Annotated in this window: 72 protein-coding genes and 2 other annotated features (1 of these 74 running past the window's edge); of the genes, 2 read left to right on the forward strand and 70 right to left on the reverse strand. The window is 41.6% G+C overall.

What is annotated here, in order from left to right; translation table 11 throughout:
- Positions 1-438 precede the first annotated feature (438 nt).
- A complete protein-coding gene (locus L2716_RS17075; RefSeq protein WP_236338339.1) occupies positions 439-663 on the reverse strand; it encodes a hypothetical protein in 225 nt (74 codons plus the stop codon).
- Between the two features lie 153 nt (positions 664-816).
- Here L2716_RS17075 and pdaB point away from each other — a divergent pair, with 153 nt between their 5' ends.
- Positions 817-1,581: a polysaccharide deacetylase family sporulation protein PdaB gene (gene pdaB / locus L2716_RS17080; protein ID WP_236338350.1), complete on the forward strand. Its 765-nt coding sequence runs from the start codon at positions 817-819 to the stop codon at positions 1,579-1,581.
- A gap of 19 nt (positions 1,582-1,600) precedes the next feature.
- Here the strand turns inward: pdaB and L2716_RS17085 are convergent, their stop codons facing one another.
- Entirely contained in the window at positions 1,601-2,179 is a 579-nt protein-coding gene (locus L2716_RS17085; RefSeq protein ID WP_236338352.1) for a KinB-signaling pathway activation protein, read from the reverse strand.
- 146 nt (positions 2,180-2,325) lie between these two features.
- Between L2716_RS17085 and gerD the strand changes: the two genes are divergently transcribed.
- The gene (gerD, locus tag L2716_RS17090; protein ID WP_236338354.1) at positions 2,326-2,946 is read left to right on the forward strand and encodes a spore germination lipoprotein GerD; all 621 of its coding nucleotides are present in this window, start codon (positions 2,326-2,328) and stop codon (positions 2,944-2,946) included.
- A gap of 55 nt (positions 2,947-3,001) precedes the next feature.
- Here the strand turns inward: gerD and L2716_RS17095 are convergent, their stop codons facing one another.
- From L2716_RS17095 to clpC, 68 genes are all read right to left on the reverse strand, one after another.
- Complete coding sequence (locus tag L2716_RS17095) at positions 3,002-4,033, reverse strand: Mrp/NBP35 family ATP-binding protein (protein ID WP_236338356.1); 1,032 nt, start codon at positions 4,031-4,033, stop codon at positions 3,002-3,004.
- A gap of 120 nt (positions 4,034-4,153) precedes the next feature.
- Positions 4,154-4,879 carry an N-acetylmuramoyl-L-alanine amidase CwlD gene (cwlD, locus tag L2716_RS17100; RefSeq protein ID WP_236338358.1) on the reverse strand — a complete coding sequence of 242 codons (726 nt, stop codon included), beginning with the start codon at positions 4,877-4,879 and terminating at the stop codon, positions 4,154-4,156.
- Positions 4,880-4,947: 68 nt separating this feature from the next.
- Positions 4,948-5,385: a DUF2521 family protein gene (locus tag L2716_RS17105; protein ID WP_236338360.1), complete on the reverse strand. Its 438-nt coding sequence runs from the start codon at positions 5,383-5,385 to the stop codon at positions 4,948-4,950.
- Between the two features lie 180 nt (positions 5,386-5,565).
- On the reverse strand, positions 5,566-5,958 hold the full coding sequence (rpsI, locus tag L2716_RS17110) for a 30S ribosomal protein S9 (RefSeq protein WP_236338362.1): 393 nt from the start codon (positions 5,956-5,958) through the stop codon (positions 5,566-5,568).
- A 19-nt stretch (positions 5,959-5,977) separates the two neighbouring features.
- The gene (gene rplM / locus L2716_RS17115; protein WP_408005355.1) at positions 5,978-6,433 is read right to left on the reverse strand and encodes a 50S ribosomal protein L13; all 456 of its coding nucleotides are present in this window, start codon (positions 6,431-6,433) and stop codon (positions 5,978-5,980) included.
- A 152-nt stretch (positions 6,434-6,585) separates the two neighbouring features.
- Complete coding sequence (truA, locus tag L2716_RS17120) at positions 6,586-7,335, reverse strand: tRNA pseudouridine(38-40) synthase TruA (protein WP_408005354.1); 750 nt, start codon at positions 7,333-7,335, stop codon at positions 6,586-6,588.
- Positions 7,336-7,347: 12 nt separating this feature from the next.
- Positions 7,348-8,145, reverse strand: coding sequence for an energy-coupling factor transporter transmembrane component T family protein (locus L2716_RS17125; RefSeq protein ID WP_236338364.1), 798 nt, complete (start codon positions 8,143-8,145; stop codon positions 7,348-7,350).
- The gene (locus L2716_RS17130) at positions 8,142-9,008 is read right to left on the reverse strand and encodes an energy-coupling factor ABC transporter ATP-binding protein (protein ID WP_236338366.1); all 867 of its coding nucleotides are present in this window, start codon (positions 9,006-9,008) and stop codon (positions 8,142-8,144) included. The genes L2716_RS17125 and L2716_RS17130 overlap by 4 nt, the downstream gene beginning before the upstream one ends.
- Positions 8,984-9,823, reverse strand: coding sequence for an energy-coupling factor ABC transporter ATP-binding protein (locus L2716_RS17135; RefSeq protein WP_236338376.1), 840 nt, complete (start codon positions 9,821-9,823; stop codon positions 8,984-8,986). Before L2716_RS17135 ends, L2716_RS17130 begins: the two co-directional genes overlap by 25 nt.
- An 805-nt stretch (positions 9,824-10,628) precedes the next feature.
- Complete coding sequence (gene rplQ / locus L2716_RS17140) at positions 10,629-10,991, reverse strand: 50S ribosomal protein L17 (RefSeq protein ID WP_236338378.1); 363 nt, start codon at positions 10,989-10,991, stop codon at positions 10,629-10,631.
- Positions 10,992-11,033: 42 nt separating this feature from the next.
- On the reverse strand, positions 11,034-11,978 hold the full coding sequence (locus L2716_RS17145) for a DNA-directed RNA polymerase subunit alpha (RefSeq protein WP_236338380.1): 945 nt from the start codon (positions 11,976-11,978) through the stop codon (positions 11,034-11,036).
- A 180-nt stretch (positions 11,979-12,158) separates the two neighbouring features.
- Positions 12,159-12,554 (reverse strand): 30S ribosomal protein S11, encoded by a 396-nt coding sequence (gene rpsK, locus L2716_RS17150; protein ID WP_236338390.1) that lies wholly within the window; start codon positions 12,552-12,554, stop codon positions 12,159-12,161.
- Positions 12,555-12,572: 18 nt separating this feature from the next.
- Positions 12,573-12,938: a 30S ribosomal protein S13 gene (gene rpsM, locus L2716_RS17155; RefSeq protein ID WP_236338392.1), complete on the reverse strand. Its 366-nt coding sequence runs from the start codon at positions 12,936-12,938 to the stop codon at positions 12,573-12,575.
- 21 nt (positions 12,939-12,959) lie between these two features.
- Positions 12,960-13,073 (reverse strand): 50S ribosomal protein L36, encoded by a 114-nt coding sequence (rpmJ, locus tag L2716_RS17160; RefSeq protein WP_003322638.1) that lies wholly within the window; start codon positions 13,071-13,073, stop codon positions 12,960-12,962.
- A 172-nt stretch (positions 13,074-13,245) separates the two neighbouring features.
- Complete coding sequence (infA, locus tag L2716_RS17165) at positions 13,246-13,464, reverse strand: translation initiation factor IF-1 (RefSeq protein WP_093073147.1); 219 nt, start codon at positions 13,462-13,464, stop codon at positions 13,246-13,248.
- Positions 13,457-13,777 carry a KOW domain-containing RNA-binding protein gene (locus tag L2716_RS17170; RefSeq protein ID WP_236338706.1) on the reverse strand — a complete coding sequence of 107 codons (321 nt, stop codon included), beginning with the start codon at positions 13,775-13,777 and terminating at the stop codon, positions 13,457-13,459. Before L2716_RS17170 ends, infA begins: the two co-directional genes overlap by 8 nt.
- Before the next feature lie 17 nt (positions 13,778-13,794).
- On the reverse strand, positions 13,795-14,541 hold the full coding sequence (gene map / locus L2716_RS17175; RefSeq protein WP_236338395.1) for a type I methionyl aminopeptidase: 747 nt from the start codon (positions 14,539-14,541) through the stop codon (positions 13,795-13,797).
- Positions 14,541-15,191, reverse strand: coding sequence for an adenylate kinase (locus L2716_RS17180; RefSeq protein WP_236338397.1), 651 nt, complete (start codon positions 15,189-15,191; stop codon positions 14,541-14,543). The genes map and L2716_RS17180 overlap by 1 nt, the downstream gene beginning before the upstream one ends.
- Before the next feature lie 69 nt (positions 15,192-15,260).
- Entirely contained in the window at positions 15,261-16,550 is a 1,290-nt protein-coding gene (secY, locus tag L2716_RS17185; protein WP_236338399.1) for a preprotein translocase subunit SecY, read from the reverse strand.
- Positions 16,550-16,990, reverse strand: a complete 441-nt coding sequence (rplO, locus tag L2716_RS17190) for a 50S ribosomal protein L15 (protein WP_236338401.1) — start codon at positions 16,988-16,990, stop codon at positions 16,550-16,552. The genes secY and rplO overlap by 1 nt, the downstream gene beginning before the upstream one ends.
- A 33-nt stretch (positions 16,991-17,023) precedes the next feature.
- A complete protein-coding gene (gene rpmD, locus L2716_RS17195; RefSeq protein ID WP_236338403.1) occupies positions 17,024-17,212 on the reverse strand; it encodes a 50S ribosomal protein L30 in 189 nt (62 codons plus the stop codon).
- Positions 17,213-17,225: 13 nt separating this feature from the next.
- A complete protein-coding gene (gene rpsE / locus L2716_RS17200; RefSeq protein ID WP_236338404.1) occupies positions 17,226-17,726 on the reverse strand; it encodes a 30S ribosomal protein S5 in 501 nt (166 codons plus the stop codon).
- A gap of 21 nt (positions 17,727-17,747) precedes the next feature.
- The gene (rplR, locus tag L2716_RS17205) at positions 17,748-18,110 is read right to left on the reverse strand and encodes a 50S ribosomal protein L18 (protein ID WP_236338406.1); all 363 of its coding nucleotides are present in this window, start codon (positions 18,108-18,110) and stop codon (positions 17,748-17,750) included.
- Between the two features lie 32 nt (positions 18,111-18,142).
- Positions 18,143-18,682: a 50S ribosomal protein L6 gene (gene rplF / locus L2716_RS17210; protein WP_236338408.1), complete on the reverse strand. Its 540-nt coding sequence runs from the start codon at positions 18,680-18,682 to the stop codon at positions 18,143-18,145.
- 31 nt (positions 18,683-18,713) lie between these two features.
- Entirely contained in the window at positions 18,714-19,112 is a 399-nt protein-coding gene (rpsH, locus tag L2716_RS17215) for a 30S ribosomal protein S8 (RefSeq protein ID WP_236338417.1), read from the reverse strand.
- A gap of 29 nt (positions 19,113-19,141) precedes the next feature.
- The gene (gene rpsN, locus L2716_RS17220) at positions 19,142-19,327 is read right to left on the reverse strand and encodes a 30S ribosomal protein S14 (protein WP_047990173.1); all 186 of its coding nucleotides are present in this window, start codon (positions 19,325-19,327) and stop codon (positions 19,142-19,144) included.
- A gap of 21 nt (positions 19,328-19,348) precedes the next feature.
- Complete coding sequence (gene rplE / locus L2716_RS17225) at positions 19,349-19,888, reverse strand: 50S ribosomal protein L5 (RefSeq protein ID WP_236338419.1); 540 nt, start codon at positions 19,886-19,888, stop codon at positions 19,349-19,351.
- A 26-nt stretch (positions 19,889-19,914) separates the two neighbouring features.
- Positions 19,915-20,226, reverse strand: a complete 312-nt coding sequence (rplX, locus tag L2716_RS17230) for a 50S ribosomal protein L24 (protein WP_236338708.1) — start codon at positions 20,224-20,226, stop codon at positions 19,915-19,917.
- 54 nt (positions 20,227-20,280) lie between these two features.
- Positions 20,281-20,649, reverse strand: a complete 369-nt coding sequence (gene rplN / locus L2716_RS17235) for a 50S ribosomal protein L14 (protein WP_236338421.1) — start codon at positions 20,647-20,649, stop codon at positions 20,281-20,283.
- Positions 20,650-20,697: 48 nt separating this feature from the next.
- Positions 20,698-20,961, reverse strand: coding sequence for a 30S ribosomal protein S17 (gene rpsQ, locus L2716_RS17240; RefSeq protein ID WP_236338423.1), 264 nt, complete (start codon positions 20,959-20,961; stop codon positions 20,698-20,700).
- Between the two features lie 21 nt (positions 20,962-20,982).
- Complete coding sequence (gene rpmC / locus L2716_RS17245; RefSeq protein ID WP_225067063.1) at positions 20,983-21,186, reverse strand: 50S ribosomal protein L29; 204 nt, start codon at positions 21,184-21,186, stop codon at positions 20,983-20,985.
- Positions 21,176-21,610, reverse strand: a complete 435-nt coding sequence (rplP, locus tag L2716_RS17250) for a 50S ribosomal protein L16 (RefSeq protein ID WP_236338425.1) — start codon at positions 21,608-21,610, stop codon at positions 21,176-21,178. Before rplP ends, rpmC begins: the two co-directional genes overlap by 11 nt.
- A gap of 1 nt (position 21,611) precedes the next feature.
- A complete protein-coding gene (gene rpsC, locus L2716_RS17255; RefSeq protein ID WP_236338428.1) occupies positions 21,612-22,271 on the reverse strand; it encodes a 30S ribosomal protein S3 in 660 nt (219 codons plus the stop codon).
- A 3-nt stretch (positions 22,272-22,274) separates the two neighbouring features.
- On the reverse strand, positions 22,275-22,616 hold the full coding sequence (rplV, locus tag L2716_RS17260) for a 50S ribosomal protein L22 (protein WP_236338445.1): 342 nt from the start codon (positions 22,614-22,616) through the stop codon (positions 22,275-22,277).
- A gap of 20 nt (positions 22,617-22,636) precedes the next feature.
- Positions 22,637-22,915: a 30S ribosomal protein S19 gene (rpsS, locus tag L2716_RS17265; protein ID WP_236338447.1), complete on the reverse strand. Its 279-nt coding sequence runs from the start codon at positions 22,913-22,915 to the stop codon at positions 22,637-22,639.
- A 57-nt stretch (positions 22,916-22,972) separates the two neighbouring features.
- Positions 22,973-23,803 carry a 50S ribosomal protein L2 gene (gene rplB / locus L2716_RS17270; protein ID WP_236338457.1) on the reverse strand — a complete coding sequence of 277 codons (831 nt, stop codon included), beginning with the start codon at positions 23,801-23,803 and terminating at the stop codon, positions 22,973-22,975.
- A 27-nt stretch (positions 23,804-23,830) separates the two neighbouring features.
- Positions 23,831-24,121 carry a 50S ribosomal protein L23 gene (rplW, locus tag L2716_RS17275; RefSeq protein WP_236338459.1) on the reverse strand — a complete coding sequence of 97 codons (291 nt, stop codon included), beginning with the start codon at positions 24,119-24,121 and terminating at the stop codon, positions 23,831-23,833.
- A complete protein-coding gene (gene rplD, locus L2716_RS17280; protein WP_236338461.1) occupies positions 24,121-24,744 on the reverse strand; it encodes a 50S ribosomal protein L4 in 624 nt (207 codons plus the stop codon). Before rplD ends, rplW begins: the two co-directional genes overlap by 1 nt.
- 17 nt (positions 24,745-24,761) lie before the next feature.
- On the reverse strand, positions 24,762-25,400 hold the full coding sequence (rplC, locus tag L2716_RS17285; RefSeq protein ID WP_236338463.1) for a 50S ribosomal protein L3: 639 nt from the start codon (positions 25,398-25,400) through the stop codon (positions 24,762-24,764).
- Positions 25,401-25,440: 40 nt separating this feature from the next.
- A complete protein-coding gene (gene rpsJ / locus L2716_RS17290; protein ID WP_236338473.1) occupies positions 25,441-25,749 on the reverse strand; it encodes a 30S ribosomal protein S10 in 309 nt (102 codons plus the stop codon).
- Positions 25,750-26,410: 661 nt separating this feature from the next.
- Positions 26,411-27,601: an elongation factor Tu gene (tuf, locus tag L2716_RS17295; RefSeq protein WP_236338484.1), complete on the reverse strand. Its 1,191-nt coding sequence runs from the start codon at positions 27,599-27,601 to the stop codon at positions 26,411-26,413.
- A gap of 119 nt (positions 27,602-27,720) precedes the next feature.
- Positions 27,721-29,802 (reverse strand): elongation factor G, encoded by a 2,082-nt coding sequence (gene fusA, locus L2716_RS17300; RefSeq protein WP_236338496.1) that lies wholly within the window; start codon positions 29,800-29,802, stop codon positions 27,721-27,723.
- Positions 29,803-29,854: 52 nt separating this feature from the next.
- Complete coding sequence (gene rpsG, locus L2716_RS17305) at positions 29,855-30,325, reverse strand: 30S ribosomal protein S7 (protein ID WP_236338498.1); 471 nt, start codon at positions 30,323-30,325, stop codon at positions 29,855-29,857.
- Between the two features lie 62 nt (positions 30,326-30,387).
- Positions 30,388-30,810, reverse strand: coding sequence for a 30S ribosomal protein S12 (gene rpsL, locus L2716_RS17310; RefSeq protein ID WP_226552394.1), 423 nt, complete (start codon positions 30,808-30,810; stop codon positions 30,388-30,390).
- 115 nt (positions 30,811-30,925) lie between these two features.
- A complete protein-coding gene (locus tag L2716_RS17315; RefSeq protein ID WP_236338500.1) occupies positions 30,926-31,174 on the reverse strand; it encodes a 50S ribosomal protein L7ae-like protein in 249 nt (82 codons plus the stop codon).
- An 88-nt stretch (positions 31,175-31,262) separates the two neighbouring features.
- A complete protein-coding gene (gene rpoC, locus L2716_RS17320) occupies positions 31,263-34,886 on the reverse strand; it encodes a DNA-directed RNA polymerase subunit beta' (RefSeq protein WP_236338511.1) in 3,624 nt (1,207 codons plus the stop codon).
- A gap of 35 nt (positions 34,887-34,921) precedes the next feature.
- The gene (gene rpoB / locus L2716_RS17325; RefSeq protein ID WP_236338513.1) at positions 34,922-38,464 is read right to left on the reverse strand and encodes a DNA-directed RNA polymerase subunit beta; all 3,543 of its coding nucleotides are present in this window, start codon (positions 38,462-38,464) and stop codon (positions 34,922-34,924) included.
- 467 nt (positions 38,465-38,931) lie between these two features.
- On the reverse strand, positions 38,932-39,534 hold the full coding sequence (locus L2716_RS17330; protein WP_236338523.1) for a class I SAM-dependent methyltransferase: 603 nt from the start codon (positions 39,532-39,534) through the stop codon (positions 38,932-38,934).
- A gap of 353 nt (positions 39,535-39,887) precedes the next feature.
- A complete protein-coding gene (gene rplL / locus L2716_RS17335) occupies positions 39,888-40,250 on the reverse strand; it encodes a 50S ribosomal protein L7/L12 (protein WP_236338525.1) in 363 nt (120 codons plus the stop codon).
- Between the two features lie 71 nt (positions 40,251-40,321).
- Positions 40,322-40,819 (reverse strand): 50S ribosomal protein L10, encoded by a 498-nt coding sequence (gene rplJ / locus L2716_RS17340; protein ID WP_236338526.1) that lies wholly within the window; start codon positions 40,817-40,819, stop codon positions 40,322-40,324.
- Positions 40,820-40,854: 35 nt separating this feature from the next.
- Positions 40,855-40,997, reverse strand: a sequence feature (ribosomal protein L10 leader region).
- A gap of 42 nt (positions 40,998-41,039) precedes the next feature.
- Positions 41,040-41,738 (reverse strand): 50S ribosomal protein L1, encoded by a 699-nt coding sequence (gene rplA / locus L2716_RS17345; protein ID WP_236338528.1) that lies wholly within the window; start codon positions 41,736-41,738, stop codon positions 41,040-41,042.
- 109 nt (positions 41,739-41,847) lie between these two features.
- Positions 41,848-42,273 carry a 50S ribosomal protein L11 gene (gene rplK / locus L2716_RS17350; protein ID WP_236338538.1) on the reverse strand — a complete coding sequence of 142 codons (426 nt, stop codon included), beginning with the start codon at positions 42,271-42,273 and terminating at the stop codon, positions 41,848-41,850.
- A 282-nt stretch (positions 42,274-42,555) separates the two neighbouring features.
- Positions 42,556-43,092, reverse strand: coding sequence for a transcription termination/antitermination protein NusG (nusG, locus tag L2716_RS17355; RefSeq protein ID WP_236338565.1), 537 nt, complete (start codon positions 43,090-43,092; stop codon positions 42,556-42,558).
- Positions 43,093-43,189: 97 nt separating this feature from the next.
- Positions 43,190-43,387: a preprotein translocase subunit SecE gene (gene secE / locus L2716_RS17360; protein ID WP_236338567.1), complete on the reverse strand. Its 198-nt coding sequence runs from the start codon at positions 43,385-43,387 to the stop codon at positions 43,190-43,192.
- 155 nt (positions 43,388-43,542) lie between these two features.
- The gene (gene rpmG, locus L2716_RS17365; protein WP_236338584.1) at positions 43,543-43,692 is read right to left on the reverse strand and encodes a 50S ribosomal protein L33; all 150 of its coding nucleotides are present in this window, start codon (positions 43,690-43,692) and stop codon (positions 43,543-43,545) included.
- 469 nt (positions 43,693-44,161) lie between these two features.
- Positions 44,162-44,812, reverse strand: a complete 651-nt coding sequence (gene sigH, locus L2716_RS17370) for an RNA polymerase sporulation sigma factor SigH (protein WP_236338586.1) — start codon at positions 44,810-44,812, stop codon at positions 44,162-44,164.
- A gap of 74 nt (positions 44,813-44,886) precedes the next feature.
- A complete protein-coding gene (locus L2716_RS17375) occupies positions 44,887-45,396 on the reverse strand; it encodes an NYN domain-containing protein (protein ID WP_236338599.1) in 510 nt (169 codons plus the stop codon).
- Positions 45,397-45,398: 2 nt separating this feature from the next.
- Positions 45,399-46,145: a 23S rRNA (guanosine(2251)-2'-O)-methyltransferase RlmB gene (rlmB, locus tag L2716_RS17380; RefSeq protein WP_236338611.1), complete on the reverse strand. Its 747-nt coding sequence runs from the start codon at positions 46,143-46,145 to the stop codon at positions 45,399-45,401.
- A 1-nt stretch (position 46,146) separates the two neighbouring features.
- Positions 46,147-46,572 carry a Mini-ribonuclease 3 gene (locus L2716_RS17385; RefSeq protein WP_236338620.1) on the reverse strand — a complete coding sequence of 142 codons (426 nt, stop codon included), beginning with the start codon at positions 46,570-46,572 and terminating at the stop codon, positions 46,147-46,149.
- Positions 46,569-47,972 carry a cysteine--tRNA ligase gene (gene cysS, locus L2716_RS17390; RefSeq protein WP_236338622.1) on the reverse strand — a complete coding sequence of 468 codons (1,404 nt, stop codon included), beginning with the start codon at positions 47,970-47,972 and terminating at the stop codon, positions 46,569-46,571. Before cysS ends, L2716_RS17385 begins: the two co-directional genes overlap by 4 nt.
- Positions 47,969-48,616 (reverse strand): serine O-acetyltransferase, encoded by a 648-nt coding sequence (gene cysE, locus L2716_RS17395; protein WP_236338624.1) that lies wholly within the window; start codon positions 48,614-48,616, stop codon positions 47,969-47,971. Before cysE ends, cysS begins: the two co-directional genes overlap by 4 nt.
- 169 nt (positions 48,617-48,785) lie before the next feature.
- Positions 48,786-49,009, reverse strand: a binding site (T-box leader).
- 48 nt (positions 49,010-49,057) lie between these two features.
- On the reverse strand, positions 49,058-50,527 hold the full coding sequence (gene gltX, locus L2716_RS17400) for a glutamate--tRNA ligase (protein WP_236338635.1): 1,470 nt from the start codon (positions 50,525-50,527) through the stop codon (positions 49,058-49,060).
- Between the two features lie 81 nt (positions 50,528-50,608).
- Positions 50,609-51,082 carry a 2-C-methyl-D-erythritol 2,4-cyclodiphosphate synthase gene (gene ispF / locus L2716_RS17405; protein WP_236338646.1) on the reverse strand — a complete coding sequence of 158 codons (474 nt, stop codon included), beginning with the start codon at positions 51,080-51,082 and terminating at the stop codon, positions 50,609-50,611.
- Positions 51,075-51,773, reverse strand: coding sequence for a 2-C-methyl-D-erythritol 4-phosphate cytidylyltransferase (ispD, locus tag L2716_RS17410; RefSeq protein ID WP_236338656.1), 699 nt, complete (start codon positions 51,771-51,773; stop codon positions 51,075-51,077). Before ispD ends, ispF begins: the two co-directional genes overlap by 8 nt.
- Positions 51,774-51,798: 25 nt before the next feature.
- The gene (locus tag L2716_RS17415) at positions 51,799-52,908 is read right to left on the reverse strand and encodes a PIN/TRAM domain-containing protein (protein WP_236338658.1); all 1,110 of its coding nucleotides are present in this window, start codon (positions 52,906-52,908) and stop codon (positions 51,799-51,801) included.
- A 120-nt stretch (positions 52,909-53,028) separates the two neighbouring features.
- Positions 53,029-54,102 (reverse strand): DNA integrity scanning diadenylate cyclase DisA, encoded by a 1,074-nt coding sequence (gene disA / locus L2716_RS17420; RefSeq protein WP_236338665.1) that lies wholly within the window; start codon positions 54,100-54,102, stop codon positions 53,029-53,031.
- Between the two features lie 3 nt (positions 54,103-54,105).
- The gene (radA, locus tag L2716_RS17425; RefSeq protein ID WP_236338683.1) at positions 54,106-55,476 is read right to left on the reverse strand and encodes a DNA repair protein RadA; all 1,371 of its coding nucleotides are present in this window, start codon (positions 55,474-55,476) and stop codon (positions 54,106-54,108) included.
- A gap of 203 nt (positions 55,477-55,679) precedes the next feature.
- Positions 55,680-56,351, reverse strand: the 3' end of a protein-coding gene (gene clpC, locus L2716_RS17430; RefSeq protein WP_236338692.1) for an ATP-dependent protease ATP-binding subunit ClpC. Its footprint extends 1,761 nt past the window's final position; only the last 672 of its 2,433 coding nucleotides appear in the window; its start codon lies beyond the right edge, outside the window — the gene reads right to left on this strand; the stop codon is at positions 55,680-55,682.

The following is a 56,351-nucleotide window of genomic DNA, read 5'->3' on the forward strand; positions in this document are numbered from 1 at the left end:
GACTTGCTCATAATTTTAAATCGAAATTGATTCAGGGTTCTTTATAAAAAGACCCGTGTTTCACGCTTGGCTTTTGTTCAGTTTTCAAAGAGCTGATTTTCCGATTTCGACTGGTGTCGTTCATCGGTGTTTTTCTTTGTCGTTTTTGGCGACTTAAATAATGTATCATTTCCGCAATTACGATGTCAACAACTTTTTAAAATTAGTTTTAATTAGCTGTTGGCTTGTTTTTGCGGCAACAGAAAATATAATATCAAGATTTCTGTTTACTGTCAAACACTTTTTTATTTCATTTGTCCCCTAAAAGTCGGTGCTCATTTTGCTGAAAGGAGATTGATAATACCTTTAGCGGTGGTATGTGCAAGGCTCCTTTAATAATAGCAGTAAAACGAGCCTCAAGAGAAGAGAAAAGTAAAGCATTCATTACGAAAGTAGCATTTATTTTTGATTCGATATTCTATGCCTCATGTATTTCACACAATCTGCTGGATTCGAAAAGCGCTGAAAGATCTTGAAAACCAATTGATATCTCTCCTCCATTGCGCGCTTGATAATACCTTCTATTCTTTTGTCTTCCATATCGTGAAGTAGTTCTTCTAGTTCCTTTTTCAAAAGGTATTCCATTTCCTTAACTTCTTTATCATTCAAAACAAATCCAAGCATGGAATCCATCCTTCGTGTTTTTTTAATCATTATCCCTACTTTTTCCATTTTCTATTCCATGACAAGATTTCATCACGAATAAGTTGGGCCAAGGTCTATCTTGTCCATATAGACATATACATGTACTAGGTAATATGGACAGGAGGAATCGCGATGAACTTCTTTTGGATCATTAACGGAAAACGAATGAAGCAGTACCTAATCATCTTAATTGCTTCATTCTTTGCGGCACTAATAGCATTTGTAGAATCAAAGAACTTAGAAGTGTTCAAAACAAAGGATGGTGAGCCAAGAGCCATTTATCAAGGCGAAGAGAAAGGGAAAAAGATTGCGCTCACTTTCGATGTCAGCTGGGGGGAAAAACGTATACATGAAATTCTCGATTTATTAGAAAGAGAGAACATAAACGATACAACATTCTTCATTTCAGGTGAATGGGCAGAGCGTCATCCTGATATTGTAGAAAAAATTGTGAAAAACGGGCATGAAATTGGAAGCCTAGGATATCGATACAAAAGTTATACGGAGCTTGAAGATGCTCAAATTAGGAAGGATATCACGAGAGCACAACAAGTCATTGAGGCTTTGACAGGAAAACCCACTCGACTGTTACGTCCACCTAATGGGGCATTCAACAAAACCGTGTTAGAAATTGCGGAGAAATTAAATCATACGATCGTCCAATGGAGCATTGATCCGAATGATTGGAAAAACCCTGGTGCAGATCAAATCACCGAGACCGTCATTTCTGAAGCTAATGGCGGAGATATTGTACTCCTTCACGCTTCCGATTCAGTAAAACAAACGAAGGATGCATTAAAAGATATCCTTGATCAATTAAGAAGTGATCATTATACATTTTCGACTGTAGGAGAATTAATCGCCAACACGGATACGAAGAGAAAAGAAATCAAATAAAAAAAGTTGAGCGGTATGCTCAACTTTTTTTGTGGATTAATCTGTGTAGGATGAGAACTTGCCATGCGTTACATGCTAATAATGGAACAATCGATAGCCAAAGCCATAAACTATCTCCTTGCTTCAATACTGGTATCCATTCAATCGTCGTTACTGCAACCATGAAGAATAAGGTTGGTATGAATGCTCCTTTATTCGTCTCTTTCATTTTGATATATGCGACAACCGCTCCAAAGGCAAGTAGCGCAAACGGAACGAATAATAAATTAAACATAGATAATTCTTCAAATGCGACAAAACGCAAATAGAACAAGTCAAAAACGACAAACGCGAGCACTAGTATTTGTACCCAGCTCCAAAGTTGAACCGATTTGAATATCCCAAGACCAAATCGATGAATCGTTAAATAAGCAAAGTAACCCATTTGGCTAATGATACTGAAAATGAATCCGAATCCCATAAGCCAAGCAATCATGACGAACAGACTAGCCCCACTCTCGATATCCTGCCAACGTAGAAGCATTCCTACAATTACGGAACTAGCTCCTCCAATGATTAATGTTGTAAAAAATAAATAAATCCATTTCTTTATATTCACGTATGATATTCCCCTTTAATTTTGCTCGTCTCGATTGTACCAATCCACTTCAAAAAAAGCTAGTTTCCTTTATTTAGTCCGCATATTTGTCACAACTTTCTCGAACGCTAAAGGTAAGATTTTAATTTTTGAAAGGGGCACTCTAGATGAAAAACTGGATGTTCGTCCTTGTGATTGCCTTCGGACTTATATATATGCAGGGTTGTACACCTGCTGCTGCTGAAGAAAAAGGCAATTATGAAGAAACGAAAAAAATGCTTGTCGATATTTTAAAGACGGATGATGGTAAGAAAGCCATTAAAGAAGTATTAACTGATGAAAAGATCAAGTCAGAACTCGTAATGGACCAACCATTCGTTAAGAAAACCATTGAAGATATATTAACCTCGAAAAAGGGACAAGATTTTTGGAAAGAGCTGATGAAAGACCCGAAAACAGCTGAAGCTCTAGCCAAAAGCATGAAAAAACAAAACGAAGAGTTAATGAAAAAGATGATGGACGATCCAGAATACCGTAAGAAAATGATTGAACTGATGAAAGACCCTGAGCTTGAGAAGGAAGTCATGGATCTGCTAACATCTCAAAAATACAGAGAACAACAGAAGAAAGTCCTGATGGAAACGTTCGAAAGTCCATTAATGAAAGCTCAAATCGCCGATATGATTAAGAAAACCGTACAAGAAGAAATCAAAAGTGGTGACTCCTTGAAGAAAGATTCAAAATCACAAGAAGATTCCGGCGGTGGCGGTCAAGAAGAAGGACAATAATGAAGTGACAATAGAAAAAAGAGGGCGACAAAATTGCCGTCCTCTTTTCTTGTGTTTATTTCTCTACTTTTTCAATCACTTTCTTAGCGATGTCTTGATAAATCTTTCCGATCTTCGAATCAGCAGTATACACAGATGGCGCAAAATCATCATCGCGCATTTCTGGCTGACCTAAAGGAATACGTCCAATCACTTCTGTTTGGAGCTCCTCTGTTAACTTATCCGCTCCACCTTGACCAAAGACGTACTCTTTCTCTCCCGTCTTTTTGCTTTCGAAATAAGCCATGTTTTCAATGACACCTAGAACATCATGATCTGTTTTCAACGCCATTGCCCCTGCACGAGCTGCGACGAACGCAGCGGTTGGATGAGGTGTTGTAACAATGAGCTCTTTACTTTGAGGAAGCATTTTGTGAACATCAAGCGCTACGTCTCCCGTTCCTGGTGGTAGGTCGAGAATCATGTAGTCGATATCGCCCCATTCAATATCGTTGAAGAAGTTGTTTAACATTTTACCGAGCATTGGGCCACGCCATATAACAGGAGCGTTATCTTCTACGAAAAAGGCCATTGAGATGACCTTAACGCCAAATCGTTCTACTGGGAAGATTTGTTCACCTGCGACTTTAGGTCTCTCAGCTATTCCCATCATATCAGGTACACTGAATCCATAAATATCTGCGTCAATAAGTCCAACCTTTTTCCCTTCACGAGCCAAGCTTGTCGCTAGGTTTACAGAGACCGTTGACTTTCCTACGCCACCTTTACCACTCGCAACGGCTATGAAAGTCGTCTTTTTGTCGGATGACTTCGTTTCATCACTTGTTGATTGAGTTTGACCTTCTTCTTGTCGCTGTTCGAATCTTAAGCCAACCGATTCAACTCCTGCACCTTTCAGCGTATTGACGATTTCTTGTTGAAGTTGCATTTGTTCCGGTGAGTTCGCTTGAGTAATTGCGATTTTCAAACTCACATAATTTTCTTTCACTCGAATTTCCTTCACACTGTTCGCTTCAACAATGCTTTTATGTAAAAAAGGTTCTTGTATGGGCTTTAGAATATCTATTACTTGTTCTTCTGTCATCATAACTGCAAACACCGTCCTTTTTAATCGCTTTCATTCCAACCCTAGTATAACATACTGAATTCCAGTATATGAACGTAGCGACTCATATCTGTACTGTGTATAACCAAAAAAACCGCTCCTCTAATCATTAGGAGCTGGTTCATTTGTATAATATCGCATAATTCCTTGATAAATGGATGCCGCAATTTTGGTCTGATAAAGCTTTGTCTTCAACAATTCACGTTCGTTCGGATTGGATAGAAAACCAACCTCAACAAGTGCACCAGGCACTTCAGCTTTCCTAATCATGTAAACGTTATTGATCGGCTTCGCTTTACGTGTTGTATTTTCTAGATTAGACCGGATTTGATCTTGGATAAACTTCGCCATTTTCTCGTTCTCATCAATGGAAGGATTGTAAAAAACCTGAGCCCCATACCATCGAGATGAAGGGATAGCATTTAGGTGTATGCTAATGAACATGTCGGCATTGGATGTGTTTACAATTTCTGTCCGTTTTAGGAGATCCTCTGTTTTTCGATGTCGAATCCTCTGAGTTCCTTCACCAGCAAGATCCTTATCTGTTTCACGCGTCATGATTACTAAAGCACCCGCTTGTTGCAGGTAATCCCTTAGCTTCAATGAGATATCAAGCGCAATTTCTTTCTCTTGAATGTCTCCTTTACCAACTGCACCACCGTCCACACCTCCGTGACCTGCATCAAGGACAATGATTTTCCCAGTTAAGGGTAGGCTCCATGTTGACCAAGAATTGTTCGTAAGAATTTGTTGATTGATGACATATAGTAAAAGTGCAGCACAAAATCCTATTAAGCCCCATAAAAGCCACCGTTTCCACTTCACCATTTCCCCTCCCAGTACCCAATACTGATATATATGTATGGGACAAGTGGAGGAAATATGCCTAACTGTAATTAGTGAAGTCGCATACGGTACCGACGTTGACCTTTTTCAAAGCCTTCACGCCACCACCGTTGTACGTAAGCATCACAACACATATGGAGTGACTCAAGTACTTGGTCTGGTGTATAACTCCAGAATTGCCAGTATTCGAATAACGTATCTGCTAGCCGCTTTTCTGTTGGTGCACTTCGATCTTTGATACTTTCTAGAGATTCCCCGTGATAAGCAAATTTGCTATGCTCTCCGCCGAGCAAAAAGGCTTCAATCGCAATATCGATACACGTGTCTTGGATTTCATCTTGATACAGTAAACTATATTGAAAAAACGGAAAGAATAAACGTTGAAATTCCGTTTTAATTTCATTAAGGGAAAGTTCTCGCAAAAGCTTTCGCTCATAGGTCACACGCTTTTTGTATTGTCTGTCTCTAAAAGTGGTGATTACATTCATTTGTTTCGCCTCCTTTACCATAGTGTTTGACCGTTAAAACGAAACATACCATGGCAACTTTGGTAAAAGACAGTATGTATATGGAGGAGAATTGGAGTAAAGCTAAATGTGAAGATTAAGCAACAAAAAAAGACCCCCAACCAAAAATGGTTGAGAGTCTTGAGTGCGTATAATGAAAAATTAACGCTTTGAGAATTGTGGTGCACGACGAGCGCCTTTAAGTCCGTACTTCTTACGCTCTTTCATACGTGCGTCACGAGTAAGGAATCCAGCACGCTTAAGTGTAGAACGCAATTCTGGATCTACTTCTAGAAGTGCACGAGCAACACCGTGACGGATTGCACCAGCTTGTCCAGTGTATCCACCGCCATCAACGTTAACAAGTACATCGTACTTTCCTTCAGTTTCCGTTTCAACTAACGGTTGTTTTGCGATAACTTTTAAAGTTTCAAGTCCGAAAAATTCTTCTAGGTCACGACCGTTTACGATAAAGCGTCCATCACCAGGTACTAGACGTACACGAGCAACAGAAGACTTACGACGACCAGTTCCGTAATATTGTACTTGAGCCAAGTTAAACCCTCCTTATTATTTATCCGCGTAGTTCGTATTGTTCAGGATTTTGTGCTTGATGTGGATGTTCGTTTCCAGCATACACATGAAGCTTCTTAATCATCTTACGACCAAGGCTGTTCTTTGGAAGCATTCCTTTAACAGCTAGTTCTAGCATTTTTTCAGGACGCGTGTCACGCATTTCCTGTGCAGTTCTCGTTCTAAGTCCACCTGGGTGTCCAGTGTGACGGTGGTATAGCTTGTCAGACATTTTCTTCCCAGTCAATTCGATCTTGCTAGCGTTCAAAATAATTACGTTATCACCAGTGTCAACATGTGGTGTGAATGTTGGCTTGTGTTTACCGCGTAGGATAGATGCTACTTCAGTTGAAAGACGACCAAGTGTTTTACCTGCAGCGTCTACCACATACCATTTACGTTCTACTTCTTTAGGCTTTGCCATATAAGTACGCAATTTATTTCCCTCCTGTTTCATTCTTTTACAAATCAATCTATTTTGATTTACGATTCGTGTTTTCAGTTCGACGATTCCTTCAATCCGGGGCTTGTGGATTTCAGAAATACCAAAGAATATCTTATAATAAATAGACAACGATGTCAAGTGTGTCCATTTCAATTTCTTTGAGTTTATTCTTCTTTTTCATAACTAACTTCCCATAGATATAATCCGTGTCCAGGTGCAGTTTTTCCAGTGACATCTCTGTCTTTAGCCAGAAGCATGTCTGGTATGTCTTCAGGACTTCGTCGTCCATTACCAATCTCAAGTAAAGTACCAACAATAATCCTTACCATATTGTAAAGAAAGCCGGTCCCTTTAATGGAAAAAATCAGCTCTTCTCCCGATTCTGATATATCCAACTTGTAAATCGTTCTCGTCTTATCTACTACTTCCGTTCTTGCTGAACAAAAAGAAGTGAAATCATGTTCTCCGATTAAATAGTTTGCCGCTCGTCTCATCTGATCGATATCGAGTGCAAAAGGGTAATGAAAGGTGAAATTTCTTCTGAACACATCCTCTTCATCAGCTCTCAACACTCTATATTGATATTCTTTGGCAGAAACATCATAGCGAGCATGGAAACTAGAAGCGACTTCATCGATAGAGAGCAGGCGAATATCATCTGGTAATAAGGTATTCAAAGCTCGTTTCCAGCCATCGGGTGCAATTGAAAGAGGGGTATCAAAATGAAAGACCTGTCCTACCGCATGAACGCCAGTATCCGTCCTTCCAGAAGCAATTACTTTTACAAATTCACCCTTATGCATGCGCTGCAGTACCTTTTCCAAATTTCCTTGAACAGTACGTTGATCCGGTTGAACTTGATACCCAGAAAAGTTCGTACCATCGTAACTGATGATTCCGCTCATCCGTTTCAATACACTCACCCTTTAAGATCTTAATAGAAACAAAACAACAATCAATAGACCGACACTTACGAGGCAAAGTGTATCAATTCCTCGCCATTGAAGTAAACGAAGTTTGGTTCGTCCTTCTCCACCACGATAACCTCTCGCTTCCATTGCAAATGCAAGATCTTCAGCTCGTTTGAATGCGCTGACGAACAGTGGGACCAGGAGTGGGATAAAGGCCTTTACTCTTTCTTTAATCGGGCCGCTTGAGAACTCAGCCCCTCTTGCGGATTGTGCCTTCATAATCTTCTCTGTTTCTTGCAAAAGTGTTGGAATGAAACGTAAGGAGATCGACATCATTAAAGCGAATTCGTGAACAGGAAACTTTACCTTCTTTAAAGGCGCTAGAACACTTTCAATTCCATCGGTAATATCTATCGGTGTAGTCGTCAAGGTTAATAATGAAGTTAATATAATGAGAAATAAGAGCCTTAAAGCGATGAAAACTCCTTGAATAACGCCACCTTCGTGAATTTTCGTAAATCCGAGATCAAACAGTACCGGCCCTTCTTTCGTCATGAACAAGTGTAAAATCATCGTAAATAGGATAATCCAGAGAATCGGTTTCAAACCTTTAATCATAAACGATACAGGCACTCGAGAAAGTAATGCTGTTCCTATTGTGAAAATACCTAGTACACCGTAACTGACCCAATTGTTAGCCAGGAAAACGATAATCACGTAGATAAAGACCGCAATCAATTTGGCACGAGGATCCATCCTATGAATAGGGGACTGTCCTGGAACATACTGCCCAATAATAATATTATCCATCATTTCGATGACCCCACTTTCATTATGCGGTCAACGAGGTCTACCGCTTCCTCAATTGTGTATCCAGCTTCAAGTGTAGTACCGAATTGATCTTGAACCGCCTGAATGAATTTTGTTGATTCTGGAATATCCAAGCCGGCTTCACGAATCTTGTCCTCTTGCTCGAATATCTCCTTCGGACTTCCTTCCATAAATAAGGTGCCATTTGCCATAACGAAGATCTTGTCAGCATATCGAGCAGCGTCTTCCATACTGTGTGTAACAAGAATAATGGTAATGTTCTTTTCCTTCTGCAAAGAAATAAATAGTTCCATCATCTCGCGTTGACCACTAGGATCTAAACCAGCTGTTGGCTCATCTAAAATTAATACTTCAGGATTCATCGCTAACACACCTGCGATTGCAACTCGACGCATTTGACCTCCGCTCAGCTCAAAAGGTGAGCGTTCCAAATACTCGTCGTTTAAACCTACAAGCCGAAGCGTTTCCTTTGCTCTATTCTTTGCTGTTTTCTCATCCACACCAAAGTTAAGTGGTCCGAAGCAAATATCCTTTTCAATCGTTTCTTCAAAGAGTTGATGCTCTGGATATTGGAACACCATACCAACACGTTTACGAACTTCTTTTAGTTGTTTTGCTTTCTCATTCGCCCTAATCGTCTTACTCCCTATATGAACAGCCCCTGAGGTCGGTTTCAATAAACCGTTCAAATGTTGAATGAGAGTTGATTTTCCTGAGCCAGTGTGTCCGATAATTGCATAGAAACTTCCCGCTGGTACATTTATGGAGACATCATAAAGAGCTCGATGTTCTTTCGGTGTGCCTTCGCTATATATATGTGCTACTTGTTCTGTTGATAGTTCCATAACGCATCCACCAATTCTGTTTTTGTTAACGTCGGGTTCGAAAGTTGAATCCCTTTCTCGGTTAACATTTCTTGTACTTTCATCGAGAACGGTAGCTCAAGTCCAGCCTCTAATAACAAAGCTGTATTTTGAAAGACCTTTCGCGGTTCACCTTCAGCAACCATTTCACCTTGGTTCATCACAATCATTCGATCAGATTGAATCGCCTCTTCTAAGTCATGTGTAATCGAAAGAACTGTAATGCCGTCTTTCTCATTTAGCTCACGAATCGTATTGTGTACTTCTTTTCGACCTATTGGATCGAGCATACTTGTTGCCTCGTCAAGGATGATGACAGATGGTTTCTGTGCAAGTACGCCAGCGATTGCAACTCGTTGCTTTTGACCACCCGATAGTTGATGAGGTTCTTTGTCTTCAAATCCTGTCATTTGTACCTTCACAAGCGCTTCTTCTATTCTTCTGATCATTTCTTCTCGTGGAACACCATTGTTTTCGAGACCGAATGCAACATCATCCCGGACGGTTGTCCCGACAAACTGGTTATCGGGATTCTGAAATACCATACCGACTTGCTGTCTAATTTCCCAAAGATGTTCTTCTTGATCTGTTCTTCTTTCTCCTACGGTTATCGTTCCTTCATCAGGAACGAGCAGACCGTTTAGAAGTTTAGCTAATGTGGATTTACCAGATCCATTATGGCCCACAATAGATAGCCACTCCCCGCTTGGTATCGTGATATTCACATTTTTTACTCGGTATGGACCGTCTGTTTCATAACGAAAAGAAACATCCCGGACGGTGATCAAATCTTTCATTTCTGAATCCTCCTCTAAGCCCGTCACGAACACGCGCACTCAACTCGACTCTTGCTGAAATTCTCATAACACTTTGTTGCTACCTGCATTGAAATACACTTCGCTCTCCACAGACTAGCACAGGACGTGGTGGCTCTAAATCCAAGATCATTTATGCAGCTCAATTTGGCCACTGTTCCCGTAGGAGTCTTGGTGTATTTCAGTAAGGTTTAAAAAGCATTCATCACTTAAAACATCCTATCGACATCCAGTTTTTAATCAAACCCCTTGATTTTAAACGAAATTCACGACACTCCTCGAAAATGAAATTCGCATTTTCTTCGTGCGATGTAACGCTGCCGAAGCTTTCCTTGTCCTGCGGGAATAGCGAGCCAGGCCCATTAATGGATCTTCGACTAATTTCCACCACGTCCTGTGGTGAACGTCGAAGTCAGCACATCCTGTGCAAGTGCGGAAAGGGAGTGAATTTCGAAGAAATCAAAGGTGCATCAGTTGGCCACATAGATGTGATGTCTAGCTACAGCTCCCAGTCACTTGGATCACTTCAGACTTCCTGCGGCGGCCACAGCCTCCTCGTCAGTCTTCCAGTGACCTTCGTGACTAACGGGTCGCTTCCGCTTTTCTAAAAGAAAATAAGGCATTCACCATGCCTCTGCAAGGGAATGCCGACCGGAATGGAACCTTTGTCGCTTTTAACGTTTGTCTGGCTCTATTTCTAGGTACGAAAAAAAGGGCATAGAAGCAGTATCTTTAAACGATTCTGTCCCGCCCTTTTCGTCGATGTTATTGCACATGAAATTGTTAATTAAACAAGTTCAATAATGACCATTGGTGCACCATCGCCGCGGCGAGGACCAATCTTTTGAATACGAGTATAACCACCTTGGCGTTCTTCATAACGAGAAGCGATGTCTGTAAACAGCTTCTGAATAGCGCTTTCTCCAGACTCTTCGTTAGCTACCTCATTACGTACGAATGTAGCAGCTTGACGGCGAGCATGAAGGTCACCACGTTTGCCAAGTGTAATCATCTTTTCAACGACAGAACGAAGCTCTTTTGCTTTCGCTTCAGTAGTTTCGATGCGCTCGTTGATGATGAGATCTGTTGCTAGATCACGGAGTAAAGCTTTTCGTGCTGATGATACACGACCTAACTTTTGATAAGCCATGAGAGGTCCCTCCTTCTTTTCTTATTCTATATCTCTACGTTCTTATTCTTCGTTACGTAAACCAAGTCCAAGTTCTTCTAACTTCTCCTGGACTTCTTCTAATGACTTCTTACCAAGGTTCCGAACTTTCATCATGTCTTCTTCAGACTTTTGAGTAAGCTCTTGAACCGTGTTGATGCCAGCGCGTTTCAGACAGTTGTAAGAACGTACGGAAAGATCGAGTTCTTCGATCGTCATTTCGAGTACTTTCTCTTTCTGGTCTTCTTCTTTTTCAACCATGATTTCTGCCTTTTGTGCTTGATCTGTCAATCCTACGAATATATTTAAATGTTCCGTAACGATCTTAGCTCCAAGCGAAACAGCTTCTTCAGGTCGAATGCTACCATCTGTCCAAACATCGAGGGTTAGTTTGTCATAGTTTGTAACTTGGCCGATACGTGTGTTTTCAACCTGATAGTTCACACGGGAAACAGGTGTAAAGATCGAGTCAATCGGAATAACACCAATTGCTTGCTCTTCGGATTTGTTTCCTTCTGCAGGAACATAACCTCTACCGCGTACAGCAGTGATCTTCATTTGAAGATGTGCATCTTTCGACAATGTAGCGATATGAAGATCTGGATTTAACACTTCTACGTCACTGTCGTGTGTTATATCTGCAGCAGTTACAACACCCGGTCCTTGAACATCAATTTCAAGCGTCTTTTCTTCTTCAGAGTAAATTTTCAACGCTAACTTCTTAAGGCTAAGAATGACAGTCGTTACATCTTCTACGACACCATCAATCGTTGAAAATTCATGTAGCACACCGTTAATTTGAACGGATGTTGCTGCAGCTCCTGGAAGGGAAGACAACAGTATACGACGTAAGGAGTTACCTAATGTAATCCCGTATCCACGCTCAAGAGGTTCAACAACAAATTTCCCATACGTTGCATCGTCACTGAGCTCAACCGTTTCAATTCTTGGCTTTTCGATTTCAATCATTCAACAAACCCTCCTTCAAAACGTCGAACCTCGGCTAGACCCCGTCGTCTAACCGAAAGTCCCTTAATAGGTAGTTCCCGATTAGTAACCTATTAGTATGCAATGATCAATTATTGTTCATACATAACCATTATAGACAGGTTTCCAAATTGTAATACTTAAGGAATGTAACCTTAACGATTATACGCGACGACGTTTTGGTGGACGGCATCCATTATGAGGAACAGGTGTTGTGTCACGGATCGCTGTTACTTCAAGACCTACTGCTTGAAGTGCACGAATAGCCGCTTCACGTCCAGCACCAGGACCTTTAACTGTAACTTCGAGGGTTTTCATACCGTGTTCTTGTGCAGTTTTTCCTGCTGTTTCGGCTGCCATTTGCGCAGCAAATGGAGTGGATTTACGAGATCCTCTAAATCCAAGGTTGCCGGAAGAAGCCCAAGAAACTGCATTCCCGTGAGTATCAGTGATCGTAACGATCGTGTTGTTAAAAGTGGAACGGATATGAGCGATTCCACTCTCTATATTCTTTTTCACTTTTTTCTTACGAGTATTCGTTTTACGTGGTTTAGCCATGTGAGTATACCTCCTTTACTATTTCTTCTTATTCGCTACTGTACGACGTGGGCCTTTACGTGTACGTGAGTTGTTTTTCGTGTGTTGTCCGCGAACTGGAAGACCACGACGGTGACGGATACCACGGTAGCTTCCGATCTCGATTAGACGCTTGATGTTAAGGGAAACTTCACGACGAAGATCTCCTTCAACTTTAAAGCGGTCAACGATATCACGGATTTTTGTCAATTCTTCTTCTGTAAGATCTCTTACTCGTGTCTCTTCAGAAACACCAGCTTCAGCAAGAATATCTTGAGCAGTAGACTTTCCGATTCCAAATACATACGTTAGTGAAATCACAACTCGCTTGTCACGAGGGATATCGATTCCTGCAATACGTGCCATTTAAGAATGCACCTCCTGTTCTTAACCTTGTTTTTGTTTATGCTTCGGGTTTTCGCAAATTACCATTACGGTTCCTTTACGACGAATAACTTTACATTTTTCGCAGATTGGTTTGACTGATGGTCTTACCTTCATCCTAAATACCTCCTTATGCCACGGACTTGCACAAAAATGTGCTGACTTCGACGACAATAATCGAAAATCCTTTTGAGCGAGGCACTTCAATTCGCTTAACCGTTTCACTCACTTCAGTTTAGGCTAATTCATACACCTTCAAACAAGCGCTAGGCATAGACTATAAATTATCTTACTTGTAACGATACGTGATTCTACCACGTGAGAGATCGTACGGAGATAATTCTACAGTTACTTTATCACCTGGCAGAATGCGAATATAATGCATACGAATCTTACCAGAAACGTGAGCTAAGATTTTGTGACCATTTTCAAGCTCCACTCTAAACATAGCGTTTGGAAGGGGCTCAATTACGGTACCTTCAACCTCGATTACATCTTCTTTAGCCATCGATTTGTTCTCCCTTCTCAAGCGTTATTGCTTGATCATTCAAGAATTTCGACACGGCGAAACGCAATTTACCGTTTGTTACACGTCCTGTTTCATCGATGCTTCGCTTAACTTCGGGCGAAATATATTGAAACAGCTCAAGATGATTGATGTTCTTCTTTTTAGCTCGGTCATATTTTCGTTTATCACCGTCAGCAATGAGGACAAATTTCTCGTCCACGATTCCCACAATTACATTGATTTGACCAGCGTCCCGCCCCCGCAAAATATGAACGTATTGTCCAATTTGCGGTGCCGGCTCGGATTCACTCACCATTTATCACCTTCACCTTAGGCTTTTGTTAAGATTTCGTAACCATCTTCAAGTATGGCAATGGTATGCTCGAAATGTGCACAGGTCTTACCATCTTGCGTAACGACAGTCCAATTATCTGCTAATGTACGAACATATCGTGATCCTGCATTTACCATTGGTTCAATAGCAAGAACCATGCCTGGCTTCAACCTCGGTCCTTTTCCTGGCGGTCCAAAATGCGGGATTTGCGGATCCTCGTGTAAATTTTGTCCGACACCGTGGCCGACGTATTCACGTACTACCGAAAAGCTCTCTGCTTCAACATACGATTGAATTGCATGGGAGATATTCGTGAGTCTTTCCCCAGGCTTTGCTTCTGCAAGACCTTTATACAACGATTGTTCGGTTACCTCTAAAAGATGTTGGTTCTCATCGGAGATTTCTCCGACACCGTAAGTCCAAGCTGAATCCCCATGATACCCGTTATATTTCGCACCGATATCTATGGAAATGATGTCTCCATCTTTCAGCACTTTCTTACCAGGAATACCGTGTACAAGTTCTTCGTTAACCGATGCACATATGCTTCCTGTAAAACCATTATAGCCTTTAAAAGAAGGAATTGCATTGTGGCTACGAATAAACTCTTCTGCAATTGCATCAAGTTCTTTTGTTGTCACGCCTGGTTTAATGTGCTTCTGGAGTTCCTTATGAGTCAGAGCAACAATTCTTCCAGCTTCACGCATGATTTCAATCTCACGCGGTGTTTTAGAAATAATCATTACTTTAACCCTCCAAGAAGTCGATCGATATCTTTAAAGACGTCATCGATATCTCGGTTTCCGTCTATATTACGGAGATAGCCTTTCTGCTCAAAAAACTTCAACAGTGGCTTCGATTGTTCGATATTTACTTCAAGTCTAGTTTTGACTGTTTCTTCGTTATCATCTTCGCGCTGATAAAGTTCCCCACCGCATTTATTACAAACGCCTTCTTCAGAAGGTGGATTGAAAATCACATGATAAGTCGCACCACATTGTTTGCAAATTCTACGGCCAGTCAATCGTTCCATCAACTGTTCCTTATCCACATTGATGTTCAGAACATAGTCGATTGAACGTTCGCTTTTGGAAAGGATACTCTCAAGCGCTTCAGCCTGTGCAACTGTCCGAGGAAACCCATCAAGTAAGAACCCTTTATCGCAATCACTTTTGTTTAATCGTTCATCAACGATCCCAATCGTGACCTCGTCAGGTACTAAGTTTCCAGCATCCATAAAGGATTTGGCTTTGATACCTAATTCGGTTCCTTCTTTAATAGCAGCTCGGAACATGTCACCTGTTGAGATATGGGGGATACCATATTTATCAACGATCTTGGCAGCCTGGGTTCCCTTTCCGGCACCTGGCAGACCCATGAGTACTAGATTCATCTAATCCCTCCATACGGTCACAAACGTACATTTTCAAGAGAAGGGAATACGTTTGATTCCCAGTTCTCTTTACTTAATGAAGCCTTTATAATGACGTTTAATTAATTGGCTTTCAATTTGTTTCATAGAATCAAGTGCTACACCAACCACAATCAGTAGGCTTGTTCCGCCAATTTGAAGCGACTGTGGTAGTCCTGCGAACTTGATAAAGAATATTGGCAGGATTGAAACAAGTGCCAAGAAGATTGCGCCAACGAATGTCAAGCGATAAAGGATTCGCACGATATACGTTTCCGTATTCTTACCTGGACGGATCCCTGGAATGTATCCACCTTGTTTCTTCAAGTTCTCTGCCATTTGCTCAGGGTTAACCTGAACGAATGTATAGAAATACGTGAATCCGATGATTAAGGCCGAGTAAACGATCATACCCACCGGCGTTGTATAATCAAAAGTTTCTGTGATAAATCGAGTCACTGCATTCTCACTGAAGAATCCCGCTATAGTTGGCGGTGCAATAATCAAAGAGATTGCAAAGATGACTGGAATTACCCCTGCAGCGTTTACCTTAATTGGAAGATGAGTTTGTTGTCCTCCAACAGGCTTGTTGTTTACAACACGCTTTGCATATTGAATAGGTATCTTGCGTAAACCTTGTTGGATGAAGATAACAAACACAGTGACAACAATGACTGCCAACACGATCAGTAGGCTTTTCACGATACCAATGAACATTGTCTGTTCTGCACCCTCAAATTGAGTAGCGTAGAATTGGTTCACTGCTCCCGGAACGGCAGCAACGATACCAGCAAAGATCAAAATAGAAATACCGTTTCCTACACCATGTGCTGTGATTTGTTCTCCTAACCACATCAAGAACGCAGTACCTGCAGTTAGAATCAAAGCAATTAATAGGTACGTCCCGATATTCGGGTTTGGAATAAGTCCTGGAAACAAGTTATTGAATCCGATTGACATACCGATTGCTTGGATAAATCCTAGCACAATCGTACCATATCGTGTGAATTGAGCAAGCTTACGCCGCCCTACTTCACCTTGCTTAGACCACTCGGTAAATTTCGGCACAACATCCATCTGTAACAACTGTACAATGATTGATGCTGTGATATATGGCATGATCCCCATTGCAAAAATGGAATAGTTTTGCAAGGCTCCGCCACCAAACGTATTCAGAAATCCAAATACGTTCATTTGATTTTGAAAATCAAGTACTGTTTTGTCTACATTCGGGACTGGAATAAACGTTCCAAGTCGAAAGATGACAAGCATTGCTAGTGTAAATAACACTTTATTTCTTATATCACTCACGCGCATAATGTTGGAGATTGTACGGAACATTACAACACCTCAGTATTTCCGCCAGCAGCTTCAATTGCTTCCTTAGCAGAAGCAGAGAATTTATGAGCTTTGACAGTCAACTTCGTTTCTATCTTACCGTTTCCTAGGATCTTAACTCCGTTTCTCAACTTGCTAATTACGCCAGTTTCAAGAAGAAGTTCAGGAGTAACTTCTGTTCCTTCTTCAAAACGGTTTAACGTTTCTAGGTTCACAACCGCGTACTCAACGCGAGTAGGGTTTGTGAATCCACGTTTCGGTAAACGACGTGCTAGTGGGTTTTGTCCACCTTCGAACCCTGGTCTTACTCCACCGCCTGAGCGTGAGTTTTGACCTTTAGTTCCACGTCCACTTGTTTTACCGTTTCCAGAACCAATTCCACGTCCAACGCGGTTGCGTTCACGACGAGAACCTTCAGATGGTTTTAGTTCATGAAGTTTCATTATCGGCACCTCCTCATGATTTGTATCGTCTTATTAAGCATTAGTTTCTTTAACTGTTACAAGGTGAGACACTTTGTTCACCATACCACGAATTGCTTCGTTGTCTTCGTGTACGACTGTTTGGTGCATCTTGCGCAACCCAAGTGTCTTAACTGTAACACGTTGCTTTTCCGGACGACCAATTAAACTACGAGTGAGGGTGACTTCTAATTTCTTAGCCATTCAAAATCCCTCCTTAACCTAATAGATCTTCAACTGATTTGCCGCGTAATTTCGCAACATCTTCAGCTTTTTTAAGATTTTTTAGTCCATTGATAGTTGCACGGACCATGTTAATTGGGTTGTTAGATCCTAGTGATTTAGATAGGATGTCACCAACTCCAGCCAACTCTAGTACCGCACGTACAGGTCCTCCAGCGATGACTCCTGTACCTTCAGATGCAGGCTTCAACAATACGTTACCTGCTCCGAATCGGCCATTGATTTGGTGAGGAAGCGTTGTACCAACGATAGGTACTGTTACTAAGTTCTTCTTAGCGTCCTCAATTGCCTTACGGATTGCTTCTGGTACTTCTTGTGCTTTACCAGTACCGAAACCAACATGCCCGTTCTTATCTCCTACTACGACAACCGCAGCAAAGCGAAAGCGACGTCCACCTTTAACAACCTTTGCAACGCGGTTAACGGTAACAACACGTTCTTCAAGTTCTAGTTTGTTTGGATCGATTCCACGCATGATTGAGATTCCCTCCTTCTATTAAAATTGTAATCCTGCTTCACGAGCTGCGTCAGCTAATGCTTGAACGCGTCCGTGATAGATATATCCTCCACGGTCGAATACAACTTCTTTGTGCCCAGCTTCTACTGCGCGCTTAGCAATTGCTTCGCCGACTTTTTTAGCAGCTTCAACATTTCCGCCGTTACCAACTTCTACATCTTTATCAAGTGTAGAGGCAGACGCTAACGTTACTCCGTTTTCATCGTCAATCAACTGAGCATAGATGTGCTTTGATGAACGGAATACGTTCAAGCGAGGACGTTCTGCTGTTCCGAAGATTGTACGACGTACGCGAGCATGTCGCTTCTTACGCGAAACATTTTTGTCTTGCTTTGTAATCATCCTACGCCACTCCTTTCCGTAATCTTACGTTACTATTTACCAGTCTTACCTTCCTTACGACGAACATATTCTCCTTCGTAACGAATACCTTTCCCTTTATACGGTTCAGGAAGACGAACAGAGCGAATATTCGCTGCAACAGCACCAACACGTTCTTTATCGATACCTTTTACGATTACTTTCGTATTCGCAGGTACTTCGATTTCAATTCCTTCTTCAGGAACGATTTCTACAGGGTGAGAGTAACCAACATTCAAGACAAGCTTGTTACCCGTTTTGTTAGCACGGTAACCAACCCCAACAAGTTCAAGGGATTTCTCATACCCGTTTGAAACACCGTGGATCATGTTGTCGATTAGACTTACTGTAGTACCGTGTAGAGATTTGTGCTCTTTGTGATCGCTAGGGCGCTCAACAGTGATTTCATTCTCTACAATATTGATTTTCATATCAGGACTGAAAGAGCGAGTTAGTTCACCTTTAGATCCTTTAACAGTTACGACGTTCTTGTCATTCTTTTCGACTGTTACGCCGCTTGGAATTTGTAAACGTCTGTTACCTATACGAGACATTCAGTTGCACCTCCATTCTTTCTATCTTAAATTACCAAACGTATGCTAAGACTTCTCCGCCAACCTGTTGGTTACGAGCGTCTTTGTCTGTCATAATTCCTTTAGATGTTGATACTAGAGCGATTCCTAGCCCACCAAGTACTCGTGGTACTTCATATGCTTTCGCGTAGACACGTAAACCAGGTTTACTGATTCTCTTAAGGCCAGTAATAACACGCTCGTTGCTTGACCCGTACTTCAAGAAAATACGAATAACACCTTGCTTACTATCTTCGATATATTCAACGTCACGGATGAAACCTTCACTCTTCAGGATTTCTGCAATTTGCTTCTTTAGCTTGGATGCAGGAACCTCCAATTTATCGTGACCTACTGTGTTCGCATTACGAATGCGAGTTAACATATCTGCAATTGGATCTGTCATGACCATTACTAATTACCTCCTTCCCATCAATGGGTTTACCAGCTAGCTTTTTTGACGCCAGGGATTTGACCTTTATATGCAAGTTCGCGGAAACAAATTCTGCAAAGCTTGAATTTACGAATTACGGAATGCGGACGTCCGCAGCGTTCACAACGCGTATATTCTTGTACTTTGTACTTTTGCGTACGCTTTTGTTTAGCGATCATTGATTTTTTCGCCACAGTTTTCCCTCCTTTGGCTCTTTATTTTTGAAACGGCATACCTACTTGAAGAAGTAGTTCGCGAGCCTCTTCGTCTGAGTTAGCAGTAGTTACGATAACGATATCCATACCGCGCACTTTATTGACCTTATCATAATCGATTTCTGGGAAAATAAGCTGTTCTTTCACGCCAAGTGTGTAGTTTCCACGTCCGTCAAATGATTTCTTAGAAACACCGCGGAAGTCACGTACACGTGGTAGAGAAACACTGATTAGCTTGTCAAGGAATTCGAACATACGCACACCGCGTAATGTAACCTTTGCACCGATCGGCATTCCTTCACGAAGTTTGAATCCAGCGATGGATTTCTTCGCTTTAGTAATTACCGGCTTTTGACCTGCTAGTTGAGTCAATTCTTCAACTGCTACATCAAGAGCCTTAGCGTTTGAAACTGCATCTCCGATTCCCATGTTAATAACGATTTTCTCGATTTTTGGAACTTGCATTACAGATGTATAATCGAACTTCTCTTGTAGAGAAGGAACAATCTCTTGTTTGTATCTTTCTTGTAGACGATTCATTCTAGGTAACCTCCTTTCACCAATGCTTATTTATCAAGAGCTTCTCCTGACTTTTTAGCAACACGAACTTTCTTTCCGTTCTCTTCTTTATAACCTACTCGGGTAGGCTCTCCAGACTTAGGGTCAATCGGCATAACGTTAGAAGCATGTACTGATGCTTCAACATTAAGGATTCCGCCTTGTGGATTATCTTGAGAAGGCTTAGCGTGCTTCTTAACAACGTTAATCCCTTCAACGATTACACGGTTTTGCTTCGGTAATGCTTGAAGGACAACACCTTGCTTCCCTTTATCTTTACCAGATATAACTTGAACCTTATCGCCTTTTTTCACGTGCATATTAGGCATAGCGACTTGCGCACCTCCTTACAAGACAAAGCTTGAATTCAATTTTTAAAGTACTTCTGGCGCTAATGAAACGATTTTCATGAATTGGTTGTCACGTAGTTCACGTGCAACTGGTCCGAAAATACGTGTTCCTCTTGGGCTCTTGTCATCTTTTACGATAACAGCTGCATTCTCATCGAAACGGATGTATGATCCGTCAGGACGACGCATTCCGCTCTTTGAACGTACAACAACTGCACGTACAACTTCACCCTTCTTAACAACGCCGCCTGGTGTTGCGGATTTAACAGAACACACAATCATATCACCGATGTTTGCATACTTGCGTCCAGATCCACCGAGGACCTTGATTGTTAGCAATTCACGAGCTCCAGAGTTGTCAGCAACTTTTAATCGAGACTCTTGTTGAATCATTTACGAGTACCTCCTTTCGGACTGAAGATATCGATCCGAAACTTTATATTAGATAATGATTGATTCTTCTACCACTTCTACTAAACGGAAACGCTTGTCCTTAGATAATGGACGAGTTTCCATGATTCGAACTACGTCACCCATCTTAGCAGTGTTGTTCTCGTCATGCGCTTTTAACTTCTTAGAGTATTTAACGCGTTTTCCGTACAATTGGTCATTCTTATAAGTTTCAACTAGTACTGTGATCGTCTTATCCATTTTGTCGGATACTACACGACCTACATATACTTTACGTTGGTTGCGTTCGCTCATTTTTTAAGTCCTCCCTTCAATTTAGGCGTTCGTAATTCCTAGCTCACGTTCGCGCAAAACAGTCTTTGCACGTGCAATGGCTTTACGGACTTCACGAATGCGGGCTGGATTTTCTAATTGGCCAGTTGCTAATTGAAAGCGAAGGTTGAATAGCTCTTCTTTAAGAGTTTTCACGTTCTGTTCGATTTCTGCAGTGGTTAAGTTACGGAAATCATTAGCTTTCATTTGTGTCACCACCCACTTCTTCGCGTTTTACAAATTTCGTTTTGATTGGAAGCTTGTGAGATGCAAGACGAAGTGCTTCACGAGCTACTTCCTCTGATACTCCAGCTATCTCAAACATAATCTTCCCAGGCTTAACAACTGCAACCCATCCTTCAGGAGCACCTTTACCAGAACCCATTCGGACTTCTAGAGGCTTAGCTGTATAAGGCTTAGAAGGGAAAATTTTAATCCATACTTTACCGCCACGCTTCATGTAACGCGTCATCGCGATACGAGCTGCTTCAATCTGGCGGTTTGTGATCCATGACGCTTCTACTGCTTGTAGACCGTATTCACCGAATGCGATTTCTTGGCCGCCTTTTGCACGTCCACGCATTTTACCACGGTGTTCTCTACGATATTTAACACGTTTTGGCATCAACATATTATTTTCCTCCTTCCTCTTGTTTCGTTCCTTTCGTTGGAAGGACTTCACCACGATAAATCCAGACTTTAATACCTAACTTACCGTAAGTTGTGTCTGCTTCGGCAGTACCATAGTCGATGTCTGCACGAAGTGTGTGAAGCGGAACAGTTCCCTCACTGTAGGATTCAGAACGAGCGATATCAGCGCCACCAAGACGACCCGATACTTCTGTTTTGATCCCTTTCGCACCTGCGCGCATAGCACGTTGAAGAGTTTGCTTCATAGCACGGCGGAACGAAATACGATTTTCAAGCTGACGAGCAATGTTTTCTGCTACTAGCTTAGAATTAAGATCTGCTTGTTTGATTTCAAAGATGTTTACGTGAACTCTCTTACCAGTAAGATCATTTAGGGATTTACGTAGAGATTCAACTTCAGAACCACCTTTACCGATGACCATACCTGGCTTAGCAGTTTTGATCGTGATGTTCACACGGTTTGCTGCACGCTCGATTTCAACTGTTGATACAGCAGCATCCTTCAAACGAGTTTCAATGTATTCACGAATTTTAATATCTTCATGTAAAAGATCTGCGTAGTCTTTGTCCGCGTACCATTTTGACTCCCAGTCACGGATGACACCGACACGAAGACCTATCGGATTAACTTTTTGACCCACGATTTATCCCTCCTTCTTTTCTGATACCACGATTGTAATGTGGCTTGTACGCTTATTGATGCGGCTAGCACGACCCATAGCACGTGGGCGGAATCGCTTCATAGTTACGCCTTCATCGACATAAGCTGACTTGATTACTAAGTTATTCGGTTCCATTTCGTAGTTGTGTTCTGCATTTGCGATCGCAGAGTTTAACACTTTTTCTACAATTGGAGATGCACCTTTATGCGTATGACGCAATATAGCAACTGCCTCTCCAACTTCCTTTCCTCGAATGAGATCGACGACTAGGCGAGCTTTACGAGGAGCAATTCGAACCTGTTTTGCAACAGCTTTAGCTTCCATTCGGAGTACCTCCTCTCTTGTTAACGTCTTGTTTTCTTATCATCAGCAGCGTGGCCTTTATACGTACGTGTTGGAGCAAATTCGCCCAACTTATGTCCGACCATGTCTTCTGAAACGTATACTGGCACATGCTTGCGTCCGTCATAAACTGCAATTGTGTGTCCTATGAACTCTGGAAAAATAGTAGATCGACGAGACCAGGTCTTAATAACCTTCTTGTCGCTGCTTTCGTTTAGAGTTTCAACCTTTTTCATTAAGTGATCATCTACGAAAGGTCCCTTTTTCAAACTACGACCCATTCTAGTACCTCCCTTCGCGATTGCGCTACGGTTCGTTTGAACCGTAGTTCAATCCCGTTATTTTTTGCGACGACGTACGATGTACTTGTCACTTGGCTTGTTCTTCTGACGAGTCTTGTAACCAAGAGTAGGTTTGCCCCAAGGTGACATAGGTGATTTGCGTCCGATTGGCGCGCGTCCTTCACCACCACCGTGTGGGTGATCATTAGGGTTCATAACAGATCCTCGAACAGTTGGACGTTTGCCCATCCAACGAGAGCGTCCTGCTTTACCAATGTTGATCAGTTCGTGCTCAAGGTTTCCTACTTGACCGATTGTTGCGCGGCAAGTTAATAGGATACGACGAGTTTCTCCAGAACGAAGACGAACCAATGCGTAACGTTCTTCTTTACCAAGAAGTTGTGCTTCAGCACCTGCAGAACGTACAAGTTGTCCTCCACGACCAGGCTTCATTTCGATATTGTGGATTGTAGTACCCACTGGAATATCTTTAAGTTCCTTCGCGTTTCCAGACTTGATGTCTGCGTCAGGGCCTGACATGATTTCTTGATCAACTTTCATACCTTTAGTTGCAAGGATATAACGTTTTTCTCCATCAGCATAGTGGATTAGCGCGATGTTTGCAGAACGGTTCGGATCGTATTCGATCGTAGCAACGCGTCCTGGTATACCATCTTTATTACGTTTGAAATCGATGATACGATACTTACGCTTATGGCCTCCACCTTGGTGACGAGTAGTAATACGCCCGTGGTTGTTACGTCCAGCTTTTTTGCTAAGCGGAGCTAACAACGACTTTTCAGGCTGGTCTGTTGTAATTTCGCTAAAATCAGATGACGTCATGTGACGACGGCCATTTGTGGTTGGTTTATACTTTTTGATAGCCATTTTACGGTCCCTCCTTTACGAGTAAGCTTATACTCCTTCGAAGAAATCGAGTTCTTTACTTTCGGAAGTCAACTGTACAATCGCTTTTTTGCGCTTTGAAGTATATCCGAAGTAACGACCTACACGTTTCTTCTTTCCTTTGTAATTTTGTGTGTTAACATTTTCGACTTTAACACCGAAAATTTCTTCAATTGCGTTTTTAATTTGGGTTTTGTTCGCACGAGGATCAACCTCGAACGTGTACTTTCTGTCACCCATGATTTCTGTAGTACGTTCAGTGATAACGGGGCGCTTGATAATTTCACGTGCGTCTGCCATTATGCGAGCACCTCCTCTACCTTTTCTACAGCATCTTTCGTCATAAATAGCTTATCGTGGTTAAGCACATCTAAGACGTTTACACCGTCAGCAGTGATCAGTGTTACTCCAGGGATGTTACGAGCAGATAAAGCTGCGAATTCGTTAACATCAGCTGTTACGAATAGTGCTTTAGTTGCTGTAGAGAAGTTTGCTAATACACTAGCCATTTCTTTCGTCTTTGGAGCATCAAATTTAAGATCTTCCAAGACTACCATGTTGTTTTCTTGTACTTTAGATGAAAGTGCAGATCTAACTGCTAAACGACGTACTTTCTTAGGAAGCTTGTAGCTATAGCTTCTTGGTGTCGGTCCAAATACCGTTCCACCGCCTACCCATTGTGGCGCGCGAATAGTACCTTGACGAGCACGTCCTGTACCTTTTTGACGCCAAGGCTTACGTCCTCCGCCTCGAACCGCAGAACGGTTTTTCACAGCGTGAGTTCCTTGTCGCTTTGCAGATTGTTGCATAACTACTGCATCAAAAAGTACGTTTTCGTTTGGCTCAATACCAAACACGTTGTCATTTAATTCAATATCTCCGATTTCAGATCCGGATTGATTATAAAGCGTTACTTTTGGCACCGGTGTATCCTCCTTTCTTACTTAGCTTCTTTTGCTTTAATTGCAGATTCTACAGTTACGTAGCTCTTCTTCGAACCTGGTACATTACCTTTGATTAGAAGTAAGTTGCGTTCTGTATCGATCTTAACGATTTCTAGGTTTTGAACCGTTACTTTCTTACCGCCCATGCGTCCAGGTAACTTCTTACCTTTGAATACGCGCATTGGGTCAGTTGCACCCATTGAACCAGGGCGTCTGTGGTAACGTGAACCGTGAGTCATTGGTCCGCGTGATTGTCCGTGGCGCTTAATTACACCTTGGAAACCTTTACCTTTTGATGTTCCAGTGACGTCTACACTATCGCCTTCCTGGAAAATATCTACTTTGACTTCCTGACCAACTTCATAACTTCCGATTTCAACGTCGCGAAGTTCTTTAACGTAGCGCTTAGGGTTTGTGTTTGCTTTTTCAGCATGGCCCTTTGCAGGTTTGTTTGTGCGAGATTCCTTCTTGTCAGCGTAACCGATTTGAATTGCCTCGTATCCGTCATTTTCAACTGTCTTCTTCTGTAGTACTACGTTAGAAGCAGCTTCAACAACAGTTACTGGAATTACTTCACCGTTTTCTGCAAAGATTTGTGTCATCCCGATCTTCTTACCTAAGATTCCTTTGGTCATTCGTCACACCTCCTATTATATGAATAAATAATTTGTTTTTTTATAGCTTGATTTCGATGTCAACGCCAGATGGTAGATCCAAACGCATAAGTGAATCAACAGTCTGAGGCGTCGGCTCGATGATGTCGATTAAACGCTTGTGCGTACGCATTTCGAATTGCTCACGAGAGTCTTTGTACTTGTGTACAGCTCTCAAGATTGTGTAAATAGACTTTTCAGTCGGTAATGGGATTGGTCCCGATACCTTAGCACCTGATCGCTTTGCTGTTTCAACGATCTTCTCACCAGATTGGTCTAGAATACGGTGATCATAAGCCTTTAAACGAATACGAATCTTTTGCTTTGCCATTATTTCCCCTCCTTCTCGTCCATTAGAATAGACAATTCTCAGTAGAAATTTCCCGAACGTTACCCGCCATGGCAAAGGGGCCGGGTGTGTCCGCAACCTTCTACTTCATCGCTAGATGGCCAACATTACTGATTATACTAGAGTTGCAACGGTTTTGCAATACCCCCGAGTAACAATCATGTCTCAGCCACACTTGAACAATTATAAAGGTTTTGCCTATGTTTTGCAAGGGTATTTTTGTAAAGAATTAATCTTGGCTTTGTCGACACTATTGTTATGATTTTTCAGGTGGGAATTGAGCTTTATATAAGAGTAATAATGTGTATGTGGCTATGTTGCAATTTGATGAAAGTATCCTTTCAGCTAAATTGAGCACGAATATGAATAAAATGAGTTAATTTTTACTGAAATCCGTGTTTATTCTTCTATTTTTCACTAGTGACAGCTATATTGGCACTCAACAATCAACTAGAAGGCCACACATTGAACAAAATTAAGTCATGATCTACAAAAATTGAGGATTATCTAGAAAAATGAGTATTTATCTAGAAAAAATCACGTTTTATCTAGAAAAGCGCTATTTACAATTGCAACTTCACCAATCAATAACGAAAAAAAAAGCACTCCTCGAAAGGAGTGCTTTTCTTGAAAAGTCTAATGACTATTCAACGATTGTTGAAACGACACCTGCACCTACAGTACGTCCACCCTCACGGATAGAGAACTTAGTGCCATCTTCAATTGCGATTGGCGCGATTAGTTCAACAGTCATTTCGATGTTGTCGCCAGGCATTACCATTTCAGTTCCTTCTGGAAGTGCAATTGTTCCAGTTACGTCCGTTGTACGGAAGTAGAACTGAGGACGGTAGTTTGCGAAGAATGGAGTGTGACGTCCACCTTCTTCTTTAGATAGTACATAAACTTCTGCTTTAAACTTCGTGTGTTGCTTAACAGTTCCTGGTTGAACAAGAACTTGTCCACGCTCGATGTCGTCACGTGAAACACCACGAAGAAGTGCGCCGATGTTGTCTCCAGCTTCAGCATAGTCAAGAAGCTTACGGAACATTTCTACACCAGTTACAGTTGTTTTCTTAGGTTGCTCTGTAAGACCTAGGATTTCGATTTCGTCTCCAACTTTGATCTTACCACGCTCAACACGTCCTGTAGCAACTGTTCCACGTCCAGTGATTGAGAATACGTCCTCAACTGGCATCATGAATGGCTTGTCGTGGTCACGTTCTGGAGTTGGGATGTACTCATCAACCGCGTCCATAAGTTCAAAGATTTTAGCTTCCCAATCAGCGTCTCCTTCAAGAGCTTTAAGAGCTGAACCTTTGATTACTGGTACGTCGTCACCAGGGAAGTCGTACTCAGAAAGAAGGTCACGTACTTCCATTTCTACTAGCTCAAGTAGTTCTTCGTCGTCTACCATGTCACACTTGTTCATGAATACAACAAGGAAAGGTACACCTACTTGACGAGAAAGTAGAATGTGCTCACGAGTTTGTGGCATTGGGCCATCAGCAGCAGAAACAACTAGGATTCCGCCGTCCATTTGTGCAGCACCTGTGATCATGTTCTTAACGTAGTCAGCGTGTCCTGGGCAGTCAACGTGAGCGTAGTGACGAGTGTCAGTTTCGTACTCAACGTGTGCTGTAGCGATTGTGATTCCACGCTCGCGTTCTTCTGGTGCACCGTCGATTTGGTCGTATGCACGAGCTTCACCTTTACCAGACTTCTTGTGAAGTACTGTAGTGATCGCAGCTGTTAGTGTAGTTTTACCATGGTCAACGTGTCCAATAGTACCAATGTTAACGTGGTCTTTGGAACGATCAAATTTTTCTTTTCCCATGAGTATGTTCCTCCTTTAAATATAAGTAGTAGTATTTTTTATTTGTAAGATAGGTGAAAGGTTAGTCTCACCTATCTTAGCTTACAATAAATGAAGTTTATTGTACAAGTCGTAAACGATTAGCCGTTTACTTTTTTAATAATTTCTTCTGAAATGGACTTTGGTACTTCTTCGTACTTTTCAAAGTGCATTGTATACGTTCCACGACCTTGTGTTCTTGAACGTAGAGTCGTAGCGTAACCAAACATTTCAGATAGAGGTACCATCGCTCGGATAACTTGTGCGTTACCGCGTGCTTCCATACCTTCAACTCGTCCACGGCGAGATGTAACATCTCCCATGATGTCTCCCATGTACTCTTCAGGAACAACAACTTCAACTTTCATCATTGGTTCAAGAAGTACCGGGCTACAATATTGCTTAGCGTTCTTAAGTGCCATTGATCCGGCAATCTTAAACGCCATTTCGTTTGAGTCAACATCGTGGTAAGAGCCATCGAAGATTGTCGCTTTAACGTCGATTACTTGGTAACCAGCAATCATACCGTTTTGCAATGCTTCTTCAACACCGTTTTGTACCGCTGGAATATATTCACGTGGTACAACTCCACCAACAATCTTGTTTACGAATTCAAATCCTGCGCCCTCTTCGTTTGGTTCGAACTCGATCCAAACGTGTCCGTATTGTCCACGTCCACCGGATTGACGTACGAATTTACCTTCAACCTTCGCACCTTTGCGAATTGTTTCACGGTAAGCAACTTGAGGAGCACCAACATTTGCTTCTACTTTAAACTCACGCTTTAGACGGTCAACAATGATGTCTAGGTGAAGTTCACCCATACCAGAAATAATTGTTTGTCCAGTCTCTTGGTTCGTTTCAGTTTTGAATGTTGGATCTTCTTCAGCCAATTTCGCAAGCGCGATACCCATCTTGTCTTGGTCAGCCTTTGACTTAGGCTCAACAGACAAGGAGATAACTGGCTCAGGGAAGTCCATAGATTCAAGAATAACCATGTCACCTTCGTCACAAAGTGTGTCTCCAGTGGAAGTATCCTTCAATCCTACAGCTGCAGCAATGTCTCCTGCATATACTGTTGAGATCTCTTCACGAGAGTTTGCATGCATTTGTAGGATACGACCTACACGCTCACGCTTGTTCTTCGTAGAGTTCTTGATGTATGAACCTGAATCTAGTGTTCCAGAGTACACACGGAAGAATGTCAGTTTACCAACGTATGGGTCTGTCATTACCTTAAATGCTAAGGCAGCGAAAGGACCATTATCATCAGCTTCACGAGTTACTTCCTTTTCTTCCTCATCTCCAGCGATGAAACCTTTAATTGCAGGTACATCTAGGGGAGAAGGTAAGTAGTCGATTGCAGCATCAAGTACAAGCTGAACACCTTTGTTTTTGAATGCTGAACCACAAAGTACAGGGTAGAATTCAACGTCTACTGTTCCTTGTCTGATTCCAGCTTTCAATTCTTCAGTTGTTAGCTCTTCACCTTCAAGATACTTCATCATTAGATCTTCATTTAATTCAGCAACTGCTTCTACAAGCTTTCCGTGGTATTCGTCAGCAAGTTCTTTGTATTCATCAGGAATATCTCTTGCAGTCGTACGAGTACCAAGGTCATCTTCATAGAAGTATGCCTTCATTTCAACTAGATCGATGATTCCTTCGAAGTCATCTTCAGCACCAATTGGAAGTTGGATCGCGTGTGCGTTTGCACCTAAGCGCTCGCGTAGTGTTCCAAGAGAATAGATGAAGTCTGCTCCGATTTTGTCCATCTTGTTAATGAATACAACACGTGGAACGTGGTAAGTCGTCGCTTGACGCCATACTGTTTCTGTTTGAGGCTCAACACCAGATTGAGCATCAAGTACCGCTACCGCACCATCTAGTACACGAAGTGAACGTTCAACCTCAACAGTGAAGTCTACGTGTCCAGGTGTGTCGATGATGTTAATACGGTGGTCGTTCCATTGAGCAGTCGTAGCAGCGGAAGTAATTGTAATTCCGCGCTCCTGTTCCTGCTCCATCCAGTCCATTTGTGAAGCTCCTTCGTGAGTTTCACCAATTTTGTGGATACGTCCTGAATAGAACAAGATACGCTCAGTAGTAGTTGTCTTACCGGCATCAATGTGAGCCATGATCCCGATATTACGCGTGTCTTTCAAGGAGAACTCTCTTGCCATTTGGGTCTTTCTCCTTCCTAAAGTGGGATTGATTATTTGTAAAGATAAGTTCTTACCAACGATAGTGAGCGAATGCTTTGTTCGCTTCTGCCATCTTGTGCATGTCTTCGCGCTTCTTCACAGATGCACCAGTGTTGTTTGCTGCGTCCATGATTTCATATGCCAAACGTTCTTCCATAGTCTTTTCACCACGAAGACGTGAGTAGTTTACTAACCAACGAAGTCCAAGTGTTGAACGACGCTCAGGGCGTACTTCAACTGGTACTTGATAGTTTGCACCACCAACACGACGAGCTCTTACTTCAAGAACTGGCATGATGTTCTTAAGTGCTTGGTCAAGTACTTCCATAGGATCTTGGTTTGTTTTCTCTTGAACGATGTTGAATGCATTATATAGTAGCGTTTGTGCAACACCTCTTTTTCCATCAACCATAATTTTGTTGATTAGGCGTGTCACAAGCTTAGATTTATAAATCGGATCTGGTAATACATCACGACGTTCTACAGGTCCTTTACGAGGCATGTGGTCCCCTCCTTCCATTTGTTGTTCATATTTAGTATAAGATTAAGTATTAACTACTTATCTTATTTCTTTTCGTCTTTAGGCTTCTTCGTTCCATACTTAGAGCGACCTTGACGACGGTCATTAACTCCAGCAGTATCAAGTGCACCACGAACGATGTGGTAGCGTACTCCTGGTAAGTCCTTAACTCGTCCTCCACGGATTAGTACTACGCTGTGCTCTTGAAGGTTGTGACCAATTCCAGGAATGTAAGCTGTAACTTCAATCTGGTTAGTCAAACGTACACGCGCGTACTTACGTAGTGCAGAGTTCGGTTTCTTAGGTGTCATTGTACCAACACGAGTACATACCCCACGCTTTTGAGGAGATGAAAGATCAGTGTTAGCTTTCTTGAAGCTATTGTAACCTTTGTTCAATGCTGGTGAATCAGACTTTTTACCTTTTGAATGACGTCCTTTACGTACTAATTGATTAATAGTAGGCATTCTATGTTTCCTCCCTTCTGTTCTAATAATTCCTAGCCCACACATCCAGGTGGTTCATTTTTGGACAAAATAAAGTTTTTGCTCAGGACGAACCAGTCGCCCTGGCAAAAACATTTTATCCTATTATCGCAACCGTTGCAGCCCCAACGTCAATTCCACAAGCTTTTCCAAGCTTTTTCATAGATTCAACATTTGAGACAGGAACGCTTTTATCTCTTGCGATGTGAACGACTTTATTCGTTACTCGCTGATCTGCATCATCCGCAACGATTAGCTCTTTCACTTCCCCATTCTGAAGGGCTTTTATTGTTTGCTTCGTGCCAACAATAACGTTTGTTGCCTGCATTACTTTTTCATAAGACATTTATTTCGATATCCTCCAAAGTTACAGGTTTTAGATGGAAGCACTACGTAATATTATCAAAATCGAAATATGTTGTCAACAACTCATTTTAATCTTGTGTAACGAGTTCTTCTGTAACAACTGCTTCCTCGTTGGATTCTGCTTCTGACTCATCACCGTGTGCAACGATATTTCGATAACGTGACATACCGGTTCCTGCAGGTACAAGCTTACCGATAATAACGTTCTCTTTCAAGCCGAGTAACTCGTCACGCTTCCCTTTAATTGCTGCATCCGTAAGGACACGCGTTGTTTCTTGGAAGGAAGCAGCAGATAAGAATGACTCAGTTTCAAGTGATGCTTTCGTAATACCGAGTAAGATTGGACGTCCTGTTGCCGGTTGACCAGCTTTAAGGAGTACGCCTGTATTCACGTCTGTGAAGTTGTTGATATCAACAAGTGATCCAGGTAGTACATTCGTGTCTCCAGCTTCGATCACTCGGATCTTACGCATCATTTGACGAACCATTACTTCGACGTGCTTATCTCCGATTTCTACCCCTTGCATTCGGTATACTTTCTGCACTTCACGTAACAAGTAGTTTTGTACCGCGTCGACACCAGATACTTTCATCAGTTCTTTCGGATCGATTGAACCTTCTGTAAGCTCTTGGCCGGCAACGATTTGATCGTCAACTTTTACTTTAATACGTGCGCCATAAGGAATCGTATAGTTTCGCGCTTCTGCTTCACCTTGAACAGTGATTTCGCGCTTTTCTTTCACTTCGTTAATGCCTGTAACCGTACCGTCAATTTCAGAAATAACAGCCTGACCTTTCGGGTTACGTGCTTCAAACAATTCTTGGATACGCGGTAGACCTTGTGTAATATCATCTCCGGCAACTCCACCAGTATGGAATGTACGCATCGTAAGCTGTGTACCCGGCTCACCAATTGACTGAGCAGCGATGATTCCAACAGCTTCTCCAACTTCCACTTCTGTACCAGTAGCAAGGTTACGTCCATAACATAATTTACATACACCGTGACGTGTATTACATGTAAACGCTGAACGGATTACAACCTCTTCAATGCCTAAGTCAATAATTTCTTTTGCGATATCCTCTGTAATCAATTCGTTTCGCTTGATGACGACATCTCCATTTTCAGGATGTTGGATTGTCTTAAATGCAACACGTCCAATGAGGCGTTCTTCAAGCGGTTCAATGATTTCATTACCTTCTTTAATCGATTTAACTGTAAGACCTCGGTCAGTTCCGCAATCGCGTTCACGGACGATTACATCTTGTGCAACGTCTACGAGACGACGAGTCAAGTAACCTGAGTCAGCAGTCTTAAGTGCAGTATCGGCAAGACCTTTACGCGCACCATGCGTCGAAATAAAGTATTCAAGAACCGTTAGTCCTTCACGGAAACTTGATTTGATCGGAAGTTCGATGATTCGACCAGCCGGGTTAGCCATTAGTCCACGCATTCCAGCAAGCTGAGTGAAGTTTGATGCGTTACCACGGGCACCTGAATCACTCATCATGTAAATCGGGTTATGCACGTCTAAGGATCCCATCAGTTTTTCTTGAATAACATCTTTCGCATTACTCCAAATTGCGATGATGCGATCATAACGTTCTTCTTCAGTAATTAAACCACGGCGGAATTGTTGCATAACCTTCGTTACTTTAACTTCCGCTTCTTCAATGATTTCTTTCTTCTCAGCTAGTACGACGATATCAGAGACACCAACAGTGATACCAGCTTTTGTTGCATATTTAAATCCTAGGTCCTTCATACGGTCAAGCATCTTAGAAGTTTCAGTGATCTTAAATCGCTTGAATACTTCCGCAATGATATTCCCTAAAATTCCTTTTTTGAATGGTGTAATCGGCTCGCGTTTCTTGAGTTCCTCTTTTAAATCAACAGTTGGGTCGATGAAATATTTCTCAGGAGTCGCAACTTCTAAGTTATATTGAGTCGGCTCGTTAATATAAGGGAATGACGGAGGTAAGATTTCATTGAAAATCAATTTACCAACCGTTGTTACCAATAATTTGCGATTTTGCTCCTCAGTAAATGATCCTTTACCGAGTGCTTTTGCCGGTATTGCAATTCGCGTATGCAAATGTACATATCCGTTATGGTATGCAGTGATTGCTTCGTTCGAATCGTTAACAATCATTCCTTCACCGATTGCGTTTTCACGCTCAAGTGTCAGGTAATAGTTACCTAGTACCATATCTTGTGATGGTGTAACAACTGGCTTACCATCCTTCGGGTTTAGAATGTTCTGTGCTGCTAACATAAGCAGGCGTGCTTCAGCTTGTGCTTCAGCAGATAGTGGTACGTGGACCGCCATTTGGTCACCGTCAAAGTCAGCGTTATACGCAGTACATACGAGTGGGTGAAGACGAATAGCGCGTCCTTCTACCAATGTAGGTTCAAATGCTTGAATACCTAGTCGGTGAAGAGTAGGAGCTCGGTTTAATAGGACTGGATGTTCTCGAATGACTTCTTCAAGTACGTCCCAAACCTCTGGTTGAACACGTTCAACTTTGCGTTTAGCACTCTTAATGTTATGCGCTAAACCTTTACTCACTAGCTCCTTCATGACGAATGGTTTAAACAACTCAAGCGCCATTTCTTTCGGTAAACCACATTGGTACATTTTCAAGTTTGGACCTACAACGATAACAGAACGTCCTGAATAGTCGACACGTTTACCGAGTAAGTTTTGACGGAAACGTCCTTGTTTACCTTTCAACATGTGAGAAAGGGACTTCAATGGGCGATTTCCTGGTCCAGTAACTGGTCGTCCACGACGGCCATTGTCAATCAAAGCATCTACTGCTTCTTGTAGCATACGCTTTTCGTTCTGAACGATAATATTCGGTGCACCAAGGTCTAATAAACGCTTAAGGCGATTATTACGGTTGATTACACGACGATACAAGTCGTTCAAGTCGGAAGTAGCGAAACGCCCTCCATCCAATTGAACCATCGGACGTAACTCTGGTGGTATAACCGGAAGTACTTCAAGGATCATCCAAGAAGTAAGGTTTCCAGAATGGCGAAATGCTTCTAAGACTTCAAGACGCTTGATTGCTCGTGTACGTCTTTGTCCTTGAGCAGTCTTTAGCTCTTCTTTAAGCGCTGCAACTTCTTTATCAAGGTCGATATCTTGTAAAAGCTTCTTAATGGATTCTGCACCCATAGATGCACTGAATCCTTGCCCGTATTTTTCACGATAGGAACGGAATTCCTTCTCGGATAATAATTGTTTTCTCTCAAGCGGAGTCTCACCAGGATCTGTCACGACCCAAGAAGCAAAATAAATGACTTCTTCTAGTGCTCTCGGTGACATATCCAGTACAAGACCCATTCTGCTTGGGATTCCCTTGAAGTACCAGATGTGAGAAACAGGAGCAGCAAGCTCGATGTGACCCATGCGTTCACGTCGAACTTTCGCTCTCGTTACTTCAACACCACAGCGGTCACAAACAACGCCCTTATAACGGACGCGTTTGTATTTACCACAGTGACATTCCCAGTCTTTTTGGGGACCAAATATTCTTTCGCAGAAAAGCCCGTCTTTCTCTGGCTTTAACGTACGATAATTAATTGTTTCGGGTTTCTTGACTTCACCACGTGACCAAGAACGGATCTTATCTGGTGAAGCAAGACCTATTTTCATATACTCAAAATTATTTACATCGATCAAGGGGTCTACCTCCCTTATGATATGCTGCTATACCCTTATTCACCGACGGATTGGGTCTCTACGTTCAAGTTCAGTTTGTCGTTCGTGTTTTCCTCGTCTTCATCAATCTCACGCATTTCGATTTCTTCTTCGTCTTTTGTGAGCATCTTGACATCCATTCCGAGACTTTGAAGCTCTTTAATCAAGACTTTGAATGACTCCGGAACACCTGGTTCTGGAACGTTTTCGCCTTTAACAATCGCTTCGTAAGTTTTCACACGGCCAACAACATCGTCAGATTTGACAGTGAGAATTTCTTGGAGTGTATAAGCTGCACCATAGGCTTCAAGTGCCCAAACCTCCATCTCACCGAAACGTTGTCCTCCGAATTGCGCTTTACCACCGAGTGGTTGTTGCGTTACAAGTGAGTAAGGTCCGGTAGAACGAGCGTGAAGCTTATCGTCTACCATGTGAGCAAGCTTGATCATATACATAACACCGACAGAGATTCGGTTATCAAACGGTTCACCTGTACGACCATCGTATAGAACAGTTTTTCCATCTCGTGATAGGCCTGCTTCGTCTAATGTTGCCCAAACATCTTCTTCACGTGCACCATCAAATACTGGTGTAGCCATATGAAGGTTCAGTTCTCTAGCTGCCATTCCAAGGTGTAGCTCTAACACCTGTCCGATATTCATACGTGATGGTACCCCTAGAGGGTTCAACATGATATCGATTGGTGTGCCATCAGGTAGGTAAGGCATGTCTTCCTCAGGAAGAATCCTAGAAATTACACCTTTGTTACCGTGACGACCGGCCATTTTATCGCCTTCATGAATCTTACGCTTCTGAACGATATAAGCGCGTACTAATTGGTTAACACCAGGAGGTAATTCATCTCCATCTTCACGGTTAAACACTTTCACGTCATGGACGATTCCATCTCCACCGTGAGGCACTCGTAATGATGTATCTCTTACTTCACGTGCCTTTTCACCGAAGATCGCATGAAGTAGACGTTCTTCTGCAGTCAATTCTGTTACACCTTTTGGCGTAACTTTACCGACAAGGATATCTCCGTCTTTTACTTCAGCACCTACTCGAATAATTCCACGTTCGTCAAGATTTTTAAGTGCATCTTCACCAACATTCGGAATATCACGAGTGATTTCTTCTGGTCCAAGCTTAGTATCTCGGGCTTCTGATTCATACTCTTCAATGTGAATTGAAGTGTAAACATCATCTTTCACGAGACGCTCACTCATGATTACTGCATCCTCGTAGTTATAACCATCCCAGGTCATAAATCCTACAACGACGTTTCTACCAAGTGCTAGCTCGCCTTTTTCCATTGAAGGTCCGTCTGCAAGGATTTCACCTTTTGTTACACGATCACCTTCACTAACGATAGGGCGTTGGTTATAACACGTTCCTTGGTTGGAACGAATAAATTTCATCATATTGTATCGGTCAAGATCGCCTTTCACTTCTTTACCGTCAACCATTTCTATACGACGGACATATACGCGAGCAGCAGATACTTTCTCGACAATACCTTCATACTTATTAATTACGGCAGCTCCTGAGTCTTTAGCAGATACGTGCTCCATACCTGTTCCAATTACTGGAGACTCCGGTACCATCAATGGTACTGCCTGACGTTGCATGTTCGCTCCCATCAATGCTCGGTTAGAGTCATCGTTTTCAAGGAAAGGAATACATGCTGTTGCAGCAGATACAACTTGCTTTGGTGAAACGTCCATGTAATCGATTTTGTCACGCTTGGCAATCGTGTTTTGATCACGATAACGCGCGATGACTTCATCATCTATGAATGAACCATCATCAGCAAGCTTTGCGTTTGCTTGTGCAACGACATAGTTGTCTTGCTCATCTGCGGTCAAGTAATCAATTTGCTCCGTTACTTTACCTGTTTCAGGATCCACACGTCGATATGGTGTCTCAATGAACCCATATTCGTTCACTTTCGCGTAACTTGAAAGTGAGTTAATCAGTCCAATGTTTGGACCTTCCGGTGTTTCAATCGGACACATACGACCATAGTGAGAATAATGGACGTCACGTACTTCGAAACCAGCACGTTCACGCGTTAAACCACCTGGTCCTAGTGCAGATAAACGTCTTTTATGAGTTAGCTCTGCCAACGGATTCGTCTGATCCATAAATTGAGAGAGCTGCGAACTTCCGAAGAACTCTTTAATGGAAGCAATAACCGGTCGAATATTGATGAGAGCCTGTGGCGTAATCGAATTCGTATCTTGAATTGACATACGTTCACGTACTACACGCTCCATACGAGATAATCCGATACGGAATTGGTTTTGTAATAGTTCTCCAACTGAACGAAGACGACGGTTCCCTAAATGATCAATGTCATCTGTGAGACCGACTCCGTGTAGAAGGTTAAAGAAATAGTTAATGGAAGCGATGATATCGGCCGGTGTGATATTCTTCACTTTACGGTCGATCTGTCCATTTCCAATAACATTGATTACCTGATCTGTTTCACCTTCAACTGGAGAATATATTTTAATAGACTGAAGACGAATTGTTTCATCTTCAATAACCCCACCAGCTGGCGTTACTTCTTTATAAGCATCTTGATTTTCAAGCATTGGTAAAATACGCTCTAATAATCGACGATCAAGTACCGTTCCTTCTTCTGCGATAATTTCACCCGTTTCAGGGTCAGCAATCGTTTCAGCTAAACGCTGATTGAAAAGACGGTTCTTAATATGAAGCTTTTTGTTAATCTTATAGCGCCCAACATTTGCTAAATCATAGCGCTTCGGATCAAAGAAGCGAGAATCTAATAGACTTTTAGCGTTATCAACTGTAGGGGGTTCTCCTGGACGTAAACGCTCATAAATTTCAAGAAGCGCTTTTTCAGTACCTTCAGTGTTATCTTTTTCAAGAGAATTGCGAAGATACTCATCTTCACCTAGCAAATCGATGATTTCTTGATCAGAACCGAATCCTAATGCACGCAACAAGACCGTTACTGGTATCTTACGAGTACGGTCGATTCGAACATGCACGACATCTTTCGCATCCGTTTCAAGTTCTAACCATGCTCCTCGGTTTGGTATAACCGTAGCTGTGAAACCTCTCTTGCCGTTTTTGTCCAATTTTTTGTTATAATATACGCTCGGTGATCGGACGAGCTGCGAAACAATTACGCGTTCTGCTCCATTGATCACGAATGTACCTGTGTCTGTCATAAGAGGGAAATCCCCCATGAAGACCTCTTGTTCTTTCACTTCGCCCGTTTCTTTGTTAATCAGACGAACTTTAACGCGAAGCGGCGCCGCATATGTGACGTCTCTTTCTTTGGACTCCTCGAAGGAATACTTAGGCTCTCCTAAACTATAATCGATAAATTCAAGCACCAAGTTACCCGTGAAATCCTCAATCGGAGAAATGTCGTGAAACATCTCTCTCAAACCCTCATCAAGAAACCATTGATAGGAGGAAGTTTGGATTTCAATGAGATTTGGAAGTTCCAAAACTTCATTAATTCTTGCATAGCTTCTCCGTTGGCGGTGGCGTCCAAACTGAATGAGTTGACCTGTCAACTGATTCACCCCTCAAATCCAGCATAGTATCGTCATGCAACTAGTTATTTAGAAATAACTAGAATAAAAACATAGCATACACCATTGCTTGTGGTGCATACTTATATCTTACATCTCCAATCATACGATTGATCCTAGTTGTTTAAATTCTACTAGAACCTCGATATGTATTAGAGAAAAAGAAAAACTTGGCTAATGCCAAGCTAAAAAAGCGGCAATAGCCTAAACTCCTAAAGGCTGATCCTAAAGGCTCTTGCACTAAATCTTTGAAAGTAGTTCATTTACAACTTTCATAAGGTGCAAAAAGAAAAAAGGGTCATTCAACCTCATTTTTCCCAAATAAACAAATGATTATACTATTTTTCCCTCATTGTTTAATTTTTATCCGCTTTTAACGTAAAAATCAAACAAATGAAAATACACGTATCTTTGGCATTTTATAATAATACCATAGACCCAAATTTGAGTCAACTTTTTTTCGAACGGATGATAAAGTAACCTTTTTTGCGCTCCACCACATCAACTTCATCAAAAATAGATTCCAGTTTCTCTATTGCCGAAGGAGCACCTTGTTTCTTTTGAATGACGATCCAAAGCTCTCCGCCCGGTAATAAGTGTGTATGGGCTTGTTCGAAAATAGCGTGTACAACATCCTTCCCCGCACGAATGGGTGGGTTTGTAAGAATAGCATGATAATTCGACTTCGTAACATTTTCAAATAAGTTACTCTGAAAAATATCTACATTAGCAATTTGGTTTCTACGTGCATTGTCTTTTGAAAGTTGTATGGCTCGTTCATTCACATCTACCATCGTAATTTCAGCTTTCGGATAACTAGCAGCAAGGGCTAACCCAATCGGACCATACCCACAGCCCATATCCAAAATATTCACATCAACGTCCGTAGCTTCAAACGATTCGATTAATAATCTACTACCAAAGTCGACTTCATTTTTAGAAAAAACGCCTGAGTCAGAGTAAAAACGAAACGTTTTCCCTTTTAACTCGAAAGCCCAGTCTTTCCGGTTGCTTTCTACTGATGGTTTATTTGAGTAATAATGACTTCCCATATCGCCATCTCCTCGGATCACATTCATTATAGGAATATACATCATTCTTTATTGCACTTCTGCAAGTCGAATATACATCCGCTGATGAATAAGTGCAACAAATTAAAAGCCAAATCGCCTTTTTCAGGTGCGTCAAGCGCTGGAGATTCCACAAAACAACACGACTTTGGTGTTATAAGGAATCGAAGCGACCTCGAGCATCTAGGCGATGGAGCTAGAAATCTCTTCCGCACGCATCTAACTTCAAACTTTTTTAGTTATGCAAGAAAAAAAGCCCGCGTTTCACGCGAGCTTCTTTTGTTAGTTCATAATATCGGGGTTCAAAAGATCTAACTCTTTTGAAACAGCCTCTATTACTTAAGTTCGATTGACGCTCCAACTTCTTCAAGCTTAGATTTCATTTCTTCAGCTTCGTCTTTAGATACGCCTTCTTTAATTGGCTTAGGAGCTCCGTCTACTAATTCCTTAGCATCTTTAAGTCCAAGTCCAGTGATTTCACGTACTACCTTGATGACTTTGATCTTAGAAGATCCAGCACTTTCAAGGATTACGTCAAATTCAGATTTCTCTTCAGCAGCACCTTCACCAGCGCCTCCGCCTACAGCTACAGGAGCTGCAGCAGTTACTCCAAATTCTTCTTCGATTGCTTTTACTAGATCGTTAAGTTCTAGTACTGACATTTCTTTGATTGCTTCAATGATTTGTTCGTTACTCATTGTGTAAAGCCTCCCTATTATTGTTTTAATTTTATTATATAAACGATTCGTTCAATCTGAAATTCAGATTCTTAAGCACCTTGCTCTTCTTTTTGATCAGCAACAGCCTTCGTAGCCAATGCGAAGTTGCGCATTGGTGCTTGAAGCACGCTAAGCAACATAGAAAGAAGTCCATCGCGTGATGGTAGTTCTGCAAGTGCTTTGATGTTTTCAACAGATGTGATTTGACCTTCAACCACACCAGCTTTGATGACAAGTGCTTCATGTTCCTTAGAGAAATTGTTCAAAATCTTCGCCGGAGCTACAACTTCATCTTCACTGAAAGCGATCGCTGTAGGACCAACTAGAGTTTCGTTCAATTCGCTAAGTCCAGCTTCTTCAGCTGCACGACGAGTCATCGTGTTCTTGTATACCTTGAAAGTGACTCCTGCTTCACGAAGTTGCTTACGCAATTCAGTTACTTCAGAAACGTCAAGACCGCGGTAATCAACAAGAATTGTTGTTTTGCTGTTCTTCAACTGATCAGCAATGGTAGAAACAATTTGCTTCTTTTGTTCAAGTACGCTCATTCTTACACCTCCTGTTATTTCATACCGTAGTGATTTTCATCATGTAAAAAGCCTTCATGTCTGTAGACATGAAGGCGTAGTGTTAAAATCATAGCAATGTATGAAATCCCAACACACCTCGGCAGGTTATTAAGCGATTTCTCGCACCTACTGTCTACGGTATGACCTATTCAATTTCCGATAGCAATTATACCTCGGGAATCCTTAGAATGTCAACAGCTTATTTTACGTTGAAGCTGTTTGGTGTAACTTTGATTCCAGGTCCCATTGTAGAAGCGATTGCGATGTTCTTGATATAAGTCCCTTTAGCTGCAGCTGGCTTAACTTTAATCAACGTGTCGATGATTGTAGTTAAGTTCTCAACAAGCTTTTCTTGATCGAAAGAAACTTTCCCGATTGGGCAGTGAACATTGCTTTGCTTGTCTACACGGTATTCTACTTTACCTGCTTTAATTTCTTGAACAGCTTTTTCTACTTCGAAAGTAACTGTTCCAGTTTTAGGGTTTGGCATCAAGCCTTTAGGTCCAAGAACACGACCAAGCTTACCAACTTCACCCATCATGTCAGGTGTTGCAACGATTACGTCAAAGTCGAACCAACCTTGGTTGATTTTGTTGATGTAATCAGAATCTCCAACGAAGTCTGCTCCAGCAGCTTCCGCTTCTTTAGCTTTTTCGCCTTTAGCGAAAACGAGAACACGTTGTGTTTTACCAGTTCCATTAGGAAGTACAACTGCTCCACGTACTTGTTGGTCTGCTTTCTTAGGGTCAACCCCTAGACGTACTGCCACTTCAACTGTTTCATCAAAACTAGCTGGAGCCGCATTCTTTACAAGCTCGATTGCTTGAGTTGCATCATATTGAACGGAACGATCAACAAGCTTAGCAGCTTCTTGATACTTCTTTCCTTTATTAGCCAATTTAATTTCCTCCTTAAGTGTGGTTTTTACGGAATATCCTCCCACTTTTGCGCTAATACAGCGCCATAAGAAAGGTTGCGAAGCTCGCAACCTTATGTGCTATGCATGATTAGTCTTCGATTACAATACCCATGCTACGTGCAGTTCCTTCTACCATTCTCATAGCAGAATCGACGCTTGCAGCATTTAGGTCAGGCATTTTCGTCTCAGCGATTTCTTTTACCTTATCACGCTTAACCGTCGCAACTTTATTGCGGTTCGGTTCTCCAGAACCTGACTCGATTCCTGCTGCTTTCTTCAACAATACAGCAGCTGGTGGAGTTTTTGTAATGAATGTAAATGAACGGTCTTCAAATACCGTAATTTCAACCGGAATAATCATACCAGCTTGATCTGATGTACGAGCGTTAAACTCTTTACAGAATCCCATGATATTAACACCTGCTTGACCTAGTGCTGGTCCAACTGGTGGTGCTGGGTTAGCTTTCCCTGCTGGGATTTGCAACTTAACTACCTTAATTACCTTTTTAGCCACGTGACACACCTCCTTAGTCCGTGATGTGGTCTATTGGGCTCTTTGGCCCTCCCACTCATAAAAACGAGCTTTCAATAGTGAAAGCTCCCCGTTTTGTTTATCGGGTTATTTCAAACATTAAAATTCTATCATTTCCAGCGGCATTTTACAAGGTTTCTTTAAAATTTAACTGAAACGCATGAAAAAACAACGGGGGAATAGGAACAAATACATGAAGTTCAACCAATCATGTCACACCCTGTGACACCGTCGAACTCATTCATGATCTGTGACCCCGTCGCATTAAATGAGCTTATCTACCTGTGTAAAGCCTACTTCAACAGGCGTCTCTCTACCAAACATATTGACATGTACTTTAAGCTTCTGCTTATCAACATCAATATCTTCGACAGAACCAACGAAGTTAGCAAATGGACCTTCTTTGATCTTAACGCTCTCTTTGATCTCGAAGTCAACATCCGCTTTCGGCTTTTCAAGTCCCATACTGTTTAGAATGCGATCTACTTCCTCTGGCAAGAGTGCTGTCGGCTTAGAGCCTGAACCTGTTGAACCAACAAACCCAGTTACTCCAGGTGTATTCCGGACAACATACCAAGAATCGTCAGTCATGACCATTTCGGTTAAGACGTATCCAGGGAATACTTTCTTCATAGCTGTTTTCTTCTTGCCATTCTTAATTTCTGTTTCTTCTTCTTGCGGGACGAGCACGCGGAAGATCTTGTCCTCCATACCCATTGACTCTACGCGCTTTTCTAGATTCGCTTTTACTTTGTTTTCGTATCCAGAATACGTGTGTACTACATACCATCTTTTTTCCATAACTTGTGAGGACATGGTCGTCCTTTCCCTCCCAAACGGATTTACTTTACCATTGTAGCCATTTGTATTTCAGCTTAATCAGCAAGAAAATTTTATTTTAGTTTTCTAGGAATGTTTCAATTATCCAACTTATTCCTAGATCAATTACTGTAAAGAATAAAACTACGAACAACACAGTTGATATAACAGTGATTGTATATTTTGTCAGTTCCTTACGGTTCGGCCAAGAAACACGCTTTAGCTCCTTAACAACATTTGAGAAAAATCTACCTGTCTTTTGTACAATTCCAGCCATCATTCTACCCCCAGAATAAATTGGTTATGATAAAAACTCATTAAAACATTCCGCTTTGCCTCGTGTAAAAAATGAATAACAAGTTCAGATCGAAATCTTCATTGATTGCTGAATACAGGCAATACGGTTCTATTTATCTTCAAAATTGATCGGATTTACTTTGTTTCGCGGTGCACAGTTGACGCTTGGCAGTGTTTGCAAAACTTCTTCATTTCAATACGACCTTGGTCACTTTGTTTGTTCTTGGTTGTCGTATAGTTTCGCTGCTTGCATTGTTCACAAGCAAGAGTAATTTTTGTGCGCATCTGTGATCCTCTCCAGAAAATACCGTTAGACCCGAATCAAGTCCGAGTTTTATCCATACTATGTCCATTTTATGCTATTCACTTTATCACAGGGGTATAGTCCTGTCAACGCGTCCCAGATCGTATAAGGCCTGATGTATCAGGTCTTTATCCTGTGTTGATTTCTTCGAAACTCACTCGCTTTCCGCGGGCGAACCGCGAGCCTCCTCGCTCACCGATGAGATCCGATAGCCAATGTTCGCTGAGGAGTCTCTCTTGGCTCGCTATTCCCGCAGGACAAGGAAAGCTTCGGCAGCGTTACATCGCACGAAGAAAATGCGAATTTCATTTTCGAGGAGTCTCGCAGTTTTCGTTTGAAATCAACAATAAAGATCATTCAGAACTTTACCCCAAGAAAAAAACAGGGATTACTCCCTGTCGAAGTATTCTTACTTTTTTGATTACACTTACACAACCTAAATTCGACGACTTAAAGTCCAACTTCCCTAAGCTCAAGATACCTTTCCAGCTTACGTTTGACCCTTTGCAGGGCATTGTCGATTGATTTAACATGACGGTCCAAATCTACTGATATCTCTTGATAAGACCGTCCATCCAAGTAAAGCATCAATACCTTACGTTCCAAATCACTCAAAAGCTCTCCCATTTTCAACTCAATATCATCAAACTCTTCCTGATTGATAATAAGCTCTTCTGGATCTGTTACTCTTGAACCACAAATGACATCTAAAAGCGTGCGGTCTGATTCTTCATCGTAAATTGGCTTGTCCAATGATACATATGAATTAAGTGGAATATGCTTTTGTCTAGTTGCCGTTTTAATGGCGGTAATCATCTGGCGGGTGATACAGAGTTCAGCGAAAGCTTTGAAAGAGGAAAGCTTGTCCTCTTTAAAATCACGGATAGCCTTATAAAGACCAATCATACCTTCTTGGATAATGTCTTCGCGATCAGCACCGATTAAAAAATATGACCGTGCTTTAGCGCGGACGAAATTCTTATACTTGTTGATTAAGTATTCAAGAGCGGCGCTTTGTCCTTCGTGAACCTGCTCCACAATCGACTCATCTTCAAGCTCTCCAAATTCCGGGTGTACAATCTCTTTGAGTTCTGTGCTCACGAGAATCCCTCCGACCATGGCGACCTGTATATATAGAAATATTATACAGTACGGATTCGACAAGCGTCAACCGGTCAACGGTCTCCTCTCCGCCATTTTTCAAAAATTTCAGCAACTTCTTCAGAGAGTAATAAGCTCGACGAACGTCGCTCATTCTGCATATCATCTACTTTTTGGCTTATCCTTTTTTCGATCTGATTTACCTCTATAGCAAGCTCTCGAGCCGATTTCCTTAAAGCGCCAAGTCCGAAAGTAACCCACTGTTCTAGAAAGTCTGAAGTGGCCACATGAACCTTCGTCCGAATATTTTTTAATTCTTTTGCTAATTTTTCAATTCGTTCATCTGCCGATTCATTTTCTTTCGTAAAGATGACCTCAATCCGGTAATTCTTGAATTTCGTTTCTGTACCCGGTACATAGTGAGCATCAAAAACGATGATCACTCTCATACCGGTATACGCTTGATATTCAGCCATTTTATCGACTAATAAATCCCGAGCAGCCGCAAGATCTTTGTCTCTTAAAATCCTCAGGTCCGGCCAGTCCCCGATCATGTTGTAACCGTCTACTAAGAGGATTTCCATTTTCATTCACCAACTGTCATTCGCTGACGATAGACCTCATACATAAGTAACCCTGCAGCTACAGAAGCATTTAAGGAAGTGACATTCCCTTTCATCGGTAATGAAACCAGAAAGTCACACTTTTCTTTCACTAACCTTCCGATTCCTTTACCTTCACTTCCAATCACTAAGCCTATCGGCATGTCATACCGCGCTTGTGTATAATCCTGATCTCCCTTAGCATCTGTCGCGACAAACCATACGCCTTGAGATTTTAAATCTTCAATAGTTCGAGCGATATTTGTTACACGAACGACAGGGATATATTCAATCGCACCTGTAGATGATTTTGCAACAGCTGTAGTCAATCCTACCGCTCTACGCTTAGGAATGATGACTCCATGTGCACCTGTTGCATCAGCAGTCCGTAGGATGGAACCAAGGTTATGTGGATCTTCAATCTCGTCTAATACGAGAAAGAACGGGTCCTCGTTTCGTTCTGCTGCTAACTTGAAAATGTCATCCATTTCGGCATACTCATAGGCCGCAACGTAAGCTAATACACCTTGATGGTTTGTACCTTCAGCTAGTGTATCTAATTTCTTTTTAGGAACATGTTGGACTTGAATCCGCTCCTGTTTAGCCTTGCTGATGACTTGTCCGATCGAGCCTTTCTGCGCACCTTCGGCTACCATGATCTTATTAATATCTCTCCCAGATCGAATGGCTTCAAGAACTGGATTCCTTCCAATTACAATATCGTTATTCAACTCATTTCCCTCCTTCAATTTGTTCTATAATCTCGATGGATTTCTCAATAAGTACGTCTAACCGATCATGCTGTTTGGATAGATAAAGGAATCCTAATAATGCTTCAAAGGCTGTCCCATATCGATACGTTTGGATGTCAGTATTCTTTGGTACTGTGCCCATCTTGCTGTTTCTTCCACGTCTCACTACACCCTGTTCTTCTTCAGAAAGCTCCTGAGACTCAAGCAACGAATGGATCGCATTTGCTTGAGCCTTAGCAGAAACATAGCGAGTCGCCTGTTTGTGGAGCTGATGAGGTTTCACTTCGCCTCTTCCTAATAAATAAGAACGGATATAGACTTCGTATACTGCATCGCCGATATATGCGAGCGCTGTTGATTTCAATAGCTTTGGGTTGCTTACATTTTGTATATACGGATCATTCATGATTTCCTTTTCCACCTAACCCCTTGAGGTGTATCTTCTAGGATAATGCCTTGATCAGCAAGGTCATCTCGAATACCGTCGGCTAGTTGAAAGTCCTTATCTTTTCGAGCCTGGTTTCGCTTTTCAATTAAAGATTCTATTTCTTCATCCAACAATTCTTTAACCTTTCGAAGTTCAAGACCAAGCACACTACCTATTTCCTCAAATAAGGATACAAATCGTTCCAAAACTTCAACCGTTGTATTCTCTTCTTGGAGATAAACATTCGCTTCCTTAGACAGATCAAATAACGTAGCGATTGCATTTGAAGTATTGAAGTCGTCGTCCATCTCTTCAATGAATTTTTCTTTGTAGCCTTCAACTTTCTTTAACCACATTCCATTATTTAAACCGAGGTCTGCACTATGTGCGATACGATGTTCAAGATTCTCAACCGTTGTTCGAATACGCTCAAGACTAGTGATCGCACTTTCCAACAGTTCATCTGTAAAGTTAATAGGATGCCTATAATGCACATTCAGCATAAAGAATCGGAATGCCTGTGGGTCGTATTTCTGAATCAAATCGTGAAGTAAAATGAAGTTCCCTAATGACTTAGACATCTTCTCGTTGTTAATGTTGATATACCCATTGTGCATCCAATAGTTCGCCATCTCTTTCTCATTAAGCGCTTCTGATTGGGCAATTTCATTCTCATGATGAGGGAATGATAAATCCTGTCCACCTGCATGAATGTCGATCGTGTCACCTAGGTATTTCTTTACCATAGCAGAGCACTCGATATGCCAACCTGGTCTACCTTTCCCCCAAGGACTTTCCCAATAGATTTCTCCTTCTTTCGCTGCTTTCCAAAGTACAAAATCTAACGGGTCAGCCTTTTTTTCACCTACTTGAATTCTTGATCCAAGTCTTAATTCGTCAATGGATTGATGAGATAGCTTGCCGTAATCTTTAAATTTCTTCGTGCGGAAGTATACATCCCCTTCCGCCTCGTATGCATAACCTTTATCGATCAGCTTTTCAATAAATGCAATGATGTCACTCATTGTTTCTGTAACTGTTGGATGAAGGTTTGCTTTCTGAACATTTACCGCGGAAGTATCAGCGTGATAGGCTTCGATGAACCGCTTCGAAAGCGTCGGAACCTCTTCTCCCAGTTCATTTGCAGCCTTAATAATTTTATCGTCTACATCTGTAAAGTTAGAAACGAAATGGACATCGTAACCTCGGTATTCAAGGTAACGTCGTACAGTATCAAAGACAATTGGTGGTCGCGCATTACCGATATGAATATAGTTATATACGGTAGGTCCACATACATACATCTTTACTTTTCCTTCTTCTATCGTGTTAAACGGTTCTTTCTGCCGAGTAACCGTATTATAAATTTGAATACTCAATTGTGCCCACTCCTTTTCAAACTGTCGATTTCTGATTTCAAGCGCTCTAGCTCATTTTCCATATGTTTGAATTTATCTGAAACAGGGTCGGGTAAGTTTTGGTGATCAAGATTCCCCTTCACTTTAACCCCATCCTGAATGACGACTTTACCAGGAATACCAACTACTGTGGAATTCTGTGGTACATCTTGCAAAACAACTGAACCTGCTCCGACTTTTGAATTTCGTCCTATCGTAATCGAACCTAATACTTTGGCTCCGGTTGCTACTAAGGCATAATCCTCAAGAGTAGGGTGACGTTTCCCTTTCTCCTTACCTGTACCTCCTAAGGTTACCCCTTGGAATAAGGTCACATTATCTCCAATTTCGCACGTTTCACCAATCACTACTCCCATGCCATGATCAATGAAACAACGTCGTCCCACCTTTGCACCAGGGTGAATTTCAATACCGGTTAGAAAACGGCTAATTTGAGAAATGACACGAGCTAAGAAGAATAGCTTCTTCCGCCAGAATAAATGCGCAAACCGATGTGCCCATATCGCGTGTAGACCTGAATAAGTTAAAATGACTTCAAAATAGCTTCGTGCAGCTGGATCTTGGTCAAACACAACATCAATATCTTCTTTCAAAGTTTTAAACATAAACGTCACGCCTCCTCTCAATTCCTTTAAATTAAATACTCAAATTACCTCTAATAATGCTACTGGGTACTCGCTCACCCTTTACGCTACAATTCATATCGTAAAAAATTAGCGGGCGGGATATTAGAGAGCGAATATAGAAAACACAAAAAGCGCCCCTGTGAATACTCACAGAGACGCTATTGGCGCGGTCCCACTCTGTTTAGAAGAAATAAAAAACTCTCTTCTCTCTCAGCTTCCGTTAACGGTGGAAGACCCGCTCTTATCTACTCACTTTCAATAAGAGTCTCAGAGGTGCAATTCAGGATCCGATCTTTAAACCACTCTCAGCCTAGGTGGTTCTCTCTGAACAAAGATCAATTCTTCCCTACTTATCCTCTTCAACGATTTAACGTACATGTTTTCTTTACTATATTATATTTTACTCAAAATGTGTATGATTTACTTTCCGAATTGCTCAACTGCTTCACTAAGTCTAGAAAGAACAACATCTTTACCTAGTAGAGATAATGAATCAGGGAGCTCAGGTCCGTGACTTTGCCCTGTAGCGGCAACTCGAATTGGCATAAACAATTTCTTGCCTTTATGACCTGTCTCTTTCTGAGTTGCTTTTATCGCTGCCTTGATTTCTGCTGGCTCAAAAGTTTCCATCGCACGTATTTGATCCATCAGTCCATTCAAGACCTCTGGCACTTGCTCTTCACTTAAAATTTCCCCAGCCGCTTCGTCGTATGCAACTGACTTGTTAAAGAATAGATCAGTCAGTGGAACGATTTCAGCACCGTGTGACAGTTGCTCCTGATATAAGGATACAAGCTTCTTCACCCATTCATCGTCTTCCTTAGAACGATCTTCAAAAACACGTCCTGCTTTTTCCAAGTGAGGCACTGTCAGCTCAAGCACACGCTCAAAATCTGCCTCTTTAATATATTGGTTGTTCATCCATTCTAATTTCTTTGTATCAAATACAGCAGGCGCTTTCGATAGACGATCCGCGTCAAAGATTTCAATAAACTGTTCTTTAGAGAACAATTCTTCTTCCCCTTTTGGAGACCAACCGAGTAAGCCAATAAAGTTAAAGAGTGCCTCAGGCAAGTAACCAAGCGCTTCATATTGTTCGATGAATTGGATTGTATCTTCATCTCTCTTACTAAGTTTTTTACGATTTTCATTGACGATCAAAGTCATATGTCCAAACTTTGGCGCATCCCACCCGAATGCTTCGTAAATCATTAGCTGCTTAGGTGTGTTGGAAATGTGATCGTCCCCACGTAATACGTGACTGATTTTCATAAGATAGTCATCGATGACAACTGCAAAATTATAAGTAGGAATGCCATCCTTCTTTACGATCACCCAGTCGCCGATACCGTCTGATTCAAACGATACACGATCCTTAACGATATCCATGAAAGAATATTCTTTTCCTTTTGGCACAGCAAAACGAATACTAGGCTTTCGACCTTCACTTGCCAATCTTTCTTGTTCTTCTTCTGTTAAGTGACGGCACTTTCCAGAATACCTAGGCATTTCACTTCGTGCTTGTTGTGCTTCTCTCTCCTGCTCAAGCTCCTCTTCCGTGCAATAACACTTATACGCAAGCCCGCGATTGAGCAGTTCTTGATAATATTCATTGTATATTTCAAGACGTTCCATTTGTCGGTAAGGTCCATAGTCCCCTCCAACATCAACGCTTTCGTCCCAATCAATTCCTAGCCACTTTAAATAGTTCAGCTGGCTGTATTCTCCACCTTCAACATTTCTCTTTTGGTCTGTATCTTCAATTCGAATGACGAACGTACCATTTTGACTACGAGCAAATAGGTAATTAAATAGTGCTGCTCGTGCATTACCGATATGTAAATGACCCGTTGGACTTGGGGCATAGCGTACTCTTACTTGATCTGACATGAGTTCATCTCACCTTTCACGTTTTCTTTGTTGTTTATTTTACCATAGTGGAAATAATTAAACCGAGCCTAATGGCAAGGTTTATTTTTCCATTAATACAACTGCTTGAGCGGCGATTCCTTCTCCACGACCTGTGAATCCAAGTTTTTCTGTGGTTGTTGCTTTTACATTCACTTGTTCCAAATCTGCGTCTAACAATTCTGCGATGACTTTTCGCATCTCATGAATGTGTGGGGCCATCTTAGGCTGCTGAGCGATAATTGTGGCATCAACATTTCCTAATGAAAATCCTTTTTCGCTCGCTATCTCAAAAGACTTTTGCAACAGAATTTTGGAATCAATATCCTTAAAGTCCGCACTTGTGTCGGGAAAGTGCTTTCCAAGATCCCCTTCTCCGATTGCACCTAATATAGCATCCGTTATGACATGTAGAAGTACATCTGCATCTGAATGTCCGAGAAGACCTTTCTCATAAGGGATGGTCACGCCCCCTATAATAAGCGGTCTACCTTCCACGAGTTGATGTACATCAACGCCTTGTCCGATTCTAAACATTGTTATGGTGCTCCTTCCTCTCACGTAGGATTGCTTTTGCGAACAATAGATCCTCTTTAGTTGTCAGTTTAATATTTAAATAATCCCCTTCAACGATCGTTACTTCACTCCCAGCATGCTCAATAAGGCTTGCATCATCGGTTCCGAGGTACCCTTGTTCAGCAGCTTTTAAATGGGCGGACAAAATGAGAGACAGATGAAAAGCTTGTGGGGTTTGAACCGCCCACAAGCTGTTTCGGTCTACGGTCTTAACAACCTTCTTTTGTTCAATGTGTTTCACTGTATCCTTAATAGGTACACCAAGAACAGCCGCACCGCTATCATGTGCTGCAATGACTAGTTTGTGTATCGAATCAATAGAAACAAAGGGTCTTGCGCCGTCATGGATCAGAACACGTGATGATTGATCTACAACTTTCAACCCTTCATAGACACTATGTTGTCGCTCCTCGCCTCCAGGTACGACCTTTAGTACTTTTTCTATTTGATAGTCATTCACTGCTTCTTTAAGATCAGAAAGTTCGTTCTTGTTTCCAACAAGGATGATACCACTACACCATTCATCCATTTCAAACACGCGTAATGTGTGTATGATTAATGGTGCGCCTTCCAACATCAGAAACTGTTTATTCTTACCTGCATTCATACGCTTCCCTTGACCAGCTGCAGGTATAATTACAACGTAATCCACTCGACTCATCTACTTTCTAGAAGAATTACAATGCCTTCTCTAACAGCTTAGGCTTTGCAAAAATCATTCGACCAGCAGATGTTTGCAATACACTTGTGACAATGACTTCAATGGTTTTGCCAATGTAATCACGTCCACCTTCAACGACGATCATCGTGCCGTCATCCAAGTATCCGACGCCTTGGTTTTGTTCCTTCCCGTCTTTAATGACTTGAACATTTAACTCTTCACCAGGTAAAACGACTGGCTTTACCGCGTTTGCTAGATCATTAATGTTCAATACGGGTACGCCTTGGAACTCACAAACTTTATTTAAGTTATAATCATTTGTGACGACAATACCAGATACAAGCTTCCCTAGTTTTACAAGCTTACTATCGACTTCATGAACGTCTTCGAAATCACCCTCGTAAATTTCAACCTTTACAGAGAGATCCTTTTGAATACGATTGAGGATATCTAGTCCTCGACGACCTCGATTTCTCTTCAATACGTCAGAAGAATCTGCAATATGTTGAAGCTCTTCTAATACAAATTGTGGGATGACAATCGGACCTTCAAGAAATCCTGTTTGGCAAACATCTGCAATTCTACCGTCAATTATGACACTCGTATCAAGTATTTTCAATATAGCGCTACTTTCTTCAGCAGTCTCAGCTTCTGCTTCTTTCTTCTTATTTGCAAAGCGCGCAGAACTGAATACATTCATGAGCTCTTCACGTTTATTAAATCCAAAACGGAAACCGATATACCCGAGTAAGGCTGTGCCGAAAAAGCCTATTACATTAAATACAACACTCAGTTCCATACTGTTTAAGGCGAACATGGCTAAATACGCGGCAACTAAACCGAATATAAGACCAAAAGAGCCAAATAAAACATCCGCAACAGGGGCTCTGTTCAACGATTCTTCTATCCACTGAATGAACCCGACAATATAATCGGCTAACCAAAATGTACTTACGAAGAATAATAGCGCACCTATTACTGTTCCGATATATGGTGAGGTTATGAATCCAGGTAAATCTCCTAAGTTAATTAATTCATTTAATATAAGAATAAGTTCAGGTACATATAAATAACCTAAAGTTCCACCAACAATTATGAAAAATAACTGAACAATTCGCTTTAACACAATTGTTCACCTCCTTCTCTTCATTATAGACATTTCATCTCATTTGAAACCTATTTATCTGTAATTTTACATAATATAACATGTAAAACACAATTAATAAACAAAGGGTACTCGGACTTCCTAAATATGGCGATCTAGAAAGAGTTGTTCTTGAATTCTTTTCAAACCATCTTTTATTTTACGGGCACGTATTTCTCCAATACCATCAACCTCATCTAACTCTTCTATTGAAGCTTTTAAGGTTTTTTGTAAATGCTTGAAGTGTTCAACTAAATTCTCAATGATCAGTGATGGTAGTCGTGGAATTTTATGCAGAATGCGATATCCTCTTGGTTTTACTGGTTCTTCATAAATATTCGAAGAAGGCATGTAGCCTAATAAACGTACAATTGCATTTTCTTCCAACAATTCTTCGCTTTTGAGCTTATTCAGTTCGTTCAATATATAAAATGGATCAACCGTTGGATCTTTAGAGTAATCTTTAATGATGAGTGCCGCTTCTGATTCTATATTTGAGACGAGCTCTTCCATTTGCATGCTAATTAGTCGTCCCTCAGAGCCTAGTTCATTTACATACTTGATGATTTCGTTTCGAATTCGCAGTACCATTTCTATTCTATGAATAACTTGAGAAACCTCTTGGAATGTAACGAGCTCTTCAAACTCCAAAGCACCTAAGTCAGTCATGCTTTGATCGAGTACAGACTTATATTTCTCAAGCGTTTGCAATGCTTGATTGGCTTTCGTCAAAATAACTCCAATATCTTGCAATGAATAACGAATATGGCCTTGGTATAGTGTAATGACACGTCTTCTTTGCGAAATGGAAATGACAAGGTTTCCCGTTTGTTTAGCTACCCGTTCTGCGGTTCTATGTCTAATCCCTGTTTCCTTAGATGGGATTGAAGTATCCGGAATCAATTGTGTATTCGCATATAATATCTTATGTCCATCGTCATTTAGAATAATTGCGCCGTCCATTTTAGCGAGTTCATACAAATAAGCGGGGGAAAACCGGCAATTAATCGTGAAGCCACCATCTACAAGCCTCTGTACTTTCTCATTATGACCGACGACGATCAAGCCACCAGTTTCTGCGCGTAGGACATTATCGATACCGTCACGTAAGGGTGTTCCGGGTGCAACATATTGAAGCATCTTACTTACGATTAACTCTCTCATTGCAACATCCATACGTTACCCTCCTGTCGTTTGACGTAGTGCTTCTTGTACAGACGAAACACCGACAAGTTCAATGCCTTTCGGTACGGTCCAACCACCGATGTTCTTCTCTGGTAGGATGACCCGTTTAAAGCCAAGCTTTGCAACTTCATTTACTCGTTGCTCAACTCTGGATACTCTTCTTACTTCGCCAGTAAGTCCTATTTCTCCTATATACACATCCGTAGGATTTGTAGGTTGATCTCTAAAGCTTGAAGCGATACTAATAGCAATCCCTAAGTCTATAGCAGGTTCATCTAACCTGACCCCTCCTGCGACATTGACATAAGCATCTTGATTTTGCATCAAGAGACCTACTCTCTTCTCAAGAACCGCCATTAACAGTGATACCCGATTATGGTCAATCCCATTCCCCATTCGGCGTGGATTACCAAAGCTCGTTGGAGAAACCAATGCTTGAATTTCAACTAGGACCGGTCTAGTCCCTTCCATGGAGGCTACGATTGAGGATCCCGCTGCGCCATTTGAGCGTTCTTCCAAAAAGACTTCAGATGGGTTTTCCACTTCATCGAGGCCTTTTTCTTTCATTTCAAATACACCTATTTCATTCGTTGAACCAAATCGGTTTTTCACCGCTCTTAAAATCCGATACGTGTGATGACGTTCACCTTCGAAGTAAAGAACTGCATCAACCATATGTTCTAGTAACCTTGGACCTGCAATCGATCCTTCCTTAGTTACGTGTCCTACGATGAAGGTAGCTATTCCATTTGATTTCGAAATTCTCATAAATTGCGACGTACATTCTCTTACCTGAGAGACACTACCAGGGGCGGAAGTGACTTCGGATCGGAAGACAGTTTGAATGGAATCTATGATGAGAAGTGTCGGTTTAACGTCTTGTATCGCTTTTTCAATTAAATCCATATCCGTTTCTGCATGTACATACAAACGATCATGATTAATTCCAAGACGTTGAGCCCTCAGTTTCGTTTGCTTGATTGATTCTTCTCCTGAAATATAGAGAACGGTTTGATCTGATTCAGCTAATGTAGAGGATGCTTGAAGTAATAGCGTAGATTTTCCGATACCGGGGTCTCCACCAACGAGAACAAGAGACCCTGGCACGACGCCTCCACCGAGCACTCGGTTTAGCTCATTAATTTTCGTGTCAATCCTCGGCTCTTTTTCACTCTTAATCTTTGTAATTGGTTCTGGCTTTTGGCTTGTTGCTCCTGTCTGAAAAGAGCGTCTCTGCCCTTTTTCTGGCTGAATAATTTCCTCTACCATCGTATTCCATTTATTACAACCTGGACATTTCCCCATCCACTTAGGAGAATCATATCCGCAGTCTTGACATAGGAATGCCGTTTTTTTCTTAGCCATCCGTACTATTCCCCATTTCCCTGACAGTTTCCGTACTGTATTCTATGATACTGCAATCATATCACAAACCAATCAGGGAGCACCTCTTATAACTATTGTATTCTTAATTACTACACATATGGTAAAAAAAGAGCCAGACAACTCCTCAACCATTAGGAGTGCCTGACTCTAGTTATCATCTTATATTAGTGATTGGCGTTTTTTTATGCTCCTGCACCAACCGTCTCTACTGTAAAGTCGTTGTTATCCACATCGATCTTTACCGTTTGTCCTTTAGAGATGTTACCTCTTAACAACTCCTCAGAGAGTCGATCCTCAATTTGACGTTGTAATGCACGACGTAAAGGTCTAGCACCATAGTCTGGATCGTAGCCTTCCTCAGCAATTTTATTAAGAGCCGCATCAGTCAACTCTATATCTACCCCTTGTTCAGACAACCGCTTCTGGAGCTGGTTCGACATCAGAGTGATAATATGCTTCAAGTGTTCTTTCTCTAGTGTATGGAACACAATCGTTTCGTCAATACGGTTTAAGAACTCTGGTCTAAATGCTTTCTTCAATTCATCCATCACTTTGGATTTCATGTTATCATACTCTTGGTTCTCGGAAGCCGCTGTGAAGCCCATGCTCTTGTTTCGTTTCAATGTGCTTGCACCTACGTTGGAAGTCATAATGACAACTGTGTTTCGGAAGTCAACAGAACGTCCTTTAGAGTCAGTCAAGCGTCCATCTTCTAGTACTTGAAGTAAAATGTTGAACACTTCAGGGTGGGCCTTTTCAATTTCATCCAAAAGGATGACCGAGTAAGGATTTCGACGGACCTTTTCAGTCAGCTGGCCACCTTCTTCATGCCCTACATATCCAGGAGGAGAACC

Origin of the sequence: Pseudalkalibacillus berkeleyi (assembly GCF_021608225.1) — a bacterium.
In the GTDB taxonomy this organism is placed as follows: domain Bacteria; phylum Bacillota; class Bacilli; order Bacillales; family Fictibacillaceae; genus Pseudalkalibacillus; species Pseudalkalibacillus berkeleyi.

Bases quoted from the DNA above. Each gene is read 5' to 3' on its own strand.
- L2716_RS17095 (WP_236338356.1), bottom strand. From the start codon at position 4,033: ATGATGACAGAAGAACAAGTAATAGATATTCTAAAGCCCATACAAGAA.
- rpmG (WP_236338584.1), bottom strand. From the start codon at position 43,692: ATGCGCACAAAAATTACTCTTGCTTGTGAACAATGCAAGCAGCGAAAC.
- rplN (WP_236338421.1), bottom strand. From the start codon at position 20,649: ATGATTCAACAAGAGTCTCGATTAAAAGTTGCTGACAACTCTGGAGCT.
- rpsQ (WP_236338423.1), bottom strand. From the start codon at position 20,961: ATGAGCGAACGCAACCAACGTAAAGTATATGTAGGTCGTGTAGTATCC.
- radA (WP_236338683.1), bottom strand. From the start codon at position 55,476: ATGGCTAAGAAAAAAACGGCATTCCTATGTCAAGACTGCGGATATGAT.
- rplE (WP_236338419.1), bottom strand. From the start codon at position 19,888: ATGAATCGTCTACAAGAAAGATACAAACAAGAGATTGTTCCTTCTCTA.
- rplJ (WP_236338526.1), bottom strand. From the start codon at position 40,819: ATGAGCGTACTTGAACAAAAGAAGCAAATTGTTTCTACCATTGCTGAT.
- rplF (WP_236338408.1), bottom strand. From the start codon at position 18,682: ATGTCTCGTATAGGTAACAGACGTTTACAAATTCCAAGCGGCGTAACA.
- rplP (WP_236338425.1), bottom strand. From the start codon at position 21,610: ATGTTGATGCCAAAACGTGTTAAATATCGTAGAGAACACCGTGGTAAA.
- rpmJ (WP_003322638.1), bottom strand. From the start codon at position 13,073: ATGAAGGTAAGACCATCAGTCAAACCAATCTGCGAAAAATGTAAAGTT.
- rplM (WP_408005355.1), bottom strand. From the start codon at position 6,433: ATGAAACAGGAGGGAAATAAATTGCGTACTTATATGGCAAAGCCTAAA.
- rplW (WP_236338459.1), bottom strand. From the start codon at position 24,121: ATGGCAGACGCACGTGAAATTATCAAGCGCCCCGTTATCACTGAACGT.
- rplV (WP_236338445.1), bottom strand. From the start codon at position 22,616: ATGGAAGCTAAAGCTGTTGCAAAACAGGTTCGAATTGCTCCTCGTAAA.
- ispF (WP_236338646.1), bottom strand. From the start codon at position 51,082: ATGTTTAGAATCGGACAAGGCGTTGATGTACATCAACTCGTGGAAGGT.
- L2716_RS17130 (WP_236338366.1), bottom strand. From the start codon at position 9,008: ATGGAACTATCAACAGAACAAGTAGCACATATATATAGCGAAGGCACA.
- rplQ (WP_236338378.1), bottom strand. From the start codon at position 10,991: ATGGCTTATCAAAAGTTAGGTCGTGTATCATCAGCACGAAAAGCTTTA.
- secE (WP_236338567.1), bottom strand. From the start codon at position 43,387: ATGGCTGGAATTGTACAAAAGACAGGTAGATTTTTCTCAAATGTTGTT.
- rpmD (WP_236338403.1), bottom strand. From the start codon at position 17,212: ATGGCTAAGAAATTAGAAGTCACCCTCACTCGTAGTTTAATTGGTCGT.
- secY (WP_236338399.1), bottom strand. From the start codon at position 16,550: ATGTTCCGTACAATCTCCAACATTATGCGCGTGAGTGATATAAGAAAT.
- rplR (WP_236338406.1), bottom strand. From the start codon at position 18,110: ATGATTACAAAGCAAGACAAAAATGTTTCGCGTAAGAAGCGACATGCT.
- rpsK (WP_236338390.1), bottom strand. From the start codon at position 12,554: ATGGCTAAACCACGTAAAACGAATACTCGTAAGAAAAAAGTGAAAAAG.
- disA (WP_236338665.1), bottom strand. From the start codon at position 54,102: ATGGATGTTGCAATGAGAGAGTTAATCGTAAGTAAGATGCTTCAATAT.
- cysE (WP_236338624.1), bottom strand. From the start codon at position 48,616: ATGTTTAAAACTTTGAAAGAAGATATTGATGTTGTGTTTGACCAAGAT.
- rplO (WP_236338401.1), bottom strand. From the start codon at position 16,990: ATGAAACTTCATGAACTAAAACCATCTGAAGGTTCTCGTCGTGAACGC.
- L2716_RS17105 (WP_236338360.1), bottom strand. From the start codon at position 5,385: ATGAATGTAATCACCACTTTTAGAGACAGACAATACAAAAAGCGTGTG.
- rpsH (WP_236338417.1), bottom strand. From the start codon at position 19,112: ATGGTCATGACAGATCCAATTGCAGATATGTTAACTCGCATTCGTAAT.
- rplX (WP_236338708.1), bottom strand. From the start codon at position 20,226: ATGCACGTGAAAAAAGGCGATAAGGTTCAAGTTATATCTGGTAAAGAT.
- gerD (WP_236338354.1), top strand. From the start codon at position 2,326: ATGAAAAACTGGATGTTCGTCCTTGTGATTGCCTTCGGACTTATATAT.
- L2716_RS17075 (WP_236338339.1), bottom strand. From the start codon at position 663: ATGCTTGGATTTGTTTTGAATGATAAAGAAGTTAAGGAAATGGAATAC.
- rpsG (WP_236338498.1), bottom strand. From the start codon at position 30,325: ATGCCTCGTAAAGGACCTGTAGAACGTCGTGATGTATTACCAGATCCG.
- L2716_RS17180 (WP_236338397.1), bottom strand. From the start codon at position 15,191: ATGAATCTAGTACTCATGGGTCTGCCAGGTGCCGGAAAGGGAACCCAG.
- rpsE (WP_236338404.1), bottom strand. From the start codon at position 17,726: ATGCGTGGAATCGATCCAAACAAACTAGAACTTGAAGAACGTGTTGTT.
- map (WP_236338395.1), bottom strand. From the start codon at position 14,541: ATGATTATTTCTAAAACACCGCGTGAGATTGAAATCATGCGTGAAGCT.
- cwlD (WP_236338358.1), bottom strand. From the start codon at position 4,879: ATGGTGAAGTGGAAACGGTGGCTTTTATGGGGCTTAATAGGATTTTGT.
- infA (WP_093073147.1), bottom strand. From the start codon at position 13,464: ATGGCTAAAGAAGATGTAATCGAGGTTGAAGGTACCGTAATTGAGCCC.
- L2716_RS17375 (WP_236338599.1), bottom strand. From the start codon at position 45,396: ATGGAAATCCTCTTAGTAGACGGTTACAACATGATCGGGGACTGGCCG.
- L2716_RS17135 (WP_236338376.1), bottom strand. From the start codon at position 9,823: ATGAAAGATTTGATCACCGTCCGGGATGTTTCTTTTCGTTATGAAACA.
- nusG (WP_236338565.1), bottom strand. From the start codon at position 43,092: ATGGAAAAAAGATGGTATGTAGTACACACGTATTCTGGATACGAAAAC.
- rpsL (WP_226552394.1), bottom strand. From the start codon at position 30,810: ATGCCTACTATTAATCAATTAGTACGTAAAGGACGTCATTCAAAAGGT.
- rpsM (WP_236338392.1), bottom strand. From the start codon at position 12,938: ATGGCACGTATTGCAGGAATCGATATCCCTCGTGACAAGCGAGTTGTG.
- rpsJ (WP_236338473.1), bottom strand. From the start codon at position 25,749: ATGGCAAAGCAAAAGATTCGTATTCGTTTAAAGGCTTATGATCACCGT.
- tuf (WP_236338484.1), bottom strand. From the start codon at position 27,601: ATGGGAAAAGAAAAATTTGATCGTTCCAAAGACCACGTTAACATTGGT.
- L2716_RS17315 (WP_236338500.1), bottom strand. From the start codon at position 31,174: ATGTCTTATGAAAAAGTAATGCAGGCAACAAACGTTATTGTTGGCACG.
- L2716_RS17125 (WP_236338364.1), bottom strand. From the start codon at position 8,145: ATGATGGATAATATTATTATTGGGCAGTATGTTCCAGGACAGTCCCCT.
- rplL (WP_236338525.1), bottom strand. From the start codon at position 40,250: ATGAGTAACGAACAAATCATTGAAGCAATCAAAGAAATGTCAGTACTA.
- L2716_RS17330 (WP_236338523.1), bottom strand. From the start codon at position 39,534: ATGGGAAGTCATTATTACTCAAATAAACCATCAGTAGAAAGCAACCGG.
- rplC (WP_236338463.1), bottom strand. From the start codon at position 25,400: ATGACCAAAGGAATCTTAGGTAAGAAGATCGGGATGACACAAATCTTT.
- rpmC (WP_225067063.1), bottom strand. From the start codon at position 21,186: ATGAAAGCTAATGATTTCCGTAACTTAACCACTGCAGAAATCGAACAG.
- gltX (WP_236338635.1), bottom strand. From the start codon at position 50,527: ATGTCAGATCAAGTAAGAGTACGCTATGCCCCAAGTCCAACGGGTCAT.
- rpsS (WP_236338447.1), bottom strand. From the start codon at position 22,915: ATGGGTCGTAGTTTGAAAAAGGGACCTTTCGTAGATGATCACTTAATG.
- L2716_RS17145 (WP_236338380.1), bottom strand. From the start codon at position 11,978: ATGATTGAAATCGAAAAGCCAAGAATTGAAACGGTTGAGCTCAGTGAC.
- fusA (WP_236338496.1), bottom strand. From the start codon at position 29,802: ATGGCAAGAGAGTTCTCCTTGAAAGACACGCGTAATATCGGGATCATG.
- pdaB (WP_236338350.1), top strand. From the start codon at position 817: ATGAACTTCTTTTGGATCATTAACGGAAAACGAATGAAGCAGTACCTA.
- L2716_RS17385 (WP_236338620.1), bottom strand. From the start codon at position 46,572: ATGAATGATCCGTATATACAAAATGTAAGCAACCCAAAGCTATTGAAA.
- rplB (WP_236338457.1), bottom strand. From the start codon at position 23,803: ATGGCTATCAAAAAGTATAAACCAACCACAAATGGCCGTCGTCACATG.